We start from the raw sequence: 57,671 nt of genomic DNA, 5'->3' as shown, positions 1-57,671 counted from the left end.
CCACCACGGATAAGAACAACTGAGTGCTCTTGAAGGTTGTGACCTTCACCGCCGATGTATGAAGTAACTTCAAAGCCGTTAGTTAGACGAACACGACATACTTTACGTAAAGCTGAGTTCGGTTTTTTTGGTGTAGTAGTGTAAACACGAGTACATACACCACGTTTTTGTGGACACGCTTCTAGCGCAGGCACGTTGCTTTTAACAACTTGCTTTGCACGAGGCTTACGTACCAACTGGTTAATAGTTGCCATTAAAATAGCTCCTGATTAGAGGTTCGAAAACTTTTGAAAAATCTAGCCCTACAGAAATAGGGACGCGAAATTCTAAGGCTGAACGTGATATGTGTCAAGAAATATACAGCACTATTAATAAACAATTTAAAAATAATTTGCCTTTCTTAACCATAGATCACGCTTACCAAGTCACTATAGGAAAATGAACTTGGGTTAAAGAAACAAAAGCACTGTAATTAACTAATTGAATTTTATCATCAATAAGTTTAGTTACGCCTCTTGCTTCGATGTCTTCTTGTAAAAAATAGCAGTGTTCAAACGATAAGATCAATGAATGATCTTTATGATCCTTAATTGCTGCGTATACACAGTCTTGCGTAAAAATAATGACATCATTCTCACGATTGACAGGCAATTCTTTATTATGAAGTAATTGGAGATTATCGGTACTTGTTAGAATATGCAGCATCATTTAAAACACCATAATCTGGTTACATTGAGACAGCTTTTCATTTATGTCTTTATTTGAAATGCTATCAACGTCAATTAAAAGATACTCTTCTTTTATACCGCGATTATTCATTGCATTCTGACAAACAAATATCTCTTCAAGATCATAAAGTTCAAGCATTTTAAATCCTGAAATATAATCCCTAGATAAAATCTTTTCTGGTTCTTGATTCTTAAGTAGCTGCAACACACCATCTCCAATAAAGAAGATTTGAATATCTTCACTGTAAGCAGAAGCTGCTAATATTGCATCTAGCCCTTCTCTGCCTTTTGATGTTGAATGTGGTGCTGATTGAAATACAAATCCAAGTCGATTCATAATATTTCCGCTTTATTTAAACTGAACAACACGGTTAAAACTGAACAACACGGTCAAACTTCAATAACGCTGTAGCTAAACCACCTAATCCTGCTTGTTGGAAACCAACAGCTAAATTATGTTGCTTTAATTGATGCTGACTTGCTTCGTCCTCACCAATAACACCACGTCGTAGTGCTGCAGCAACACAAGTTTCCAATTCAATATCATGCCGTTGTGCTAGCTCTTGCCATTGCTTAGTGATATCAACTTCATCATTGGCAGGTAAAATCAGAGAAGAAGCATTTAACACTCCTTCCTGATAAAAGAATACTTTTTTAATGCTGTGCCCTTGAGCTAATACCGCTTCTGCAAATTGAAAGGCTTTTCTTGATGCCTGTGAACCATAAGCAGGTCCATTTACAACAAGCCCATACTCTAAACTCACTTTTCACCATCCTCTGTTTTTCTTTGACGAATATAAAGATAAACAGTGTGTTTAGAAATATTCAGCTGATCAGCAACACGATTAATCGCATCTTTAATATCGAAAATGCCTTTATCGTATAAGTCCATTACGATTTGTTTATTCTTAGCATTATTACCGACTTCTTTATCTGCATTAATCTCATCAATCGTGCGTTTTACTGTTTGATCAACAAGCTCATCAACATCACTTGCAAAGTTAACACTTGATGCTGCTTCATTCGCTTCTTCACTTGGCATAAACGATTGCAATACTTGTGAAAAAGGTGCATCCAAATTGATATTAATACACAGTAAACCAATGATTCTTTCATCCCCGTTACGAATTGCAACAGTGATTGACTTCATTAGTACCCCACCCTTTGCTCGAGTGAAATAAGAACGAGAAAAATTACGTTTAGAACGTTCAATATCTTTTAGCATTTGCAGCGCTAAATCGGTGATTGGAGAGCCAACTTTACGTCCTGTATTCTCGCCATTAGCAATTCGAATTGCTGATTTATTGATATCTTCTAATGAGTGTAAAACGATTTCACAATAGTTACCGATTAAACTGGCAATTCCATCCACCACAGCTTCATAAGAGCGCAAAATGTGATGGTCAAACTCTGTAAATGGCACCACTTCAGAAAAGCTTTCTTCCGCAGTATTCTCAATATTCATAATCTACCAACTTAATATTTGCTTGCTTAACACTCATGCTAAGACTTACGGCTTAAAATAATTACATCAAGTTTATCAGAATATTTGCATGAAAATAAAAAACCCCAGCAAGTGCCGGGGCTAATTCAGTGATCTAAAACAAAGTTTAGATTATTTAATCTTCAATCAGATTATTTTGCAGGTTTTGCTGCGTCTTTGATTTCTAGCAGCTCAACATCAAATACTAGAGTTGAATTTGCAGGAATCGCTTGGTTGCCTTGTGCACCGTAACCTAATTCAGCAGGGATAACGAACTTGTACTTAGAACCAACATTCATTAATTGAACACCTTCAGTCCAACCAGGAATTACAGCGTTTAGTGGGAACGTCGCTGGTTGATTACGATCGTAAGAGCTATCAAACTTAGTACCATCGATTAATGTACCAGAGTAATGAACCACTACTGTATCAGTGTCTTTTGGCTTAGGACCGTCAGCAGGTGTAATTACTTTGTATAGAAGGCCTGATTCTGTTTTCTTCACGCCATCTTCTTTTTCAAATTTAGCGCGGAAGTCAGCACCTGCTTTTGCGTTAGCTTCAGATTCTGCTGCCATTTTCTTTTGTGCAATTTCAGCAACACGTTGATCTAGGTTTTGAAGAGCAACTTGGATCTCTTCATCAGTTAGACGCTCTTTACCATTAAATACATCAGTTACACCAGCAAGTACATCCGCTTTCTTCAGGTCAAGACCAAGCTCTGTTTGCTTCTCTAGGTTTGAGTTTAAGTATTTAGCTAAAGATGCGCCGATTGCATAACCTGCTTTTTCATCTTCTGATGCAAATGTTGCAGCTGTAGCAGATTCAGTAGATGCTTCAATTTTTGCAGGTAATGTTGTTGCTTCAGTTTTTGGTGCTTCTTCTTTTTGACAACCAACAACGAATGCAACAGTTGCAGCAAGTAACGACACTTTAAAGATAGATTTCATTTCAAAACTCCAGATTATTTGAGGTCCTGCCTCAATTTTCTTATTCAATTTTTTAGATCATACCAATCTGGATAAGTAGTTGATAAGATTATTGCTAGTTATCATCGATTTTCACCAGCAATAATGATCGAATACTTATTTAGATTGGTATATAGATGCGAAATACTGTTCATCACAATATACTAGTACTTATAGACACATTACAAACGAGTAGTTCAATTTGATGCGCGCTATATCTCAATACATCGCTATTTTTGTCATTACGCTGACATTATCGGGCTGTTTTTTCCAAAATTCAGACGATCAACGCTGGGAATTAGCTCCCCAAGGTACAACAAGTTTTGCGTTAAGTCGTGACGCTCGCTTTGCTCTTTTCTTTGTTAAAAATGACTCTATTCCTGAAAAAAATGAACCACAAGTAAAATCTGGTCTTCATTTTTGGGATCTTGTAGAAAATAAAGAACTGACTTTCTTCGGTGACCAAGACCAAGATAAATCAACAGTTTCCTATATTAGGATCTCTGATAACTCGCGATTTGCAATAACCGCAACTCAAACTAACTTTGCGGTTTGGGATTTGGGAATGGGCATTTCTGAAGGATTATGGTCTATCTCTGATGGAATTATTCGAGATGTATCTATTGCAAGTAATGGGCAACAAGTGCTACTTGGACTTTCAAATGGTAAAGCCATCTATATTAATTTAGCTACCGGTCGTCGCTTAGAGTTTCTTGCTCACAGAGAAAAAGTTAATTCTGTCGCCCTTTCTGCAAATGGTAAGTTTGCCTTATCTGGAGGTAATGATTACTTTGCTTATTTATGGGATACCGAAACTGGACAAATACTTCATACCTTTGAGCATGAAAAACGAGTAAGTCGAACGGCACTTCAACGTGATGGTAAATATGCTTTCACCGCAGATGGTGGTAATGAAGGGTTTATTTGGGATTTAAAAACGGGTGAAAAAATAACGGAACTCAGTACGTTAGCTCGTCAACAAGTATATTCTACCGCTCGCTTTAGCGATGATGGCCAACTTCTCGTGACTGGTTCTCCCTCTGGAACCGTAAATGTATGGAATACCACATCAGGTAAAAAGCGCGAACAATGGCGTTCAGAACCATTAAAAGATGCACGTCCACCAACAGCAGTAGTGTATGATGTCGCCATTGATAAACAACAACGAGTGGTTTCAGCGACATCAGCAGGAATCGCCCAAGCGTGGTTAATAGAATAATGACAACAACAATTGAACAATTAGAACAAAAGATCAGTGATTTAGAGTGTCAAATGGCGTTTCAAGAGCAAACCATTGATGAACTAAACGATGCCCTATCTCAGCAACAGCTATTAATCACTAATATGCAAGTTCAGATGAAGTTTATGGTAGGTAAGATGAAGACTATGGATTCGTCTAATATGGCTGATCCAACAGAAGAAACACCACCACCGCATTACTAAATGCAGGAGCGAGAATCGAGAACGCTACGCTCTAGGAACGAGGAAGAGCAAATCGAGCACTCAGAAGCCTAAAAACAAAAAAACCGTAAATGCATCAGCACCTACGGTTTTTTAATTTCTACAGTACGAAAATCTTTCTCGCCCCTAAACTCTCGAGCGAAGCGTCCTCGTCCCTGCTCTTAAAATTACTTAGAACAGTTGCCGTTACCACAACATACGTGCTCTTCTTCGTGATCGTGAGAATGGCCTTCGCCACCACAACAACCACCTTCGTGATCATGGTCGTGGTCGTGACCGTGACCACCACAGCCACCTTCTTGGTGAATATGACCGTGAGCAGCTTCTTCTTCCGTTGCTGCACGTAGTGCTACTACTTCAACGTCAAAATCTAGAGTTTGACCAGCAAGCATGTGGTTACCATCAACAACAACTTCGTCGCCATCAACTTCAGTTACTTCTACAGGGATTGGACCTTGGTCTGTATCAGCAAGGAAACGCATACCAACTTCAATTTGGTCAACGCCTTGGAATACGTTTGCAGGAACACGTTGAACCATCTCATCCATGTGCTCGCCATACGCTTCTTCAGGAGTTACAGTGATGCTGAATTTGTCGCCTTCAACTTTACCTTCAAGTGCTTTTTCAAGACCAACGATTAGGTTGTTGTGACCGTGTAGGTAATCAAGAGGAGCGTCAACTGTTGATTGGTCTACAACTACGCCTTCTTCTGTTTTCACTTGGTAAGCTAGACTTACAACAACGTTCTTTTCAATTTTCATTTTAACTCCGGATGCACTTAGCATTAGTGGATGGTATTCAGTATGACAACATAATACTATTCAGGCTTAAAAACACCAATAACATCATCTTGCGCATGTTTGGTTTTTTCGAGTGATTTAGGCGTTCGGCGGTCTGTATGACCACAATCAACACATTCAACATACTCGATATTACTTTCTTGCCACCAGCGTAGCGTATCTTCTTTGCTACATGATGGACAAACTGCACCTGCAATAAATCGTTTTTTCACGGTTATTATCCTTGTGCTATTCACTCTTTATAACATCAGTCCCAGTGGTTCTGGCTTGAGCGTTCGTTTTCCATTTCTAAGCTAAAAATCTCTTCTAACTCGATTCGAGCAGCCTTCGCTTTTGAAGCCAGAGATTTATCATCTGAATGTAATGGTAACAATTCTTTTAGCATAGCAACATCTAACTTTTTAAAATGAGATTCTGCTCGCTTAGCTTGATAAGGATGCATACCTAAAGATGTGAGGGTTTGTCGCCCTAAATCAAGGGCACCATAGAAAGTTTCTCGTGAAAAGTTATCAACACCTTCACTCAATAACTCATAAGCCTCTACTCGACTGCGTGCACGAGCTAATATTTTTAAATGAGGAAAATGTCTTTGGCATAACGCCACGACTTCCATCACTTTTTGTGGATCTTTTTTACACACCACAATGGCTTTGGCTTTTTCAGCTCCCGCCGCTCGTAAAAGTTCAACTTGCGTTGCATCGCCGTAATACACTTTATAATCGAATTTACGTAATAGACGAATTTGACTTGGGTCTGCCTCTAAAATAGTCAGTTTTATCTTATTAGCGAAAAGTAATCGTCCAACAATCTGACCAAATCGTCCAAAGCCAGCAATAATAACTTCTGGTTGAGTTGCGTGTGTAAAGTCCGATAGAGGCATTTCTTCTTCGCTGTTTAAGGTTCTCGCAAACCATTTATCTTGAGCGATTAAAAACAGTGGTGTTGTCATCATAGAAATACTGACAACCACCAACAAAAATGCCGTTAATTCTCGGCTTAATAAACCTTCCATCTGGGCGGCGGTAAACAAAACAAAAGCAAACTCGCCACCTTGACTTAATATCATCGCCATTTGACTACGTGCTTTCGCTCGAGTACCAAAAGCTCTTGCTAACCCATAAATCAGCAACCCTTTCACCACTACAAGTGACAATACCGCAGCTAAGATCTCAAATGGATACTGTAGTAATAGCCCTAAATTAACTGACATTCCTACTGCAATAAAAAACAAACCAAGCAATAGCCCTTTAAAAGGTTCAATAGCTACTTCTAACTCATGACGAAACTCACTTTCAGCCAGCAATACCCCAGCCAAAAATGCCCCAAGAGCCATTGATAGCCCTAACTGTTTCATCGCAGCAGATACGCCAATCACCAATAATAATGCGGCAACAGTAAATAACTCTCTCGCTCCACTTTTCACTACATAACTAAAAAGTGGGCGTAATAGAAAATGGGCAAGAGTAAAAATAGAAATAACACCTGCAAGAACCCATAATCCGTCGAGCCAATTACCACTCGCACCACCAGCTAAAACAGGCAATATCGCTAACATAGGAATAACCGCAATATCCTGAAACAGCAAAACCGCAAAACCAGATTGTCCACTTTCAGAATCAGACAATTTACGTTCTTCTATCACCCTTAAGGCAATCGCGGTCGATGACAAAGCCAACCCCATGCCGATAACCAAACTGACTTGCCATACTAAACCAAAAAACATCATCGCAGCAGTAATCACCACAGATGACACCACAACTTGGCTTCCTCCCAACCCGATTATTGGCTTTCGCATTTTCCATAATTTACTGGGGTTCAACTCTAAGCCGATTAAAAAGAGCAGCAATACCACGCCAAATTCAGAGAAATGAAGAATCGCATCCACATCTGAAATTAATTTTAACCCCCATGGACCAATTGCGATTCCTGCTAATAAATAGCCTAGTACCGCACCAAGACCAAAACGCTGTGCCAAAGGGACCGTTACCACAGCAGCGGCTAAAAATATTGAACTTGTATGTAACCAATCACCAGCCATTAGATGCCTCCTTTCGGGTTTAGCAACCAAGCTTTATATTCATCAATATATTGCTGTCGTTTTTCTACCGTAATTTTACGTGCCCAGTATTGGATAGAGGGCGGTAACCATTCCATCTGACACAATGCGGCGGTAATTTTAAATGGAACCAAAATGTCATCCATTGAATGTTGGTTATATCCTTTTTTTGAAAAGGCTTCTTCAATACCACCAGCAGTGATCACGCTTCGCCACTGCTTACCTTTTAAAGCATCACCATTACCATAAGCAAACCCTTTACCTAAAACACAATCCATCCACTCTTTTAATAGTGCTGGACAAGAATAAAGATAAAGTGGATGTTGAAAAATAATAATATCGTGTTGTGCTAGCAGTTCATGCTCGAACACAACATCGATAAAGAAATCAGGATAATGAGCATAAAGATCATGCACAGTCACATGTTCTAAATGAGAATAAGCCGATAAAATGGCTTTATTGGCGATAGAGTGCTCAGGATCTGGATGAGCAAGAATAACTAATATTTTAGGCAACTGAGTCATGTCTTCCCTTTTCTGACTTTATTGTTTTATTTTTCTCTTATACCGATCACAGTAACTAAGTGCTCAGAGATAGCAAAAGAAAAAGATTACTGCGGTTGGTATTATCTATCATACAGACAATTTCAATGTCGACAATCACCCCTCTTACGCCTACTATGCTCATCGTATTCAAATAACTTCAAGATTCAGTCAGATTAAGAGAAGCAAACCACAGCATGATTACCTTTTCAGACATTCAATTACTTCGTGGCGGAAAGCCATTACTAGAGCAAGCCTCTGCCACTATTCACCCTGGTGACAAAGTCGGTTTAGTCGGAAAAAATGGCTGTGGTAAATCCACACTTTTTGCCTTAATCAAAGGTGAATTGAGTGTTGATGCAGGTTCAAACCGTGTCCCACATAACTGGGAAATGGCTTGGGTTGCTCAAGAAACACCGGCATTAGAACGTAAAGCCATTGACTATGTTATTGATGGCGACCGTGAATTTCGTGGTTTAGAAGATCAACTAGCAAAAGCAGAAGAAGCCGATAACGGAACTCTGGTTGCCGAATTACACGGTAAACTTGAAACTGTAGGTGGTTACACCATCAATTCTCGTGCTGCTGAATTACTTAATGGTTTAGGCTTTTCACAACAACAGATGGAATGGAACTTAACCCAATTCTCTGGTGGTTGGCGTATGCGTTTAAACTTAGCACAAGCATTGATTTGTCGCTCTGATTTATTACTACTTGATGAACCGACCAACCACTTAGACTTAGATGCCGTAATGTGGCTTGAGCGTTGGTTACAAAACTACCCAGGAACTCTATTACTCATTTCGCACGACCGTGATTTCTTAGATCCAGTAGTAAACCGTATTATTCACGTTGAAAACCAAAAATTGAATGAGTACACAGGTAACTACTCATCGTTTGAAGTTCAACGCTCTGAGAAACTAATCCTGCAACAAGCTCAGTTCCAGAAACAACAGAAAAACATGGCGCACATGCAGTCATACATTGACCGCTTCCGTTACAAAGCCTCAAAAGCACGCCAAGCACAAAGCCGAATTAAAGCATTAGAAAAGATGGAAAAAGTGCTACCGGCACAGTTAGATAACCCATTCAGCTTTAATTTTAGAGAACCTGATGCTCTACCAAACCCAATCTTAATGATGGATGAAGTCAGCGCAGGTTATGAAAACAATACGATTTTAGAGCAAATTCGCTTAAACCTAGTTCCGGGAAGTCGTATTGGCCTGTTAGGTCGAAACGGCGCAGGTAAATCAACGCTTATCAAATTACTTTCAGGTGAGTTAGCTCCGCAGAGTGGCGTATTTACTTACTCTCAAGGGGTTAAAATTGGTTACTTCGCACAGCACCAACTGGAAACCTTACACGTAGAAGAAACCCCTCTTCAGCACCTAATGCAAATTGCCCCTAATCATACAGAACAACAACTACGTGATTATTTAGGCAGTTTTGGTTTCCAAGGTGATAAAGCGTTAGAAAAAATTGGTCCTTTCTCTGGTGGTGAAAAAGCCCGTTTAGTACTGGCACTTGTGGTATGGCAAAAACCAAACATGCTATTGCTTGATGAACCGACCAACCACCTTGATTTAGATATGCGTCAAGCCCTAACGATGGCACTACAAACCTTTGAAGGTGCAATGGTTATTGTCAGCCACGATAGATATTTACTTCGTGCAACAACCGATGACTTGTACTTAGTTCATGACCGCCAAGTGGTTCCTTTTGATGGTGATTTAACGGATTACTACAAATGGCTAACCGAGCAAAATAAGAGCGAGCGTAAAGAACAACAGCAACAAGAAAAACAAGATAATCCAAGCACATCAACCAGTTTAAGTGCAGCAGAGAAAAAAGAACAAAAACGCAAAGAAGCCGAATTCAGAAAGCTAATTGCCCCATTACGAAAAGAAGTGACTAAACTTGAAACTCGAATGGATAAGCTTAATGAAGCATTAAGCCAAGCAGAAGAAGAGCTTGGTGACGTTTCATTATATGAAGCAGAAAACAAAAAGCGTTTAACGGAAGTTCTTGCCATTCAAGCATCAGCAAAATCTGAACTCGAAGAAGTTGAAATGGAATGGATGGATCTTCAAGAACAAATTGAAGAAAAAGAGAATGCTGCCAAGCAGTAACATTCCTTTGAATGAGCACCAATTGGCTTCTATTACCCAAGAAGCCTTTTGGTGTTTCTCATTATCCCATTATAAGAAAGGTGGGGTAAAACAAGCAGCACTGACACTACAAGACACCTACTTTGGTAATGTGAATTTAGCATTATTACTTATCTGGCTTAATAGTCTAAACCTCTCATTCTCGGTATCTGACTTACCGCTTCTTGAAGCTGCTCTACATAAAAGCGATGCTCTACTTCACTCTTATCGCAAGTTAAGAAAACAGATCAAATCGACACAAGATCAAACTCTTTATCAAGAAGCCTTACGGTTTGAGCTACAAATAGAAAAGCAGCAACAAAGCGATCTAATCACTGCTTTAATACGTATTCCTTTGGTAATAAAAACCGATAATAATCAGATAAGTTTATTAACGCATTATTGCCGTTCTTTGCAGGCAGACGCCTTACTTGCAGCTCTAGAAAGTAATCAACATAACAACACAGAGTAACTAAGATGATGGATAACTTTACACCGGCTACCGGTTTATCTAACGCTCATATTCAGACACTGCTTCCTCGCTTTCTGCGTCGTAGTCCATTGTTTAATGCATATTGGCAACGCCTTGAGTTACCAGACAGTGACTTCGTTGACCTCGCTTGGAGTGAAAACCCAAATAAAGCAGGAGAAAAACCGCTTTTTATTCTTTTTCATGGTTTAGAAGGCAGTTTCGACAGCCCTTATGCCAATGGATTATTGGCTGCTGCAAAAGAGCAAGGTTGGCTTGGTGTGATGATGCACTTTCGTGGTTGCAGTGATGTGCCTAACCGTTTAGCAAGGGCGTACCACTCAGGTGAAACCGAAGACGCACGTTTTTTTATTGAGATGTTGGATGCTCGCTTCCCTAATCAAGAAAAGGTCGCTACCGGGATCTCTCTTGGTGGTAATATGCTGGTGAACTACCTCGCCAAATATCAAAACGATACCCTACTGAACGCCGCAACGGTTATCTCCGCACCTCTGGATTTAGGCGCCTGTTCTGAACGTATTCAACAAGGTTTTTCTCGTTTGTATCAGGGTTATTTATTAGGATCATTAAAAAACAACAGCATTAAAAAACTCAACGCCTCTCGTAAAGAGATTGTTGGTTTAAATAAAGAGATGATCAAAGCTATTCCTGATTTAATCACCTTTGATAATCTCATCACAGCACCAATGCATGGTTACGCTCACGCGCAAGACTATTATCAACAATGCAGTGGTTTACAGTTTTTAGATCGTATCGACATACCAACTCGAATTATTCATTCTAAAGACGATCCGTTTATGACAAACGCGGTGATACCTACTCATCCACTGCCTAACTGTGTACACTATCAACTAACAGAACACGGTGGTCACGTAGGTTTTATTAATGGATCTATCACTAAGCCCAATTTTTGGTTAGAAAGTACCGTTAACCACTGGTTCCAAAAAATTCTCTAACTTTAGCGCCTATTGGCAATTCATTTAATGGATGAGATAAGTAGTATGATCATTCCTTGGCAAGACATCGCTCCTGACACATTAGAAAACTTAATTTCTGAATTTGTATTACGTGAAGGGACAGATTACGGTGAAGTTGAAATCAGCCATCAAGAAAAAGTAGATCAAATTAAAGTTCTATTGAAAAATGGTGAAGCAATGGTGGTCTTTTCCGAGCTTCATGAAACCGTTGATATTCAAACCAAAGCTCGCTTTAATCCTAATTTAACTAACCATAATTACGATTAATAGACCTACCAAGATACTCACAATTTTAAAACCGAACAGTATCATTTTTACCAACCCTGTTATAACATCCGACGAGAATAAGGAAATTAGACAGGGTTTGTCATGTCAGCAAAACATCCAATTATTGCCGTAACGGGGTCATCCGGAGCAGGCACTACCACCACATCTGAAGCATTTCGTAAAATGTTCAATATGATGGACATAAAAGCATCTTGGCTTGAAGGGGACAGTTTCCATCGTTTCACTCGTCCTGAAATGGATGTGGAGATCCGTAAAGCAAAAGAACAAGGTAAGCACATCAGTTACTTTGGTCCTCAAGCAAATGACTTCCCGGCACTAGAGCAGTTTTTCCGTCAATACGGAGAGGACGGAACGGGTCAATATCGTCGCTATTTACATACTTTCGATGAAGCGGTTCCTTTCAATCAAATGCCTGGCACATTCACTCCATGGCAAGACCTACCAGATGATACCGATGTTCTTTTTTATGAAGGTTTACACGGTGGCGTTGTTGATGGTGATATTAACGTATCTCAACATGTGGATTTACTTATCGGCATGGTGCCAATTGTAAACTTAGAATGGATACAGAAATTTGTTCGCGATACTCGTGATCGTGGGCATTCTCGTGAAGCCGTAATGGACTCAATCGTTCGTTCAATGGATGATTATTTAAATTACATTACTCCACAATTTTCTCGAACTCATATTAACTTCCAACGAGTACCAACCGTAGATACCTCTAATCCACTCAACGCAAAAGGCATTCCGAGTTTAGATGAAAGCTTTGTTGTCATCCGTTTTAGAGGGTTAAGTAAAGTCGACTTTCCTTACTTATTAGCAATGATTGATGGTTCATTTATGTCTCGTCATAACACGCTAGTTGTTCCCGGAGGCAAAATGAGCTTTGCTATGGAGTTAATTATTAGACCACTACTTCAACAGTTAATTGATACTGGGAAAATAAATTAATTTCGCTATCTTCTGCGCCAAATTTGGGGTTCTTCCAAAAATAGTGAATAATAGAGACTCTATTCACTATTTTTGCGATGCTATGAAAACTTCTCCTTTTTCCATTTGGCTCAGCGCCGCTCGTCCAAAAACACTCCCTCTTGCCTTAGCCTCAATCATGACAGGCTCTGTGTTGGCATATTGGAATAACCATGCCTCTTTTACTATCACGTTAATGGCATTTATCACCGCAACGTTATTGCAAATATTGTCGAATCTGGCAAATGACTACGGCGATGCAGTGAAAGGTACAGATAACGAAGATCGCCTTGGTCCACAACGAGCAATGCAAACCGGCCTTGTAACGCAAGAAACGATGAAAAAAGCCATTGGCATTAATATTGTTCTGACGATCATTAGTGGCTTAATTTTAGTCTTTAGTTCATTACACCAAACCATGGATATTATTGGATTCATCGCTCTTGGGTTATTAGCTATTGGCGCTGCTATTGCTTATACCATGGGTGATAAGCCTTATGGTTACCGTGGCTTAGGGGATATCTCTGTTTTTATCTTTTTTGGTTTATTAGGGGTTGCCGGTACGTATTACCTTCATACCGGTCACTTATCATCTGCTCTATTCTTACCAGCGACTGCCTGCGGTTTATTAGCTGTCGCAGTATTAAATATTAATAACCTACGTGATATAGAGAATGACGAAGCGTGTGGAAAAATGACATTGGTCGTTCGCATGGGCGCAAACTGGGGTCGTAAATATCATGCTGTATTAATGGCCGCGAGTTTTATCTGTCTTGCTGTTTTTAGTGCGACTCAAATTCATTCACTAACTGGTTGGTTATTTTTAGCAATTGCACCTTTCGTCTTCAATCATGTTATGTCAGTGATGCGAGCACCAAATGGTGAAGCAATCAGACCTATGATGGGCACCGTTGTGCAATGCGCACTATTTACCAATGTACTATTTGCTGTTGGCTTGTACTTATCCGTTTAAAAACAAAAGCGGCTTATCCCACAGACCTAAGTAAATCAGGATAAATTTGCGGTTTGTCATAGTATTGCCTAAAAAAGCACGTATATTGAACAGTTACAAACACCAATAAAAGGTAAGTTTCACTATGGAATACAATACTTCAGCACTTTGTGACATCTATTTAGATCAAGTTGATGTTGTTGAACCGATGTTCAGCCACTTTGGCGCTAAGACATCATTTTCAGGTCAAATCACAACAATTAAATGTTTTGAAGATAATGGTCTGATTCATCAACTATTAGAAGAGAAAGGCGAAGGTCGTGTTTTATTAGTTGATGGCGGCGGTTCTTTACGTCGTGCTTTAGTGGATGCAGACCTAGCAGCAAAAGCTGCCCACAATGGTTGGGAAGGCTTAGTTATCTATGGTTGCGTCCGTGAAGTGGATTACCTAGAAGAGATTGAGATTGGCATTCAAGCTCTCGCTTCTATTCCTGTTGGTGCAGCAAGACAAAACATTGGTGAAGTGGATGTTGCAGTTAACTTTGGTAGTGTGACTTTCTTGCCTGAAGATCATCTTTACGCGGATTCGACTGGAGTGATTATCTCTCAAGAGCCGCTAGAAGAGATGGGTGAAGAAGAGTAAAAGGGTTAAGGGACGAGAAAGCGAGGTTTCAGGTTTCAGGAAAATCAAAAGCGAGAGCCCCTGAAACCTGCAAGCGCAGCGTCCTGAAACCTAGTTATCACTACAGCTGAGATACCCTCTCTTAGTAATCACTAGTAAAAAAAAACCGTAGATGCTTCCACATCTACGGTTTCAAAATGATTCACAGAACTTAGCTCTTCCTCGCTCTTAAAGCGAAGCGTCCTCGCCTCTCGTTCCTGCTCTATTACTCTACTTCGTCCATTTTACCAAGTAGACCACGGATGCGAGCTTCAAATTGAGCTTGCTCATCACGTGCACGTTGAGCTTCTTGTTCTACTTCTGAACGACCGTTGTTTGCTTGCTCAAGATCTTGAGTTAGCGCTGCGTTCGTTTCTTTTAATTCTTCAACTTCCATTTGTAGCAGTGCGATTGTATCTACTGCCATCTGAACTTTAGCTTCTAGTTGTTCTAATATTTCTAAAGACATTCCTGCCACCTTAACTATATTCTTCATTGAATATGTAGCGAATTTATTACTCACTACAAACTTGTTTTCTATTCTACTCAGCAATTGTAATTCTGCCATAGTGTTATTCATTAAATTGCATCATATGAACAAAAAAACAGCACTTTTTACCAACATCTGACGTACTTTCTTAAGATTAAAACGAACTACATACCAAAACTAGGTATTTGCCTTCGTTATTTGAATTAAACCACACCTTTAGCTCCTTGATATTTTTATTCTTCGCTGAAAAAATTTCATTCTCGCGGGAAAAAGCAAACGTTTCCCTTTTTGTTATGCTAAAATCCCCTCGATTTTTACTTATTCATCGATTTATTCGGAGCAATTATGAAACGCGATTTAGCAATGGCTTTTTCTCGAGTTACTGAAGGTGCCGCACTGGCTGGTTACAAATGGCTTGGCCGTGGTGATAAAAACGCCGCTGACGGTGCTGCTGTTGAAGTAATGCGTACTCTTCTGAACAAAACTGATATCAGTGGTGAGATTGTTATTGGTGAAGGTGAGATCGATGATGCACCTATGCTATACATCGGTGAAAACGTAGGTACAGGTGGCGATGCTGTTGATATCGCGGTTGATCCAATCGAAGGTACTCGCATGACAGCGATGGGTCAATCAAACGCACTTGCAGTATTAGCTGCTGGTGAAAAAGGTAGCTTCTTAAAAGCACCAGATATGTACATGGAAAAATTGGTTGTTGGTCCTGGAGCAAAAGGCGCAATTGATTTAAGTCTTTCTCTAGAAGAAAACCTAGTAAATATTGCAAAAGCATTAGGTAAACCATTAGAAACGCTTGTTGTGACAACACTGGCTAAACCTCGTCATGATGAAGTAATTGCAAACATGCAGAAAATGGGTGTTCGTGTATTTGCAGTGCCAGATGGTGATGTTGCGGCTTCTATTCTAACCTGTATGCCTGATAGCGAAGTGGACGTTATGTACTGTATCGGTGGAGCACCTGAAGGTGTGGTTTCTGCTGCAGTTATTCGTGCATTAGATGGCGATATGCAAGCACGTCTTCTTCCTCGTCATGAAGTGAAAGGCGATACAGAAGAAAACCGTATCCACGGTGAAGCCGAGCTTAAACGTTGTGAAGAAATGGGCGTAAAAGCGAACGTTATCTTAAAAATGACAGACATGGCACGCAGTGATGATGTTGTTTTTGCAGCTACTGGTATCACAAAAGGTGATCTACTAGAAGGCATTACTCGCCAAGGTAATATTGCGACAACTGAAACTCTACTTATCCGTGGTCGTTGTCGTACGATTCGTCGTATTAAGTCGATTCACTACTTAGAGCGTAAAGACACTGAGATTAGAGATATTATTCTTTAAGAGCAGGGACTAGAGGCGAGGACGCTTCGCTTAAGGAGCGAAGAAGAGCCGAGGTCTGTGATAAATTTGAAACCGTAGGTGTGAAAGCATCTGCGGTTTTTTTGTTTTAAGAGAGTTCAGGGTTCAGATCGGTCGCAAGCTCCCTTGCAGGGTTCAGGGGTGATCGCTGTAGCTACAGCGACAAATATATAGTTCCAGCTAAAAGTCAAAAGCAGTCGCCTCTGAAGCCTGCAAGCGCAGCGTCCTGAAACCTTGCTCTTGCTTTCACTCGCTTCTCGCAGGACGAAGTCCGTTCTCGCCCCTCGTCCCTACCCCCTCATCTCAAAAGCGAGACTCCCATTCAATCCCCCCAACCCTACTTTCTCAAAACCTGAAAACTTCAACTAAGCTGAATCTATAAAAGCAAAAACAAGGAATCAGTTTATGCCGCAATCACATCGCAACCTATCCATTCCCTCATTTGATGAGCTAAAAGCATTAGCAGAAAAAGATCCAGAACAACTGGAGGCATTACGTCACCAACTAAGTATGGAGTTTATTGAAAGTGTTCCGGAAGAACATCAAGGGCCACTGCTTGCACAGCAAAGTCATATTGAACGCATTATTGAGCGAGGCAATAACCCAAATCATGTAAATATTCTTCTAGGGCGAGAGCTTGGAAAGCAATTCGTTCGCTTTGCTGATTCACTCAACAAGCCCATTGATGAGCATCAAGCTGCAGATATTATTCAATTTCCTAATGCCACTTCTCGCCCCTCAAATAATACGAAGCATTAGGTAAGACGAAAGCTCTAACCTATTTTTTGAAAGCTCTCATTTTCCATGTCACGCACGTTGATAGTTAAGCTATCAATGTGACTGGCTTGTTCAACAAGCACATCCATTAATGCACGACTTAACTCTCTCTTCTGCTCAGAGCTTCTTCCTTCTAATAGCTCTAACGTAATATGAATAAAGTCGACACTATTTCCCTGCTCTCCAACAAGCCAAGAATGCACTCTTACCGCTCTTGATTTCACATCTTTTGCTGAAAACAATCCTGAGGCAATAGTCACTTGATGCAGGTCTTCTAATAAACCCTGCATATTAAGCCTATCTTCTGCTGAATTTGAATATTCCATAACTAAGTGCGGCATAACAACGTCCTTTTAATGTACCCAAAATGATTACTTTTCCATCATTCAGTGAAAGTGAATTAGTTACAATCTCCTCAATAGAAAAGTGCCTAAGTAATCACACTTAAAATCTGCCATTTATTTCTACATTACAGCTCATAATTTTTCGCATTCCGAAATAAAAGCACTAAAATGAGGTATAAAAATGATTTTAGACACTAAATCTGTCGCAAAATCTGTTATATTTTTACGCAAGTTTTTTACATTAATTTGAATTGGAGAGAATCCTATGCGTCATCCTGTAGTTATGGGTAACTGGAAACTAAACGGCAGCAAAGAAATGGTTGTTGAACTACTAAACGGTCTTAACGCTGAACTTGAAGGCGTTACAGGCGTAGACGTAGCAGTTGCTCCACCTGCACTATTTGTAGACCTTGCTGAGCGTACGCTTACTGAAGCTGGTAGCGCAATCATCCTAGGTGCTCAAAACACTGATCTAAACAACAGCGGTGCATTCACTGGCGACATGTCTCCAGCTATGCTTAAAGAGTTCGGTGCAACTCACATCATCATCGGTCACTCTGAGCGTCGTGAATACCACAACGAATCAGACGAGTTCGTTGCTAAGAAATTCGCTTTCCTAAAAGAAAACGGTCTTACTCCTGTTCTTTGTATCGGTGAATCTGAAGCTCAAAACGAAGCTGGTGAAACTGTTGCAGTATGTGCACGTCAAATCGACGCAGTTATCAACACTCAAGGCGTTGACGCTCTAAACGGCGCAATCATCGCTTACGAACCAATCTGGGCTATCGGTACTGGTAAAGCAGCTACAGCTGAAGATGCACAACGCATCCACGCTCAAATCCGTGCTCACATTGCTGAGAAATCTGAAGAAGTTGCTAAGAACGTTGTTATCCAATACGGCGGTTCTGTTAAGCCTGAAAACGCAGCAGCTTACTTCGCACAACCAGACATCGATGGTGCTCTAGTTGGCGGTGCAGCTCTTGACGCGAAAAGCTTTGCAGCTATCGCTAAAGCAGCAGCTGAAGCAAAAGCTTAATTATAAATTCTAGGAACGAGGACACTTCGCTCTAGGGACGAGGAAAACTTGGTTCTGTGGATAATTTGAAACCGTGGATGTGAAAGCATCTGCGGTTTTTTTGTTTTAAGAGCAGGTTTCAGGTTTCAGATCGGTCGCAAGCTCCCTTGCAGGGTTTAGAGGTGGTCGCTGAAATCACAGCTATCACGATACTGTTCCTCCCCTTGGGTAATAATGTATTGTGATTGACTATGTTGATATAAGGGGAGGTTAGGAGGGGTTGTTAATAAGTAACTTTGAATATGATCGCAATTACTCTGGTTTTTTCATCCTATCGATGTCTTATCCCCTACTGTTTATTGATACTAATTTTTTTATAAAGAATCAATATGCCGAATATTTTTAATCAGAAGAAACACTGCACACTAAGACAAAACTTACGAAATAATATGCCAAGTGCAGAGAAAAAATTATGGTTCTATTTAAGAAAGAAGCAATTAGGCGTTAAATTTAGAAGACAACATGGAATTGGAAAGTATGTTGTTGACTTCTTTTGTAGTGAAAGAAAGTTAGTCATTGAACTTGATGGTGATAGTCATTTTTCTATTGAAGCTCAGAAGTATGATGAAATTAGAAACTTATTTATGAAAAACTTAGGAATAAGAGTTGTTAGATTTACTAATCAAGATGTTTTAGATAACTGTGAAAATGTGCTTCTTTGTATAAAAAAGTATATTTAGTTACAACCCCCTCTAACTCCCCCTTCTATTGACTATATCGATCTCATAACTAAAACGACCAAGGGGGAGAACCATTCTTTGTCGTTGTAATATCAACGACCGCCTCTGAAATCTGCAAGCGAAGCGCCCTGCTCTTTCCCACGCATAAAAAAACCGAGACATCTCTGCCTCGGCTCTTCAAACACATGACGCTATCAAGCGAATTGGTTTATGGGGATGATTACATCATGCCGCCCATACCACCCATTCCGCCCATGCCACCCATGTCTGGCATTGCAGAACCTGAGTCTTGTGGCTTATCAGTTACCATAGCTTCAGTTGTGATCATAAGACCCGCAACTGATGCAGCAAACTGAAGTGCAGAACGAGTTACTTTAGTTGGGTCAAGAATACCCATCTCGATCATGTCGCCGTATTCGCCAGTTGCAGCGTTGTAACCGTAGCTACCTTCACCCGCTTTAACGTTATTAGCAACAACTGAATCTTCTTCACCGGCATTCTTAGTGATTTGACGAATAGGTGCTTCCATTGCACGAAGTGCTACACGGATACCTACGTTTTGTTCTTCGTTATCACCAACAAGACCAGCTACTTTAGAAGCAACACGGATAAGTGCAACACCACCACCAGCTACAACGCCTTCTTCAACCGCTGCGCGAGTTGCGTGAAGTGCATCTTCAACACGGTCTTTCTTCTCTTTCATCTCAACTTCAGTAGCAGCACCTACTTTGATTACTGCAACACCGCCAGCTAACTTAGCTACACGCTCTTGAAGTTTTTCTTTATCGTAATCAGATGTTGCGTCTTCGATTTGTTGACGAATTTGAGAAACACGGCCTTGGATGATTGTCTCTTCACCAGAACCATCGATGATAGTTGTTGTTTCTTTTGTGATAGTTACACGCTTAGCTTGACCAAGATCTTCAAGAACGACTTTTTCAAGCTCTAGACCAATCTCTTCAGAAATTACAGAACCTGCAGTCAGAACAGCGATATCTTGTAGCATTGCTTTACGACGGTCACCAAAACCAGGCGCCTTAACAGCAGCAACTTTAACGATACCACGCATGTTGTTCACAACTAAAGTTGCAAGTGCTTCACCTTCTACATCTTCAGCGATGATAAGAAGAGGACGTGATGCTTTTGCTACTGCTTCTAGTGTTGGAAGTAGTTCACGGATGTTTGATACTTTCTTATCAACAAGCAAAATGAATGGGCTTTCTAAATCTACAGAACCCGCTTCTTGGTTGTTTACGAAATATGGAGATAGGTAACCGCGGTCAAACTGCATACCTTCAACAACTTCTAGCTCGTCTTGCAGCGCTTGGCCTTCTTCAACTGTGATAACACCATCACGGCCTACTTTATCCATCGCTTCTGCAATTAGGTTACCCACTGTTGAGTCAGAGTTTGCAGAGATAGTACCTACTTGTGCAATCGCTTTAGTATCAGCACAAGGAACAGAAAGTGCTTTTAACTCTTCAACAGCAGCTACAACCGCTTTGTCGATACCACGTTTAAGATCCATTGGGTTCATACCAGCAGCAACCGCTTTTAAGCCTTCAGTAATGATAGCTTGAGCAAGAACTGTTGCTGTTGTTGTACCGTCACCAGCCGCATCGTTTGCTTGAGATGCCACTTCTTTAACCATTTGTGCACCCATGTTTTGGAACTTGTCTTCAAGTTCGATTTCACGAGCAACAGAAACACCATCTTTAGTAATAGTTGGTGCGCCAAATGATTTATCTAAAACAACGTTACGACCTTTAGGGCCTAATGTTACTTTTACTGCATCAGCCAGAACGTTTACACCTTCTAGCATTTTGATTCGTGCGTCGTTACCAAATTTAACGTCTTTAGCAGCCATCTTTATTTTCCTTTTAAAAATCTTTTAATTTATTTAGTTAATAAAATTCGAAAAACGAATTACTCAACGAGTGCTTATTATTCAACAATAGCCATGATGTCATTTTCAGACATGATCAGAACTTCTTTACCATCAATCTTTTCAGATTTAGTACCGTAACCTTCAGCAAAAATAACTGAATCACCAACTTTTACGTCTAAAGGCTGAACCGTACCGTTTTCTAAAATACGACCTTTGCCAACAGCTAAAACCGTACCGCGAGTTGATTTTTCAGCAGCAGAACCAGTTAGTACAATGCCACCTGCAGATTTTGATTCAACTTCTTGGCGTTCAACGATTACACGGTCATGTAAAGGACGGATATTCATGGGACGTCTCTCCTGATAATTTTCCATTTAAGAATAAGGTGCCATAATTTGGCTTTGATTTATTAATGGGGATGTGGGGGATTGATTGCAAGGGTTTATGGCTAAATATTTAAAGGAAAGAGCAGAGTTCAGATCGGTCGCAGGCTCCCTTGCAGAATTCAGAGGTGATCGCTGAAGGCTATACGCTTCGCTAACTAGAAACTAGACCGCTTCGCTTCTATAAGAGCAAGAGCAAGAGCAGCACCATACTCGCTTTTGATCTTATAGTATCTAGTTAGCGCAGCGTATAGTTTCTAGTTCTATACTTAGCGAACGCTGTAGCCACCACTATCACCTCTGAAATCTGCAAGCGTAGCGATCTGAACTCTGCTCTATGCTCTCCTATGGGACGAAGTCCTCCTTAAGCGAAGCGTGCTGAACTCTGCTCTGCTTTTCCTGAAACCTAAAACCTGAATCCTGCTCTTCCTAGTCCCTAATCCCTCGAATCTCGCCCCTATTTCCTATACACTAGCCATCCCACCACCACACGAGAAAACCATGCTAGATAAACACGGGTTACTCACTCAACCTATCAGCGACGTGCTTCGTAAACTCACGACGCCTATGGTTTTTGGTATGGTCGCCATTCTGCTATTCAACTTGGTGGATACCTTTTTTATCTCCTTACTCGGCACCGATGCTTTAGCTGCAGTGAGTTTTACTTTCCCCGTCACCTTTGCAGTAAACTGCATCACCATGGGAATAGGTGTTGGCTTGTCAGCATCCATAGGTCACTTACTTGGTGAAGGCCATAGCAAACATGCTGCAGAATTAACGACTCATGGCTTAATCTTAGCCATCAGTTTAATTCTGATTGCTTGTGTTCTCGGGTTCTTCACCATCGACCCACTCTTTACCCTTCTCGGTGCTGAAGACAAATTACTTCCTCTTATTGATGAATACATGTCTATTTGGTACTTAACCATACCTTTACTCGTTATTCCGATGTCGAGTAATAGCGCAATTAGAGCCACAGGTGACACCAAAACCCCAGCCAAAATTATGATGTTAGCTGGGCTAATTAACGGCATTCTCGATCCACTGCTTATTTTTGGTTATGGCCCCTTCCCTGAGCTTGGAATTCAAGGTGCTGCTATTGCAAGTGCGATCAGTTGGTTTGGTGCTCTTATCGCTTCATTCTATGTACTCACTCATAAAGTAAAACTGCTTGCTCTACCAAATAAAAATACACTTATTTCTGATTGGAAACAGATCTTAACTATCGGTTCCCCTGCCGCATTATCTAACGCTCTAAACCCAATATCGGGGGCTATTTTAATGATGATGCTTGCGAGTCAAGGGACTGTTGCTGTCGCCTCTTATGGTGCGGCACAACGAGTCGAATCATTAATGCTGCTGGTTATCATGGCATTAACGTCATCACTTAGCCCATTAGTGGCTCAGAACTTAGGTGCAAAACAGCCTGAACGTGTCAAAGAAGCCATATTTCTAGCCATTAAGTTCTCTGTCGCCTTTCAGCTCTTTCTTTATATTCTGATTGTTCCACTTAGCATTCCGATCTCTCACTTATTTAGTCAAGACGATGCAGTTCAACACGGTTTGTGGATGTACCTTATTTGCGTTCCATTTAGCTACGGCTTTCAAGGCATCGTTATGGTGCTAGTAAGTAGCTTAAATGCAATGAAAAAACCGTTATATTCTTTCAGTTGGAGTTTTATGAGGTTGTTTGTTTTTACATTACCAACCGCATGGATTGGCAGCCAAATTTATGGAATGGAGGGATTATTTATCGGGATTGCAATGGGAAATGTGATGGGTGGTATTAGTGCGTTTTGGTATGCGAGAACAGGAATCAGGTTCGAGGACGCTGCGCTCGAGGAGCGAGGAAAAGCTAAGAGTTAGGAAGAGCAGAGTTCAGGTTTCAGATCGGTCGCAAGCTCCCTTGCAAGGTTCAGAGGTGATCGCTGAAGGCTATACGCTTCGCTTCTATAAAAGCAAGAGCTGCACCATACTCGCTTTTGATCTTATAGTCTCTAGTTAGCGCAGCGTATAGTTTCGAGCTCTGTATTGCGATCGCTGTAACCACCACTATCACCTCTAAATTCTGCAAACGAAGCGATCTGGACTCTGATCTACTTTTCCTGAAACTTCTATTTTTGCTCTTACTCGCCCCTTGAGGACGAAGTCCGTCCTCGCCACTCGAAGCGAAGCGTCCTGCTCTTCCCCTAGCCCATTTTCAAACTTTGTAGTAAAATTACACAAAGTTATTTATTCGAATTTATTAAGTTATTGACGAGGAACACCTTTATGTCAGCTAAGAAGCCTATGGCTCTAGTTATTCTTGATGGTTACGGTCACCGTGAAACTCAAGCAGATAACGCAATTACAAACGCAAACACTCCAGTTCTTGATGGCCTAATGGCTAATCAACCAAACACGCTAATTTCTGCATCAGGTATGGACGTTGGTCTACCTGATGGTCAAATGGGTAACTCTGAAGTAGGTCACACAAACATCGGTGCTGGCCGTGTTGTATATCAAGATCTTACTCGTATCACTAAAGCAATTTCTGATGGTGAGTTCCAACAAAACGAAACACTTGTAAACGCTATCGACAAAGCAGTTAAAGCAGACAAAGCTGTTCACATCATGGGTCTTATGTCTCCAGGTGGCGTTCACTCTCATGAAGATCACATCTACGCTGCAGTTGAAATGGCAGCAGAGCGTGGCGCAGAGAAAATCTACCTACACTGCTTCCTAGATGGTCGTGATACACCACCACGTTCAGCTGAAAACTCTCTGAAAAACTTCCAAGAGCTATTCGCTAAACTAGGTAAAGGCCGTGTTGCTTCTCTAATTGGTCGTTACTACGCAATGGACCGCGACAACAACTGGGATCGCGTACAAAAGTCTTACGAACTAATGACTGAAGCAAAAGCAGAATTCACTTTTGCAACAGCAGTTGAAGGTCTTGAAGCAGCTTACGCTCGTGAAGAGAACGATGAATTTGTTCAAGCAACTGAAATTAAAGCAGAAGGCGAAGAATCAGCAGCTATCGTTGATGGTGATGCAGTTATCTTCATGAACTACCGTGCTGACCGTGCTCGTGAAATTACACGTGCATTCGTTCCTGATTTCGATGGTTTTGCTCGTAACGTATTCCCAGCAATCGATTTTGTTATGCTGACTCAATACGCAGCAAATATCCCTCTTCTTTGTGCATTCGCTCCTGCGTCTCTAGAAAACACATACGGTGAGTGGTTATCTAAAGAAGGTAAAACTCAACTGCGTATTTCTGAAACTGAAAAATACGCACACGTTACTTTCTTCTTCAATGGCGGCATTGAAGACGAGTTTGAAGGTGAAGAACGTCAACTAGTTGCTTCTCCAAAAGTAGCGACTTACGATCTACAACCTGAAATGAGCGCTCCTGAACTAACTGAAAAATTAGTTGCTGCTATCAAGTCTGGTAAATATGACGCTATCGTTTGTAACTACCCTAACTGTGACATGGTTGGCCACACTGGCGTATACGATGCAGCAGTTAAAGCAGTTGAATCTCTAGATGAGTGTATCGGTAAAGTGGTTGACGCAATCAAAGAAGTTGATGGCCAACTACTTATCACTGCTGACCACGGTAATGCTGAAATGATGATCGACCCTGAAACAGGCGGCGTTCACACAGCTCACACTAATCTTCCAGTACCTCTAATCTACGTTGGTAGCAAAGCGGTTGAGTTTAAAGAAGGCGGTAAACTGTCTGACCTAGCCCCAACTATGCTAGCACTAACAGATACAGCGATTCCTGCTGAAATGTCTGGTGAAGTTCTTTTTAAATAAGAAAAGAGCAGAGGCGAGAGGCGAGGACGCTTCGCTCGAGGAGCGAGGAAAAGCTTTAAATCGTCGATGAAATAAAATGCCCACAGGTTTGTAGCCTGTGGGCATTTTTATTTTAGAGGTAATAGAGTTCAGATCGCTTCGCTAGCAGAATTCAGAGGTGTGCGCTGAACTAACAACACCCAAAAAAGTTCTCTCCCTTAGACGCTATAGCTATGAGATCGATACCGTCAATACAAGGGGAGTTAGAGGGGGTTGGTTACACCATATTTAATGATAAAGACAAACTAAACTCCATCACTAACAACCCCTCCTAGCCTCCCCTTATATCAACATCTCTAATCTCAACAGTACATCTATCAAGGGGAGGAACAGTACCGTGCTCACTGCAACCACCACGATCCCCCCTGAACCCTGAAAGGGAGCCTGCGACCGATCTGAATCCTGAAATCTTGCTCTTACTCGTCCCTCGAGGACGAAGTCCGTCCTCGCCTCTCGAAGCAAAGCGTCCTACTCCTAATACCCTTCAGGGTTATTCGACTGCCAGCGCCACGTATCCGCAGTCATATCATCAAGAGACAACTTCGCTTCCCACTTCAGTTCTTCACGAGCTTTTGCTGGATCAGCCCAACATTCTGCAATATCACCAGGACGACGATCGACAATCTTATATGGAACTTTCGCACCAGAAGCTTTCTCAAAAGCTGTTACCATCTGAAGAACACTATTGCCATTACCCGTACCTAGGTTATAGATATGTAAGCCCGCTTCTTGGCCTTTGTATTTTAGTGCTGCTAAGTGACCATCAGCCAAATCAACCACATGGATATAGTCACGAACGCCAGTACCATCAACCGTTGGGTAATCATTACCAAATACAGATAAGAATTCACGACGACCAACAGCCACTTGAGAAATAAATGGCATCAAGTTATTTGGAATACCTTGAGGGTCTTCACCCATAGTGCCTGATTTATGAGAACCAACAGGGTTAAAGTAGCGTAATAGCGTTACACTCATTTCAGGATGTGCTTTTTGGATATCCGTTAAACACTCTTCTACCATCAGCTTACTGCGACCATAAGGGTTCGTTGCTGATGTTGGGAAATCTTCACGGATCGGTGTTGATGCAGGATCACCATAAACCGTTGCAGAGGAACTAAATACAATACTGTTCACGCCCGCTTTACGCATCGCCTCAACTAGAACCAAAGTACCCGATACATTGTTATCGTAATACATAATTGGTTTTTCAACAGACTCACCAACAGCTTTCAAACCAGCAAAGTGAATCACGCTATCAATTTGATTTTCAGCAAAGATGGTTTCTAAAATTTTTGGATCGCGAATATCACCTTGATAAAATTTAGGTTTTACACCAACCAAAGCTTCAATACGATCAAGTACGACTTCTTTACTGTTGTATAAATTGTCCAAGATGATCGGCGTTAAACCCGCTTCAATCATTTGTACACATGTATGGCTACCGATGTAACCCATTCCGCCAGTGACTAAAATATTCATTATGTATCCTAATTATTATGTTCAAAAACCAATAACATCGACTTCTAAATTCAAGATATTGTAAATCAGTTAAATAGAATTCAGAGGTAATAGCTGTACTAACAGCATCAAAGAAGGTTCTCCCCCTTAATCGCTGTAGCCATGAGATCGACATAGTTAATACAAGGGGGAGTTAGAGGGGGTTGATTACACCATATTTAATGATACAGATAGACTAAACTTCATCACTAACAACCCCTCCTAGCCTCCCCTTATATCTACATTACTAACCTCAATAATACATCTATCAAGGGGAGGAACAGTATTGTGAACGTTGCAACAACAACGATCACCCCTGAACCCTGCAAGGGAGCCTGCGACCGATCTGAATCTTGCTCTTTCGCGCCCAGCTCTAATACTTCTCTTCAACAACTTGAATAAACTCAGCGATTTTCTCTTTTGGCAATGCATTAATTCCAGCAGCAGCCTCTCGACCACCACCTGTTGCAAACGAGCTACAGATCTCTCCTGCACCTTGCTTATTATTTAACGGTGCTCGTAAAGAGACAGTATAAGTATCATCATCGTTCAACGTTATCACCGCATGCGATGAATTTGGTGTTCTATTAGCCAAAAGATTACCATAAACACCACTAATTCGACGAGCCCATGCAGTATTTGGTAACTCAAACAAAGCCAGTTTCTCACTTTTGTGCAGAGCCTCTATAGATAATGCATGATTCATATCTGATTGATAAGCACTTTGCAATTGATAGAAAGGCGATGCTTTATCTTCAATAACATCAAATGGTGACAAATATTGTCTTAATGCTTGATATAACTCAGCAGGGTCAAAGTGCAAATCATCGATTTTTGCCCCATACCCATTATAGTTTATTAATGTCCCAAGCTCTTTTAATTGAGATTTTTGCTTAGAAGATAAACCAGCGGTATCAGCTAACTCGTTAGCTTTAGCAATTAAATTATCGCCATACGCCGCCGTAATTGCCCATTCATGAAACTGACCATTCAATAATTTATCAATGATTAATGCTGTACACGTATTTGCATCTAAATCGATATGAGCAGATAAATTTTCATTCTCAGGAATATCACCACATCTATGATGATCCGCATAAAACACTTCCGCGCCAGACGCCAAAACAAGCTCTAGAGCTGCCATGTTCTTTTCCATAGAGATATCTAAAATAGTTAAACTATCTTCTGGCTTTACATCGATTTTCTTTACTAAATTAATGTCACGTTTAACACCTGTAACCAATACAGATTCTTGAGGGTAAGCTAATCGAAGTTGAAGAAGTGCAATAATGCCATCGGCATCACCATTGAAGATGTCGTAGTTCATATATCAATCCTTTTGAAGAACAAGAAGTGCTGTCTTATGGTCCTACGGTCCTGATTGGGAGTCAAGGTTAGCTTTAAGGCACTACGCGCAAAGGTTTCAGGTTTCAGGTTTCAGGTTTCAGGAAAATCAAAAGCGAGTCCCCTGAAACCTCACTTTACTTTTCAAAACAAAAAAGCGGACACAACCAATTAGTCATGTCCGCTCTTGCTTTTAAGTCTTTACTCGCCCCTATAGGACGAAGTCCGTCCTCGCCTCTCGCAGCGAAGCACCTTGATTTTAATCACTACCAAACAAATCGCGAGTGTAAACCTTATTCTCAACGTCTGATAACTCTTCCATCATACGGTTTGAAACAATCACGTCAGACACTTGCTTAAACTCAGCCAAATCTTCAATCACACGAGAATTAAAGAAATCCGCTTCTTTTAATACTGGCTCATAAACCACAACTTCAATGCCTTTGGCTTTCAAGCGCTTCATAATGCCTTGAATTGAAGACGCTCGGAAATTATCAGAGCCCGCCTTCATGATTAAGCGATAAATACCCACAACTTTAGGGCTGCGCTTCATAATGGATTCAGCAACAAAATCCTTACGAGTACGGTTAGCATCCACAATCGCACCAATAATATTATTCGGCACTTCTTGGTAATTCGCTAATAGCTGCTTAGTGTCCTTTGGTAGACAGTAACCACCGTAACCAAATGATGGATTATTGTAGTGATTACCAATACGAGGATCTAAACCAACGCCTTCAATAATCTGACGAGCATCTAAACCATGCGCCTCAGCATAAGAATCCAACTCATTAAAGTAAGCAACACGCATCGCAAGGTAAGTATTCGAGAACAACTTAACAGCCTCAGCTTCAGTTGAGTTCGTCAGTAATACTTCAATATTCTCTTTTATCGCCCCTTCAACCAATAAATCAGCAAACACCTGAGCTCGCTCAGATTGCTCACCCACAATAATACGAGATGGATGTAAGTTATCAAAAAGAGCACGACCTTCACGTAAAAACTCAGGAGAGAAAATAATATTCTCACAGTTTAGTTCTTGTTTAATACGCTCAGTATAACCAACAGGAACCGTCGATTTGATAACCATTACCGCTTTTGGGTTGATAACCATAACTTCTTTAATTACAGCTTCAACAGAGCCCGTATTAAAATAGTTTGTCACAGGATCATAATCAGTTGGCGTTGCAATCACTACATATTCAGCCTCTTTATAGGCGAATTCTTTATCTAGTGTTGCTGTAAGATTCAGTTTCTTGTTAACTAGAAAATCTTCAATCTCTACATCTGAAATAGGCGATTTTTTATTATTAATCAACTCAACCTTTTCAGCCATAATATCAACTGCAATCACTTCATTATGTTGTGCTAACAGCACTGCATTTGATAGACCAACATAGCCTGTACCAGCAATGGCTATTTTCATTCTTATGATCCTTGTAGGGAATTTTAACTAATTTGATTATAAGGGAGAAAGAAACGAGATGCGAGAATCAAGGGTACTAGAGACTATACACTTCACTAACTAGAAACCAGACCACTTCGCTCCTATAAAATCAAAAGCAAGCACAGAACTCGCTTTTGATCTTATAGTCTCTAGTCTCTAGTCTTTAAACGTATAGCTTCGGCTTTCCAAACTAAATCACCAATACCATCAACAGGGGCAAACCCTGTAGGAGCATCAATTAATAGTTGTCGAATAGTGGTATGATCAAAATTATGACAAGCAGTATCTAAATCATCTAACAATTGGTTATATTCGTTTAAAGGTAAAAACTCTTCATTAGCAGTCATAATACGCTCATGAGCGGTTTTACCCACATTATCTCCAATCAACAGCTCTTCATATAACTTTTCACCGGGACGAAGACCAGTACATCGAATCTCTATATCGCCATCAGGATTTTCATCACTACGCACTTCTAAGCCAGATAAATGAATCAGATTACGAGCAAGATCAGAGATCTTCACTGACTCTCCCATATCCAAAACAAAAACATCTCCGCCTTTACCCATCGCTCCAGCTTGGATCACTAATTGAGCCGCTTCAGGGATCGTCATAAAATAACGAGTAATATCTTTATGAGTTAATGTTATTGGACCACCTTGTGCTATTTGCTTTTTAAACAATGGAATCACAGAACCAGATGAACCAAGCACATTACCAAAACGAACCATACAAAAACGAGTACCGTTAGGCTTTACATTTTCAACTTGTGCTAAAGCCTGTAAACCAAGTTCAGCCATCCTCTTAGTTGTACCCATTACATTGGTAGGTCGAACCGCTTTATCTGTTGAAATTAAGACAAAAGACTCAACCTTTGCTTCAATGGCAGCTTGCGCAGTGTAGTTTGTTCCAAAAATATTATTACGAACCCCTTCAACAACATTATATTCAACCAGAGGTACATGTTTATACGCCGCTGCATGATAAACCGTTTGCACTTTAAATGCTTTCATCGTTGCAGCTAATCTATTTAATCGCTGAACAGAACCAAGTAAAGGCACTATATTTATCGATAACTGTTCATTTGCAATTATTTGCGATAACTCATGTTCAATCTGATACAAGCTAAACTCAGAAAGCTCAAATAAAACTAAAGTACTTGGTTTATTAAGAATAATTTGTCGGCAAAGCTCAGAGCCAATAGAACCACCAGCACCGGTAACCATCACCACTTTATCTTTAATGTTCGCTTCCATTAATTCAGATTGAGGAGTCACAGCGACACGCCCTAATAAATCATCAATAGACACTTCTTTAAGCTGCCCGATAGATAACTTACCATTAACTAAATCATCTAAGTTAGGTATAGTCAAAACCTCAACATGCAACTTCGCTAAAGACTCAATAACTATTTTTTTCTGAACTTGAGAAGCAGAAGGAACCGCCAATAGCACTGTTGATATACAATATTTTTTTATTAATCTTTCAAGGTATTTAGGTCGATAAATAGTAATACCTTGCATTGTTGTTTTATGTTTTTTTCTATCATCATCAATGAATGCAACAGGATGGAACTCCTTTCCCTGACGTAACATATTCGCTAATTGTAATCCTGCAGAACCAGCTCCATAAATCAATACTTTCTTCTTCTGTTTTCCTAATAGATCCGAAACTAAAACTCGAACGATTAATCTTGAACCACCACATAACATAACCAAATAAGTTGCATATATTACGGGTATAGAACGAGGCATGTACAAATAGTTAAAGTACGAAATAAAAACAATGAAAGCAGAAGATATAATCGCAGAAATACAGATACTTAGAACTGCATGTAAACTTAAATAACGAAGAATCGCACGATATAAACCACTTTTAGTGAAAACTAGCAATGTGCAAGGGATCAATATAGCAAGCAGCTTCCAATAAGAAACTTGCTGCATATACACTTCAATACCATCTAAACGTGTAGCAAAAGCAGCCCAAAAAGCAAAAATAATAAATAAAATATCAACAACGATACTCACAAGACGCTTCAATGGTCTTGGCATACTCCAAATCGGTTGTAAGAACTGCATGACTATTCTCTTTATTATTTAACTGCATCACCAGAACCACTACCTGTAGCGGTCATCAGAATATATTTAAAATAACTCTTTACTGTTAACGTATCGATCATTTTTCTATCAGTTTTCGCTAGTAGTGCTGGTGTAGACATATCGATATTTTGAACTTGTGCCAAACCAGTGACACCTGGCAGCACATCATACACCCTAAGAGCATCACGCTCTTTAATTAACTCTTCTTGATTAAATAAATTTGGGCGAGGTCCTACTAAACTCATTTCCCCTTTTAAGACATTGATCAATTGTGGCAACTCATCTATCTTTGTTTTTCGTAAAAATGAACCTAATTTAGTAATAGAAGCGTTGTTAGCTAAATGACTTGCAACCGATTTGGTTTCCACAGACATAGTTCGAAATTTGATTAAATTAAACGATTTTTTATTACGCCCTACTCGCTCTTGAATAAAAACAGGCGAGCCTGTATCAAACAGGCCAATAATCGTAACAATTAATAGCACTGGCCATAAAAATAACAAACCAAAGAAAGCGGCTAGAAAATCTAAAATACGTATCATTGATTATTCTCTAAAAGTGAATGCATTGATTCTTGCATAGTGTAAGGAGGGAGCCATCCTAACACTTCTTGAGCATTTGATGAATCAACTTCAAGATCTCCAACAAGTTGTTCCACCATAATAGATTTACCAAGTAGCTTGCCAGCTAACCTCATACACCATACAGGAACAGGCAGTTGAATCAGTTGTTTATTCAAACCTTTTGCAATTGCATTAGAAAAGTCTTTAATTGATACAGCTTTCCCATCAGAAGCTAAAAAAGTATGACCAGCGGCATTTGGATGATTAACACAAGTGACCAATAAATCAGCTAGATTTTGAACCGAAATAAAATCACGCTTATTACTTACTAACCCAAACGGTAATACTGGTACTTTATTTACTAAACGTGTTAAAGCTCCAAAATTACCTGGCGCAGCAGGGCCGTATACTAACGTAGGCCTAACAATAACAACTTCTAACCCCGTTTCGTCGGCAATCTTTTTGAGGCCGATTTCAGCATCGTATTTTGATTGAGCATAAGCATTATGCGGTTTCGGTTCTGAGTCCACAGAAAACGGAACTTGCTGAGTCGCTGTACCGTTAACACCAATAGAACTAACAAAAACAAAACGCTTGACTCCTGCGATTGCCGCTTCTCTAGCTAAATGAAGAGTTCCATCAACATTAACGGATTGATAATCATCATTAGTGAAAGAGTGAGAATGAGCAAGGCCAGCAAGATGAATGATTGAATCAATTTGATTAAATGCACCTTGCCAATTAGTTTTTGAATCTAGAGCTTTAATTACAAAAGAATTTGTTAGAGAAGTATCATTATCACGAACAGCATATTTTATTTGGAGTTTTTTTTGAGATACATAGTGCCCAATAAAACCTGTAGCCCCAGTCAATAAAATCATTTTATTTTTCTATATAAAGTTGTACTAATTTCTGATACATCTTTTCAAAACTATAATTTTCATCAAAATGTTTCTTTGAGTTCATACCATATTCCTGAAAAAGTATTGGTGAATCAATTAGTTTAGTTAAACATGATGATAGATATTCACTATCTCCTGACGGTATTAAAAAACCATTCCAATCAGGAATAATTAAATCAGAAATCCCACCGACATCAGATGCGATTAATAATTTAGAGCAAGACATTGCTTCAAGCAAAGACATCGGCAAGCCTTCTGATTTTGAGATCAAAAGAACAGCATCCGCTTCCTGATAGTAATCATCTACATTTCTTTTAAAACCTAAGATATTAATTTTTTCAATTAATCCCAACTCATGAATGCGCTGCTTTACAATATTCATATCAGGTCCATCGCCCAAAATATTCAATAGCCATGGCTCATTTTTTATTGTTACTAATCCAAGTAACAAGGTTTCAAAATCTTTTGGTGCTTGAAACCGAACTATAGACAATAAGCTTATTAAATCTTTTGAATGATGTTGGAACTGAGTATTAGAAGATATAGAGTGAACGCCATTTTCAATCAAACAAAGACGATTTTTAGCTATACCAATAACTTCATGAGCAAAATTTAAATCCGCTTGAGATACACAAATGACCTTCGAACATAATAGACTCAAATATTTTTCAAGTTTAATGTAAAACTTTTGCTTCGAGCCACTTGAATCTCGAATGTGAGACCATCCATGAGCAGTAAAATAAATCGTGGACGTGCTAAAAAAACCAGCTATACGACCTAATAATCCAGCTTTAATGGAATGAAGAGCTATGATGTCTGGACGGTTTATAAAAAATAACTTAAATAAATAAAAAATCGTTTTCAAATCATAAAAAAAAGAAAACTCTCTTTTCAAACAGTCAATTCCAATATAATCAATACACTCTTGTTGAACAATCGTTTTAAATACACAAGAAGAACCAGAAATTACCGTTACTTGATGTCCATCCTTTTTTAGTTCTTTGGATATATCAAGCACATGTTTTTGAGCTCCACCAACCGTATCTGCTCGTGTGATTATTTGAAAAATTTTCACTATAATCCCTTAAATATACCTTTGTTAAACTAATTATTTTTAGCTATTAAAAGTATAATTATTGACTTAAAGACTGATAAATTGAAATCCATTTATCGGCTACTACATTTAAAGAATAATTATCAACTACATATTTACGTGCATTCATTCCAATCTCAATTCTCTCATCATCAGAAAGCTGAATATACTTTTCAAGTGCTAAAGCAAGTTTATTACTATTCTTAATTGGAACAACGATTCCATTATTTTTAACTGCACTTTTTATACCACCGCAATCTGTTGCAACAACTGCTCGCTCACAAGCCATTGCCTCTAAAAGCACTAAAGGTAACCCTTCCCAGGCAGAAGACATAACGAAAACATCTGCAGCAGACATTAATAATTCAACATCAGAACGGAGCCCTAAAAACAATATATTATCGCACTCCGCCTTAAAGCTAACTTTTTCTTTTAATTGAACCTCTAACTCCCCAGCACCAACAATAACAAGCTTCGTTTTTCTTTTTTTATTTTTAGGCAAAGCGAAAAATGCATCAAGTAAATTAGGATAATCTTTAGGTTCTGAAAGCCTCCCAACAGCAATAATAACAATTTCGTTATCCTTAATGCCTAATTCTTTTCGCTTTTCCTCACGAGCTTTTGAATCAAAATAGTATTTATCAACATCGATTCCATTAGCCATCGAAATGATTTTTTTAGGTGGACAAGTTCTTTTTTCAAGATAAACATTTACAGCTTCCTTGCTAACATTTGTATTTAAATCACACAAATAATCTGTATATCGATATGCTAGCATCCGTAACTTCCCACCTTCATTAGTACTATGGGCCGTGCATACGAGAGGCTTTGACAACATAAACAACTTAATAAATCTAGAAAAAATATTTGCATGAACCATATGACTATGTAATACATCTGGTCCAAACGTTTTTATTGATCTCTTTGCTATAAAAAGGGCTTTTAATAAACTTAATGGTGTTTTTTTTGCCTTTAATTCAACTAACTCAATATTAGTATTTTTTGGTCGAAGGATAGTTTCTCCAGTCAATGAAATTAATTGAACAAAATGTCCTTTCAATGCAAATTGATCTGCTAGATCACAAACTTGTTTTTCACCACCACCAACCTCAAGGCTTGTTGATATTAACGTGATTTTCATAAAAGCGAGCCATAAAAATTAAATGTACCAAAATAAAGTACGTTAATATTAAATTTAGATAATGATTGAAAATAGTTAATCATCATACTAATTTTCTACATACAAGTAACACCTGTTTAGTGAATTTTTTTCCTAAAAAAGAAAATAAATATACGCCTAGCATTTTATTACTTTTAAAAATAAATGGTCTCAATAAACTTCTATCAATAGAATTTTCAGATATAAGAGAGTTTACAAATCGCAAATAAGCTAAACGTTGCTTAAGAGATAAAAGTACATCTAAATCAGGCTCATCTAAATAATGGTCACTTAGCTTACTTATTAGCAACTCAAATTCTTCAGCCCACTGATCTCCTTTCTTAAAACTTAAGCTTTCAGGGTATTTTCGCCAAAAAGACAAAACATCAGAAGAATAATTAACATTATAAGTCGAAGAAATTCTTAATAAGAAATCAAACTCTTCAACCATACTAAATCTATTATCAAACCATTCATTTAAACAATTCAAGCAAGATGTTCTAACTATAACTGAAGGAAGTAACACATTATATTCATTTATCCATGAATGAAATATAAACCCAGATGGTCTGATGTACTTATCGTTAATTTTATACACATTTTTTTCTTGATAGAATATATGAGCGTTGGAATATACAATCCCAATATTATCATTATCGAACAAAGGAATTAATTTAGATAAATGATCTGGATATATAATATCATCAGCATCTAAAAACTTAAAAAAATCCCCTTTTATCATCTTTAATGCTAAATTTCTACCTTCACCTAAAGTTGTATGTTTAGAAGAATAGAAATATTTAATTCTATTATCGGAGTAACTTTTAACTATTTCAGCACTAGAATCTGTAGATTGATTATCCCAAAAAATTATTTCCCAGTTTTCATATGTCTGAGAAATAACACTATCAATAGTTTCTTTTAAATATAAATCGGAATTATAACAATTAATAATAATTGAAACTAATGGCTTATTACTCATAAAAATCTCTTATACTTTCAATAATATAATCTTGCTCTTCATCTGTTAAATCATAATGACAAGGTAATGTTAATATTTGTTCATATATAGAATCAGTAACTGGCAATTCTATATTATCCTGATATTTAGTTAGCTTATGATTAGGCTTATAATGAATCCCAACTTCAATATTTTTCTCTAATAAATATTCTCGTAATTCATTCCGGTGCAAAGACTTAACAACAAATATATGTGGCATTATCTCACTAAAAGAGAAATCCAATACATCAATGCCTTCCAAAGAAGAAAATTTAGTCACATACTTTTTAGCTATTTGTTGGCGTTTTGATCTAAATTCATTAATACGGCTCAATTGAACCTTGCCAATTGCAGCATTAATATTACTTAAATGATAACGAAAGCCTTGCTCTTCAACATCAAAATCCCAACTTCTTTGACCTAAATAGCGTTTTTCAGTATCTTTTATTACACCTAATAAGCGGGCATCTTTAATTTTCTCAATAACCGATAAATCTGAAGAAATAACCGCCCCTCCTTCACCGCAAGTAATATTTTTTATTCCATCAAAACTAAAACAGATAATATCACCAAAAGAGCCAATCTTCTTTCCTTCATGTATAGATCCAAATGCCTGCGCTGCATCTTCAATAACCCTTAGGTTAAACTCTGTGGCTATTGTATATATATCCTCAATTCCCTTACAAGAACTAGCATAGTGAACAGGCATGATCGCCTTTGATTTAGAGGTAATTTTACTTCGAACATCAATAGAGTCTAAAAATAAAGTATTTGGTAATATTTCACAAGCAATAGGAATAGCACCTAATGCTGATATAGCTTGAAATGAAGCGACATAGGTTAATGATGGAACTAAAACTTCATCCCCAGGCTGAATACCTATAGCAGATAAAGCAATATGTAGTGCAGAAGTGCCTGTATTTACAGTTGCAACTTGATTGTCATTTATCTCTAGATAATTAGCAATCGCGATTTCAAATTCATGAGTAACTTCCCCCATACCTAAGTATTCTTTAGCAAGGACCTCAGATACTGCGAACTGTTCTTTTTTTGAAATTGATGATTTTGATAAGCGGATTTTATTCATATGTTGCTCCAATCGTATGAAATATCAGCTAACTCTTTAACTTGAGATTCTGAAGGGTCATGCAATATATCTGCAAAATTCATAAGTAAATTTGTATCTTTCCCGGTCCCTTGAAAAGCAAGCCAAAGCCCTGCGGGAATCGTTAAACGACAATAATTCTTATCTGATAATTCAATCTCAAAATAAAGGCCATTGGTAGGGCTAAATTCCCTATCATCAAAAATAACAAATTTAATTGCACCAATAGGTACAACTAAATTCATATTCATTTTAGTATGCTTCTTCCAACCTTTAATCGATAAATAATTAGCTTGTGAAAAATAAGCTTCACCGAAGCCATAAAATGTATCGTCTGTTGATTTTATTCCATGAAACACAGAGCCTTTGTCTAAAAAAATCTGTTTTAAGGGAGTAACTACAACACCATTAATCATAACCAGCGAATTCCTTTACTCTCTGCTATCTTTTGATATTCATTAATTTGTTGGTTAGTAAAAGCTAAATAGTCAGTTGCATCACCCTGATAAAAATTAACATACCAGTCACTTACCAGCTTAACACACTCTTTGTAAGAAAGAGTCGCTTCCCATTTTAAGTGAAACAATGCCTTATCACAGTTAAGCTTTAACAGACCAGCCTCATGGAATGGTAAATTATCTGTCACATTGAAAGCTTGTTTACTATCATCAAACCCCCAGTGAACACTTAATTCTTTTAATAAATCTTTTACTGTGTGATTTTGTTCTGCTCTAGGACCAAAGTTAAACTGCTCTCCATGCAAAGATGCATCAACCGCCAATTTTTCACCTAACATCAAATAACCACTAAGAGGTTCGAGAACATGCTGCCAAGGTCTTGTCGCTTCTGGACAACGAATTTCTACTTGCTCATTTCTGCTCCATGCTTTAACACAATCAGCAACAATTCGATCTGCAGCCCAATCACCACCACCAATTACATTACCAGCACGGCCAGTAGCTAATCGTACATTATGCCCTTTTGGAAAAAATGACTGATGGTAAGCGTGAAAAATAACTTCTGCTGCACCTTTAGAGCCACTATAAATATCACGACCACCGACAGGATCTGTTTCCTTATATCCCCATACCCATTCAACATTTTCATAGCATTTATCACTAGTAATAATAATTGCCGTACATTGAAATGAAACACCTCGTAATATTTCTAGAATATTAGCGGTCCCCATAACATTCGTAGAAATTGTGTCTAGTGGTTCAGAATAAGATAAAGAAACGATTGGTTGAGCTGCTAAATGAAATAAAAAATCTGGCTTAAATTGATTAATAATTTCACTTGTTTTATCAAGGTCTCTAATATCACAAATGTGATGTTCAATTTTATCACTAAGCTTCAACGCTTCAAACATAGATGGAATCGTTGGAATGTCTTTCGAAATGCCACAAACTTCGGCACCCAATTGAAGAAGCCAAGTCGTTAACCAAGTTCCTTTAAAACCAGTATGACCTGTTACTAAAACACGTTTACCACTGTAGATATTATTAAACATTACCAACTCTTCCATTTTGCTTTGTTATTTTTTAACATTTCATCAAGATCTGTTTTGTCTTTTAATGTATCCATACACTTCCAAAAACCATGATGCTTATATGAATACAACTCACCACTTTCAGCTAGTTTTTGCAACGGAGCTTGCTCAAACACAGTACTGTCACCTTCAGTGATATAATCAAAGACTTCCGGTTGGCAAACAAAAAAACCACCATTAATCCAAGAGCCATCTCCTTTTGGTTTTTCTAAAAATTGAGTTATTTTGTCGCCCTCAATTTCTATCGCACCAAAGCGACCATCCGGTTGAACAGAGGTCATCGTGATTGCTTTACCATGACTTTTATGGAATTCGACTAATTCAGTGATATTGACATCAGAAACACCATCACCATAAGTCAACATAAATGGTTCATCACCAATCACCTCTTGAGCTCTCTTCACTCGCCCACCAGTCATACTATGCAGGCCTGTATCTAACAAAGTAACAGTCCAAGGTTCAGATGTATTCTTATGGATTTTCATCTCATTATTTTTTAAATCAATTGTCACATCACTTTGGTGTAAAAAATAATTCGCAAAATACTCTTTTATAAAATAGCTTTTATAACCAAGTAAAATAACAAAGTCATTATAACCGTGTTGGGAATACATTTTCATTATATGCCAAAGAATCGGTTTACCACCGATCTCTACCATTGGTTTAGGGCGAAGGTCTGTCTCTTCACTTAATCGCGTGCCAAAACCACCAGCTAATAGCAATACTTTCATAAATTAATTTCCTTAATAAATCTAATAACTATTCTTTAAAATCCAAATTCGATTTTTATGCAACATCGATTCTATATCACGAATAGCGATTCTTTGATGCGTAGGTAAGTTCACTATATGTTTAGCTGCAAATTCAGCATTAGGGCAAGACCCTTTGATATAACCGACTTCGTACCAATTATCCATTTTACCATGCACAACACTTGTAAACCAAATACCTAAATCCCAACGATACAACATCTGTGATTCGAAAAAGGCTCTATCTTTAACATAAAAAGAATAACGTAAACATGCCGATTCTTTATAATCCAAAGAACTTTGATTCAAGCTCTTATCAATCAACTCATATACTTTTTGTCTATGTGTGATATTATCATCCAAACTTTGTAGTTGTGACAGACCAAGTAAAGCCTGCTCCGTCGAAAGCTTTGCTGGATAAGGGTAGTCTTGTGGTTTTTTCAAACAAAGTTCATCTCTCCAAAAAAATATAAACCCTAACTTATTTAATGCAGTCATTACAAATTTACCAAACCAGTAAATATTTGCAGAATAAAGCGGAAACTCCATAATAAAACCGAATAACAACTTTCGATGTAAATTTGAAGGAAGTTTTTTGGCGTTTAATTGTATCTTTTTTAGTGAATTAGCAATATTAATATTATTTGTTGTAGCCATTCCCCCTAAAAAAGTGCTTGTTACTTTAGAGTGATCTGTAGAAAAAAAGGCTACATCGCCAAAACTTCCCACAGACTGACCTTGAAATTTAGCACCTAATGCATGTGCGCAATCTTCAACAACAAAAATATTATGTAACTTTGCAATACCATTTATAGCAGCAATGTCACATGGAAACCCAAATGTATGTTGAGCAAAAATAGCTTTAGTTTTAGGTGTTATAAGCTCTTCAATTTTACTAACATCAATATTGAACGTTTTTTTATCAATATCAGCATAAACTGGCGTCGCACCACGATAAAGGATAGCATTTGGCACAACAACACATGTATAAGCAGGAAGTATAACCTCATCGCCTTTCTTAATATCAAGAGCTTCTAGAATAGAATGCAACGCCATTCGACCTGCACCAAAAGAAAAAGCAAATTTAGTATTCGTTTTTTCTGCAAATTCCTTTTCATAATTCTCAATAACTGCCTCATCAGCATTCAAATTATTAGAGAAAAATAGTTTAGTTATCATCCTCCATTCAGACCAAGAATTAGAACCAGAAAATATATGATTGCGTTTCCGTGGAATTAAAGGATAAAGATCAATTAACTTTTTAATAATGAAGCCCATTTTTTTAAACTCAAATCTAAACACATATAATCACTTGGAATTTGAGGTATATTTAAATCATTTAGTGCCATAGTAAAATCCTTTACTGTGGCAACAAAACTAACACCTTCAACCCCCCTAAGAGGTGACATATTAAAGAAACCACCATCAAGGTGGACTAACGTAGGTAAATCCATATAAGCTGCTTCTAATGCTGCACCAGTAACATTGCTAGCATAAACAACATCAGCATTTACCCAAAGACTTTCAAGTGGCTGAAATTCTATTGTGATTAAGTTTTTTCTAACTAACTCATATTTCTGCAATATTTTATCAACAGGACAATTAGGGTGCGGCTTAATTAACACTTTAGAAAATAGCTTTTCAACAATGGACCATGATTCAGCTAATAATTTAATTTGTTCATCACTAACTGATTCTAAATAGTCAGTAACCACAAGCAATGTTTTTATTTCTGTTTTTATCTGCGCTTTTTTATTAAGACTTGCGAGATACAAATTTCTAAGTGATTCTGCAATAACTACTCGCTCTTCTGGATACTGAAATGACACCATATCATTTACAGCAGCCTGCCCTATCACAACAACTTTATCTGGTAGAGGTGCATTATTATAAGTCAGTTGCCTATTGCTTCCATATCCATCAAAAGGCCTCAGATCATAAAACTTACCTGATACATGCTGAAATCCAAATAGCTCTTGCTTTGATGCTTGCTTCCACAGATAAACTAACGCACGCTCCCAAGCTTGATTTTCATATAAATAAATACCTTTTCCAACATTATCTATTATTGGTAATGAGCCAACCGCCGCTTCAAATAATGAATATTTAATGCAAGCATCCATAGCTGCTATACCTCTAACTGAACTATCCCAGTCCTTTGAAAGAAAAAATAACACGCTAGATTTATCATCTATTAAAGAAGGGTATACAGATGCACTTTTCCTTAACTTAAGGTATCGTCTAAATATTTTTATAATAACTCTAAAAGAAAGAAACTCTTCAACAAATAAAACTGATTGTTCACTATCATTAAAACCATCATCCCTAGCTTTTATAATAGACTTAAAAGTCGGGAAATCTTTTGTGGGAGCATATAGCATTAACCACTGTACTAATGAACCTTGAGATATGATTTCTTCATCAAGTTTACCCCAATATCCTGATACAACCTTACCTTTTTGAAATTCAATAGCATTCAAATTGTCAGAGTAACTAATAATAGTATTAATTGATTTTTTCAAATCAGTTTGAATCAATTTTTCTTTAAAGTTGAATAACTGACCTTTACAAGTAAAAATAGTTCTAAATAAATAGACTAATGCCAGCATTGACTGCGGTAATTGTTTTTTCCAATCGAAAGAAAACCGTTGAGGAAAGCTAACAAGTTCTACAACTATTTCTTTCTTTTCTGTAAAAGCTGTGATCCATTCAATCAATTTTTTATTATTTGATTGAACAACAATCTTATCACCAGCAAAGTTCTCGATTAACCTTTTTAATATTAGAGCTCTAAATACAGCATATATATCATCACTTTTCCAAGGACTTTTTTCTGATAGTAGTGTCATCCACCAAAAAGAAAAACCCTCCTTTTGTTTAAGAGCATCTTTTAATGAAATTCCATTTATTTCCGAATAACCCAAATAATCAATTAATTCAATATACTCTGCTTTAAGTTCATCACTGTATTGTTCAACTAATAAAGGGATGTAAAAGCAACCTTTCTCAGCACCAATATCAGCCCAATAGACTATATTAGCACTTTGTTCATTCCACTTTTCTTCCTTATCTAAAATGACTAAAGGTAGTTTAGAGTTCAACCGACACTTAATCACTCGCTATTCCTTTTATTATAATTATAAAAACCGATGCTTTACTTTCTATACTTATGATGCTCCGAGTTCAAAACTACTTTAGTTCCAGACCCTAAACAAAGCTCAGCTAAACGGACGTCATCTACAAATTTTTTAAAATTTCCAGTTAACATATCTATCGCAACATTATCAAAATGGGCCCATGGCGTATTTCCATATTTAACGTGTTTTTCAACCATCAAAGCTCCAGCTGCGACAGACAATTGGCAGCACAATGAACCAACGTCATGACTAGAATACCCAGGTTTAATATTTGGAAATTTTTTGCTCAAATCATGATAATGCCGAACTACCGCAACATTAGCATCTTCATTCATCGTAGGATAAGTCGACACACATTGTAATAAGTATAAATAACGACAATTATGAAACTCTGAAAGTACGAATTCTTCATATTTAGAATCTGTCATTCCTGTAGATAGAACAATATCACCTTTAAAATCCTCTGCTACGGCTTTTAAAAAATCAATATGCTCAGAAATTGTTGATGGTAATTTAATAAGTTCAGGTTCAAACTGCAGCATAAAATCATAAGATTTTTTATCTAACACAGATGCAAACCATTTTATTCCATATTTATTACACCATTCTTCAACTTTTTGAAAACCAGCTTCATCTAATTCGAGCCCATGTCTATAATCTCTAAATGTATTACCAAACGGAGAGTGATAAGGCTTATTTAGCTCTTCTTGTGTATAAAATGTCTCAACATCTCTCTTTTGAAGTTTAATATAATCAGCACCAGCTTCAGCGGCAGCCTTAATCATTTTATGTAACAGGTCTAAATTACCAAAGTGGTTAGTGGTAATTTCTGCTACAACAATCACCGAATTATTACCTTTATAGTGATTAAAATCGCTCTTTACATCATTAACCTGTTCAGCATCTGAATACCCACCAGTAAGTAAATTAAATTTCTCACAATTCATAGAACTAAAGCTTCGATCACCAATATGATTTACATTAATAGATAAATCAGCCTCATGAGATAAGATAAGTTCAAGATAGGCACTTTGATTGTTAAGTAAACTTTCTACATACTCATATTCACCAAAACTAACATGCCCACCTGATTTTTTTGAATAACCAGTAGATATTGAAAAATCAAAGCCTAGCAAATAAACATCTAATTTATTTCGTACGTAATCAGCACATAAATTAGAAAGCTTGAGAGCCGAAATAACAGTCGCATCCTCGATATAAAATTTTGAATCAAAAAAGCGTTCTTGAAGTGGTTGAACATTTTCAGGGCCTTCATATATATGCTCAACAGATACATGTTCAATACCATCAATAGCTTCACAAGAGCTAATGTAATATTGACATTTTCCACCTTCATTAATAAGGAATTCTGAGACCCAAGAAAGATGATAAATACAAACGTCACCACTGAGTGCTTTTTCTGAATCATTAATATTAATAATAAAGAAATCATTAAGCTTAGATAAATCAATTAAATCTAATGAAGCTCCTTTGCCAATAATTGCTATTTTATTTTTTCCTGACAAAGAAAAATAATGAAGTATGTCTTTAATATTTGACATATTAAGCCTCTAATAATATTTTATATTTTCTTGTTGGGAATAGCATTTCCCCTTTATATGGCTTTCCATCAACATAAGCATTTACATTATGCTCTAATGCTAAATTCAAACCAGGTAATACATCCCAACAATGAACCCCTCGAACATTTTCGAAACGAGCATAGCTACCCTTAACTGCATTTAACATATTATACATTGAACAACCAATAATTCGGTATTCAAAGCCTTCTGGTAACTTTTCTAAATCGCTTTTAGTTAATGATGATGATAAACCGTGAATCCTAGACTCAAATCTTTCTAAAGAATGACCACTAATAGCGACTTCATTCAATTCTGGTAAAAATATACAAGACTCTTGGTGTACTCCGTGTGTATAAATAGATATACCGACACCCCATTCACGTAAACCACTTACAAAATTTTCAGTTCCATCAATAGGATCTAGAACAATATAAGAACCTTTTTCGTTCCATTCTATATCATCAAACGGTGCAAATTCCTCAGAGATCAAAATGTGTTCTGGTAAATTATCTTTACAAAAATCAAAAACTAAAGATTGAACCAATAAGTCACCTTTAGATACATAACTATCATCTAATTTCTTAATCTTAGTATTCTTAAGAGATGTAATCTCAGTAAGATTGTCTTTTATTATCTCAACTATTTTTCGGCAAAAAGTCACAAACTAACTCCTTTGAATTTTCTACAAGTGATTTAACAATATGAAAATCAATAATGTCATCAATATCTAAACCACAAATTTTATGTGATTCAATAGCATGAATATTACTTCCTAAAAATGCCTCTCCAAAATCATTCCCTTTAAATCTAAAAATATCTGTGCTAAATACCTTATACCCCTTATTCATATCTTGTCGTCGAATCATTGATTTACCACCATCGTTAAATGCTGCAACCAATTTTTCATTTTCAATTTCATAAAGGCGATTTTCAGATTCAACAATAGTTCTCACAGACGATAGTTCTGAATTGTTAACAAGCTTATCTATTGCCTTCTCTATATCATCTTTTGCACGAAAAACAAAAGTTGGTCGAAGCCATACGATAATATCGGGTTCAGGAATATCGTGTTTTATAAATGATGCTCGTAAGTCTTTTAATATGTGCTGCTCCATCGCCGTATCAGCGGCAGCATTCTCACTTCGAAGGAATGGGACTTCAGCAGAGTATTTTTTAGCAATATCAGCATAAAGCTCTGAATCTGTACTGCAAAACACTCTGTCAACACTTTGTATTGTTTTCGCAAATTCTATTGAATAAGAAATTAAAGGTTTGCCATCTATTTCTTTAATATTTTTATCTGGTAATCCTTTTGAACCAGATCTTGCAGGAATCACAGCATAAATTAACATATAAACTCCATAATTATTTTCTTAACAAAAATTTTCTTATAAAACCTTGAAGCTCTAATCTACTTATAGAAAATAAGCTAGGATATATAAACAGTATTGTAACAACAAATAAAGAATAAATTAGACCAGAAACTAGAAAATCGAAAATAGGAGAAGAAATATCAATAAATCTAGCTGAACCATATGCAGAAAATCCAAACAATACTACAACAAATAATTGATGTTTTAGAAAGTACTTAATATTAATATTTAAAAATCTCACATTAAAAAATAATTGTACATTAACAGCAATAAACTGAGTTAATACCATTTTCAACCCTAGACCAAGCGCACCTAACTCCAAAAAATGAACAAATAGTATTGTCAATAAAACACCAATCCCCATACTAAAAAAACCTATATTTCTATACGCTTTTGTATGTCCAGTAGCATAAAATATAGATCCACTAAGCTGTCCATAAGTTTGATGAATGGGATAAAAAGCCATTACCATCAAAACCCAATAAGCATCTGAAAATTGCTTATCAGTAAATATAGCTAGAACATTTTCACTTTCAAATGCAATAAAAATAGAAAAATAAGCTGCAATTGAATATAACATTGGTATATAACGTTTAAAAAGTGCCGCCATTGTTACCATATCTTTATTTTCAAACGATTTACTAAACTCTCGAGTAATTATAGGAGTCATTGCACCAGTGAAAATAAAGCACATTGCCGCTAAAGAATAAGATAATCCATAAAATCCAGTTTCTATTGAGCCACTTGTATTCTGAAGTAACCAAATATCAAACAGACCTACAACTAAGGAAACAGTGCTATATGCGAACAACGGAATGCAATACGATATAAATTCTAAAGCGACTTTCTTAAACTCAATAATATCGAATAACAGCATACTCCAAGAAAATACTTGTTTTTTTATAAAAAAAATCGACATCAATAAAATAAAAGCAGAAAGGATAAAAATATGGTAGTAAAAATAAATAGTTAAATTTAGAGATAAATATGATATTAAACAAATAAGAAAAACTAATGAAAGCACTTTATGTGTCAGCTTTATAAGTTCAACAGAAACTGTCATGGCATATGCATCAGATATTTTTATAAAAATCTGAGTAAGCCATGTTAAGAAACCAAACAATAACCCCAAAGAAATAAAATAACTATTTACTCCAGGCAATATATATTGATTAATCCCAAGTAAGTTAAATATAAAAAAGAATACAACTAAAACAAAAAAAACAAAAAGCACATATTTACTATAAAAAGTAATAAGTTCTTTTCGTTTTAAATTAGCTGATAACTTTGTAAAGAATGCAATTGAACTACTGGCATCTAAAAAATTGATGACTTTAGTAAAGAACTGCTGTAGATAAACAAACTGACCATAAGCAACAGGACCAATTGCTTTTGGAACAATAGCAACCATAATCATACCGACAATTCCAGTTACTATGCTAGAGAATAATTTAATGGCGTACCGTTTTTTTAAACTAGTCTCTTTCATTTAATTGCTCTATCTTTTTAGATAAAATAGAAAAAGAATCAACTTCATCTCTTGTATATCTCTTAATCATACCTACGTCTTTCTTTTTATTTATATTTCCTTCGCAATGAACAATCCAATTTTTTAATTCATTCATATCCTGTAAAAGAAATAAAAACTCAGAAAGTTCATCTTTTACTATACCTTTCATCGCAATGATATCTGTAAAAATAGAAATATTTTTTTCTAAAATCAAATTATAATTTAAAAACTCTGTCGAATAATAATCAGAGATTACATTATCGGAAACAGAAAATAAAAAATCTAATTTATCTCCTGATTCAATTGTTACATTATCATATTTCTTCGCCAACTCAACAAGAGGAATATAATTCATACTTCCTAAATGAATACCTGGTTGAATTTTAATACATATCTTTTTATTAACAAAAACCTCGCCGAACAGTTTTATAACTTCACTATGCCTTTTAAATATATTATTAGCATCTGCAGAGATTATTGAATCTTCACTAGAAACATACATTCCAGACATAGAATATTGTGTGCAATAAGAAATATAAAGAAAGTCATATTTTTTCTTTATTTTCTTTATTTTCTTTATTTTCTTTATTTTCTTTATTTTCTTATTAAACAGTAGAGGTTTTATTTTAACAACATCCTTAGCATTGCATTTATAGAATAATTCTTTTGTATATTCATTAAAAACAATATTTAAATCTGAAGATGTTATCTCATTATATTTTAAAAAATAATTTTCATGTACATAAGAACCATGTTGAAAAATAATTATAGGAAGACCTAATTTCTGATATAACTGAAATCGAAAATAATTTTCACGCCCATTGAGAAATGTAAACGGAATATAAAATGGAGAAGTGCTATATGGTTGAGTAGAAGCAAACTCTTTCATTGCAACTGTTCTCACTTTATTATTCGTTATAAATTTCTTTATAAGACCCTCATAAAGACTCGTATCTAATGCAAATTCACAATGATTAGAGACAGGTATCGATGAAAATAATGAATAATAACTTTTGCTTTCATAAGAAAACTTAGATAACTTTCTTGAAAACCTTGACTTTAGTTTTTTAACTAGCCCAGAACGAATGCTACCTAAAAATACTCCTATTTTCTTTTCCAAGTAGAAACTTTTATCTATATTATCTACAACTGTTACATTATTAAATTGAATATATTGTTCCAAATTAGAAATGCTAGATTTAGAGCACCGAATATAATCACAATCTTTATTCTTTAGCCATCCTTCAATATAAGATATATAACTATTTAAAGTTATATACTTAGCTACATCCCTAAGATAATACTTACACTGACTATTAACAAAAATCTCATCATTCTCAATTTCATTATATATATTTAATATTGACTGACAATAATCTTTCTCACTCAAAATATCATGATAAGTCATAAATTTTATATTCTGAGATTCTAAAAGATAGCTAGAATAAGAGTTAAGTGATATATAACTATCATTTTTATTAAAATCAGGTATTTTATTTTTCTTTATTTTTCTTTTTATATCAACAACGATAGTTTTCATAAATTAAAACCAATAAATTAAATATATAAACAGGTAAGAAAACAGTATCTCGAACTAATAAATTTAATTAAACACTTGTTTTCATATAGCTCCACAGTCAACAACAACTCCATAACACCATATTACTTACAAAGCTGCTTTTATATTGAAGTTAATTTAACCAACAGATGAGGCTCGAACGAAAAATAACTTTCCCATTTCAAGCCATCATGTCATATTTAAATTAATAGTAATCAAACATCATCGGCATTCCATATTTCAAATCCTGTTTAGCAGTTTTACCTAAAACTTTATCTAAATATTTTGGTGGAATACCATTGCCAGGACGAATTGAACGAACGTGTTCCTCAGTAAACACTTCCCCTTTCTTAATGTCTTTAACAATATATAACGAACGACGATGACATTTTGTTTGTAACTCAGCCTCTGTACTAATAAAATTTGGCTTCCCTATCGCTTCAAAAGCCATATTACAATTTACAACCAAGGACTTTAATTCTTCTTTCTCTAAAGAAAATGCAGAATCAGGACCGCCATCAGCTCGTGCTAATGTGAAATGCTTTTCAATAACACATGCACCCAATGCTACTGCTGCAACTGATACACCAATATCCATTGTATGGTCTGAAAGGCCAACTTCAACATTAAAAGCATCACGCATTACTGACATTGTTGATATATTTGCTTGTGAGGCTGGTGTTGGATAACCACTAGTACAATGAAGAAGGATTAGATCATTCGCTCCTGCCGCTTTTGCCGCTAAAACAGCTTCTTCTATTTCAGCTAAATTCGCATTACCCGTCGACATAATCATCGGCTTGCCAGTAGATGCAACTTTACGAATCAATGGTAAATCAATTAATTCAAAAGAGGCTATTTTATAAGCTGGTGCATTTAAACTTTCTAAAAAATCGACTGCAGTATGATCAAACGGAGAACTAAAAATAGTGATACCAAGCTTTTCTGCTTCATCAAATAGAATCTTATGCCAATCCCAAGGTGTATGAGCTTGTTCATATAAGTCATATAATTTAGAACCATCCCATAGACCACCACGAATCATAAACTCCTCACTATCGTGATTAATTGTGATGGTATCGGCCGTGTAAGTCTGTAATTTAACAGCATCTGCACCCGCATCTTTCGCGGCCTTAATCAATTCAATTGCACGAGTGATATCACCATTATGGTTACCTGACATCTCTGCGATGATATAAGGTTTATGACCCTTACCTATTTTTCTATTTGCTATCTTCATTATTTCCTACTTATTTGCCAGGTAACTTTCTATCTTTTTCAACGAATCCAACGTCGACATATCAGACGCTGGTATCGATATTTCGAATTGCTTTTCGATTTCCATTATTAACATCAAGTGTTTAAAAGAGTCCCATTCAGGACAGCTTGCCATATCCGTTCCATCGTAATTAACACGACCACTATCAATAACCGAACGATAGATTTCCATGAGTTTCTCTTTTTTCGAATCGACAACCTCAAGTTTAATAGATTGAGAAAATACTGGTATTGAGTCTACAGGATAAGCTTCAAGCAACTCAAACAAACCATGATTTGGATGGACAAGAAAAGCGACTCTACGACCATCAAATGCTCCATCTGCACGAGGAGCAACCACAAGTTTTGCACCAAAATCCTGCTCTGCAACTTTGATCGCTTTATCAATATCTTGCACGGCATAACAAAGATGGTAAGCCCCACCACCAGAGCCTATATGCCCAAGAATCGGAGAGTGGTCATCTAGTGGTGCCAGTATCTCCACAACCCCCATACCATTGAGCTCCACAAATGCATAGTACACTTGTTGTGCAGGGTTTTCTCCGGGTCCTCGAAGCAACTTGGCTCCGGGAACAGATAAAAAGTCTTTCAATGTAGCTATCAAGTCTTTCGTCGTCACAGCATAGTGATCAACATGAAGTACACCTAAAGCCGAAAACATTGCATTCATATAAATTTCTCCTATGCCTTCCAATTTAGAGTCATTAGGTTGGATTCCAATGGCAACGACTGCTGAGCAAACTCGAATACCCATTGCTCGCAATCATCTGAAACAAAATGATTGTTCTTATAAAGGTCTCGAACTGGCATATTTTTAGAGCTCGCAATAAAGCGACCAATCACAGAGTCCTGAGAAGACTCACTCGCTAAAAGAATCAGCTTGCTCAATATGGCATGCTCAATATCTCTCCCCATCACACGGCATGACATCACGAAGTTATCAACCAACCAGCAATCATCCTGTTTCACGATAACCAATGCCGCAACGCCTTCATACTCTTTGGAGTATTTATCTTTAGAGCGAATATGGAGTACTTGATAATCAGAGGCCGTCATCCATTCGCTCAATTGTTCTTTACTATAGCGTGTTGTCGTTGTGTTGAATTGATTTGTTTTATTAAAGAGTTGATGTGTTCGCTCGAAATTATCTGAATTCAATGCTTCTACACATATTTCCATCCCCAAACTTTTAATAAATGACGCTCGATCAACAAATTCGGTTTGCGCATTCTGAATGTCCGCCCTCTGTTTGTAGAGATCCGAACGACGCTTATCAGATTCACTTACTTGCGCGACACAAAGTTCAGGAAGATTACAAAGGTACTGATACCATTCAGCCGGATCATCTGGTAATTCAGGTACAAAAACATCTGGTGCATTTCGACGCACTTCGGCACGCTCTACAGGATTATCATCGATGAAACAAAAAGATGATAAGCCAAGGTTTAACTCTTTACTTAGTGCATGAATATTCTGTGATTTTGGTTCCCAATTAATTCGATGGCTAACAAAATCTTTCGCTCTAAGACGCATCTCCGGATGGGTTTCAATTGCATCTAGTGCCACTTCCTCAGTATTCTTACTGCATATAGTCAGCAATATACCCCTGGATTTTAGTGTGAGAAAAAGCGACTGAAGGTCTTTGTAAATATTGCCTGGGTAGTCTCCCCCTAAGCTAATACCGTCTTTTCCATCGTCACCAATGATCCCTTTCCACAAAGTATTATCAAGATCAAGCACTAAGACTCGAGCAGAAAGTGCACTTGCCGCAAAAATAGTACCAATTACAGCTTGGCTGTACGCTTCCAGAAATTGAATGGAGAACGGTGCTCTTGCCATGTACCAATATTTATTGGAGAAACTTTGGCCAGCACGCTTGATGATTTGAGAGTAAGGAATAACTTCAACCAAATTCTCGGTTTTCATCGTATAAAGCGTGTTATTCCATTCCTGAATTAGCCTATGAATGCTTGAGTCTGATAACTGTTCAGAAATAGAAAAAGGAAAGCCCTTCTGAATAGCAAAATCAGCAACAAATACCCGATTTCCTCGCTGAGCAATATTCTTGATAAATGCAAGGTATTGCAACACGCGTTGCTCTGTTTGTAACAAGGCTTCTTCTGTTGGCAAGGTATAGATATCAGAAAAGAAGTCTTCAATTCGCTCGATAAAAGCGTAGCAAGAAGACGCATCATTAATATCAGTATTCCCAGAGTCCAGAAGATCCAACTGATACCGGCCGAATTCTGCTGTCGCAATCTTATAAGGAAACTGCGTATATGTCTTAATACACTTCGTTAAGATATCTGACAAAAAATCGGTATTATGAGATGCGAATAGATACAACCGCTGACGTTTATCTAGCTTGTTTTCTGGGTACACATATTTCATGTAAACGACATTTTTTTCAGTGTCAGTAGCATCTACAGGAACCTCGCATTCTACAAAACCACTTTTTTGATGTAATTTCCATGCGAGCTGATTTTGTCTTAGTGATTCACAATACAACTCATGAACCTTTAATGTTTTACTCGCATACTGAATAACGGCTTGTTCAAGCTCAAGCCAAATGGCTGTTTTCTCAGCTTGTTTAAGCGCACTGTTGTTAAGGTAAAAACCCCACCATGCTGTCGCGTTATCTTGCTCCCATGAATAAATGGTTACTACGCCTACAGGTTTCTCATCGCGACAGAATATTAAAATCTGTCTTTGGTCCATTAGCATGGTTTTATCCCACCATGCAGAGTGTTCAGTTTTAGAGATGATATGGTCAGTTAACATCACAGCACGCACATCAGCGTGATTGCGCCACTCTAACACTGCCCACTTATCGCCTTCTTGTGCAGGGCGGAGACTAAATGTTGTCATTTTTTGAAATCTCTTCTAGGTGTTCAACGACTCTTTCACACCCTTTACCATCAACGAGGTCACCGCAAATGGAAGATTGATTCAAGAGAAGCTCTTTTTGAGAAATAAAACGCTGATATGCAAGCGCATAATCTTGTGATGATAGCTCAGAGTTCAAGCCCAAATAGCAATGGCCGTTTATATCATGCAAATCTTTAGCAAGCTGAGTTTGATTGTCTGCGACCGAGCATACGATACCAGGAAGGGCAAGCACGCACCTTTCCCACGTTGTAGCACCTACAGCTCCAACATATAGGTAGGCATCTGAAAAGTAATCCATCATGTTTTTCACTTGGACATGAAGGGTCACCCTAGTCTTATGTTCAGCACACAACGCTTCCAACTGTTGCTTGTGAGGGTTATTCATCCCAATAATCACATCGAAATGATCGCCGCTTTCGACACTCAACAATCCAAGTAACGCTTTTGAGGTTTCATTAGCCCAATCAATGCCCCCAAAGAAGAGCACCACTTTTCTCTTAGATAAACGCTGTGTATAGTTTGGAAGGTGCTTTCTACTTTCACGAAATTCATCTCTCAGCAACGCATATTTAGGACCACAAAAGCGCTTGGTAAAGCTGGGAAGGAAAGCATCATAACGACTGTTACCTAAAGAGTAATAATTCTGATCCAGTAACATGTCCACATTATGAACTCTATCAGCCAAGTCGTCGATTTGAAGAATACTGCAAGAAAGTGGCCTCAACGCCACCTGAAAGCGTTCATCTAACGCATAGTGATCGATTACCAACCAGTCCAACTTTGTTCGAGTTAAACCAGATAGATAATGAGATACGACATCTTGAACTTGTGCAATTTCAGTTTCATAAGGAACCTCTAACCAATTACCATGAGCACAATGAGTGTTGAAGTTTTCTTCCTCTTCCGGCTCAGGTAAGCTAATGACATTGAAACTCTCTTCAATGAAATTAATTAAGTTTCCTCCCAATTTTCGACATATGAAAACGACTTGATGTCCATTGCTCTCTAACTTACGTGCAAGTGTGAGCATTCTGAATGCATGCCCCGTCCCCATCTTGAACGACGCGTCAACGCGAATACCAATCAGCACCTATCTAACCTTTTAATACTTTAGAGAGTAAGAGAGCAAAATCCCAATCTTCAGGAGTATCAAGATCTACAACTCGCTTCCTAGATATAGGGTATGCAATCGCCTTATCTGAAAACATAGGGATTTTTTGATGGTAGGCACTTGGTTTGCCCCAGTAAAATTGCCCTATATCATGGTACCCAACCTCAAGATCTTGAGAACGCGTATTAAAATGCTCCGGCTGGAACATCTCAACACGTTGATCTTGATTAAGTTTAATTCCTCTTTGTATTGGGAATGGGAATTCACATACAGGAAAACAATAATCCGCAGAAGGTGATTCTAATAACAATTTGTAGGTATTTCGTATGTCATTAACATCAATAAATGGTGCTGTTGCATATATACAACACAGATATTCAATTGACAGTGATTGACTTTCATACCAATTAATAGCATGTAACAGAACATCTGCTGTTGTAGCATAATCATCTGATACATTATCTGGTCGTATGAAAGGAACCTCAGCTCCAAATTGTTTTGCTACATCAGCAATTTCCTGATCATCAGTAGATACGATTACCTTATCAAAACATCCTGAACTTAAAGCAGCCTCTATCGAATATGCGATAATCGGCTTCCCATTAAAGTCTTTAATATTTTTTCTTGGAATACGCTTACTTCCACCTCGAGCAGGAATGATTGCTATTTTCATAATCAACTCTCTAAAACATTGGATAGAACTCGAATAACCGTATCTTGTTGTTCTTCAGTCATTACATGGAACATCGGTAACGAAATAGCTTCTTGGTAATAACGCTCAGACTCAGGGAAATCACCGACTTTAAATCCCATACTCTGATAATAAGGTTGTGTATGTACCGGAATATAATGAAGATTAACGCCAATACCTAATTCTCGAAGGGCATCAAACACTTCTTTATGAGTTTTGGTAATTTTATCCAACTGCAAGCGAATCACATACAGGTGCAAACCTGAGTATGTTCCTTCAAGTTGATAAGGTAAAATAACAGGAAGAGTAGAAAGCAATTGATTATAACGAGTAGCAAGTTTATGACGGGCCGAAACAAAATCGTTCAAACGAGTCATTTGAGCTACACCAAGAGCTGCTTGTAACTCAGTCATTCGATAATTGTATCCCAAATCAATCTGTTCGTAATACCAGCCACCATGAGATTCATTTTGCATTTGAGCTTGGTCACGAGTAATACCATGACTACGATAGAGAGCCATCTTATCCGCTAGATCTTGGCTATTCGTCATCACAGCACCACCTTCAGCGGTAGTGACAATTTTTACTGGATGAAAACTAAATACAGTGATATCAGAATATTCACAATTACCAATTGGCTTATCAAGATAACGTCCACCAATCGCATGCGAAGCGTCTTCAATAATTTTAAAGCCATACTCTTTAGAAAGAGCATAAATTGCTTTCATATCACAAGCTTGTCCACATAAATGAACAGGAACAACCACCTTAGGTAAGGCATTGATTGATTTAGCATGAATTAGCTTTTCTTCTAATGCATCAATACTCATATTGTACGTTTGAGGATCGATGTCCACAAAATCAACATCAGCACCACAATATAGGCCACAGTTTGCAGAAGCAACAAATGTCACGGGTGTTGTCCACAACTTATCACCTTTACCTAAACCAAGCGCTAAACAAGCAATATGTAATGCCGATGTTGCACTATTTACTGCTAATGAATAAGTTGCGCCAGTATGAGCTCTAAGTGCTTCTTCAAATGCAGGTACTTGAGGTCCTTGCGTTAAGAAATCAGATTTTAAAACATCAACAACAGCATCAATATCTTGCTGAGTAATTTCTTGCTTACCATAAGGGATCATATATTTTGTCTCAGATTAAACCGTAAAGTTAGGGTCTACATGTTCAACAATCAGTTCACGTAAACCTTCAATTGTTTCCCATTCAGTGTTCGTTCCTGAATTATATTTGAAACCAAACGGTACCTTTTCTGCTTTATGATGAACCATGTATTCTTCTTCTGTATAAGTAAATGATACTGAAGGAAGAATTGCATAATAGCGGCCTAAATCAATAGTATTTAACGAATCGGTATCCGTGATCATTTCTTCATGCAGTTTTTCGCCAGGGCGAATACCAACCACTTTAGTTTTACATTCAGGAGCAATTGCTTCAGCTATGTCTAAAATTTTATATGATGGAATTTTAGGGACAAATATTTCACCGCCCAAATGATTTTCTAGTGCATACATCACCATATTCACACCATCTTGAAGAGAAATATTAAAACGCGTCATCTCTTCATGAGTAATTGGTAATACTCCTTCTTCTTTCTTCTTCATAAAGAAAGGGATTACAGAGCCTCGAGAGCCCATCACATTACCATAGCGAACAACACTAAAACGAATATCCTTAGAGCCTTTAATGTTATTTGCTGCAGCAAATAATTTATCTGAAGCTAATTTTGTAGCTCCGTATAAGTTAATTGGAGCGCATGCTTTATCTGTTGAAAGAGCAACAACATCTTTAACACCGCATTGAAGTGCTGCTTGAATTACATTTTCAGCACCATCAATATTGGTTCGGATACATTCTGTTGGGTTATATTCCGCAGTATCAACTTGTTTAATTGCTGCAGCATGAATGATTACATCAACACCTTCACACGCTTGAATCATACGATTACGATCACGAACATCACCAATAAAGAATCGTAATTGTGGAAAGTCTTTCTGTGGATAATTTTGTTTAATCTCGAACTGTTTCAATTCATCACGAGAATAGATAATAATTTTCTTAACATCTTGATATTGTTTAAGAATTGTTTTGATAAATTGCTTACCGAATGAACCTGTACCGCCAGTAATAAGAACTGTTTTATTATTCAACATTGTTTTACCTTAAATTCATTTACTATCAATTTTATTCATTCAGCTTAATCAATAGTATTAATTGCAGAATATGGTGTTTTAGACACGCTACCGCCCATAGGTTATAACGCATACCCAAGGCGTTTGATGATTTAAACTGTTTATATATGCTTATATTTTATCATAAGCCCAATAAGTTAGCATCTTTGCGACGTACTCAAAGGCAAGACCAATAAACGATTGGCTACATAGTAAGCCCATATATCGGCAAACACACTAAAGACTGAAATTTATAAGTGGAATATGAGAGGTTGAAGGAGGGACTAGTAAGTGCAGGGGCGAGAGTTTAGGGACGAGTAAGAGCAGAGGTAAGGGGCTAGTAAAAGCAGGGGCGAGAGCTAAGGGACTAGGGAAAAGTAAGAGCAGAACTTAGTACCTAGCACCTAGCACCTAGCACCTAGCACCTAGTACCTAGTACCTAGTACCTAGTACCTAGTACCTAGTACTT

The 57,671-nt window shown here is 37.6% G+C and carries 56 protein-coding genes (1 of these 56 running past the window's edge); 15 read left to right on the top strand and 41 right to left on the bottom strand.

From position 1 onward, the window contains the following. From rpsL to fkpA, 6 genes are all read right to left on the bottom strand, one after another. Nucleotides 1-254: the 5' portion of a 30S ribosomal protein S12 gene (gene rpsL / locus GNP81_RS10655; protein WP_005417208.1), read on the bottom strand. It extends 121 nt beyond the left edge of the window; only the first 254 of its 375 coding nucleotides appear in the window; it begins with the start codon at nt 252-254; the stop codon falls past the left edge of the window. Between the two features lie 163 nt (nt 255-417). Beyond that, a complete protein-coding gene (gene tusB, locus GNP81_RS10650) occupies nt 418-708 on the bottom strand; it encodes a sulfurtransferase complex subunit TusB (protein ID WP_155673666.1) in 291 nt (96 codons plus the stop codon). Further along, a complete protein-coding gene (gene tusC, locus GNP81_RS10645; protein WP_155656849.1) occupies nt 709-1,065 on the bottom strand; it encodes a sulfurtransferase complex subunit TusC in 357 nt (118 codons plus the stop codon). A 34-nt stretch (nt 1,066-1,099) separates the two neighbouring features. Then, complete coding sequence (gene tusD / locus GNP81_RS10640) at nt 1,100-1,492, bottom strand: sulfurtransferase complex subunit TusD (protein ID WP_336495321.1); 393 nt, start codon at nt 1,490-1,492, stop codon at nt 1,100-1,102. Next, on the bottom strand, nt 1,489-2,193 hold the full coding sequence (locus tag GNP81_RS10635; protein ID WP_005417199.1) for a helix-turn-helix transcriptional regulator: 705 nt from the start codon (nt 2,191-2,193) through the stop codon (nt 1,489-1,491). The genes tusD and GNP81_RS10635 overlap by 4 nt, the downstream gene beginning before the upstream one ends. Before the next feature lie 170 nt (nt 2,194-2,363). After that, nucleotides 2,364-3,158, bottom strand: coding sequence for an FKBP-type peptidyl-prolyl cis-trans isomerase (gene fkpA / locus GNP81_RS10630; RefSeq protein ID WP_005417197.1), 795 nt, complete (start codon nt 3,156-3,158; stop codon nt 2,364-2,366). Nucleotides 3,159-3,381: 223 nt separating this feature from the next. Between fkpA and GNP81_RS10625 the strand changes: the two genes are divergently transcribed. Together GNP81_RS10625 and GNP81_RS10620 are read left to right on the top strand one after the other, a co-directional pair. Continuing rightward, nucleotides 3,382-4,395, top strand: a complete 1,014-nt coding sequence (locus tag GNP81_RS10625; RefSeq protein WP_155671693.1) for a WD40 repeat domain-containing protein — start codon at nt 3,382-3,384, stop codon at nt 4,393-4,395. Continuing rightward, a complete protein-coding gene (locus GNP81_RS10620) occupies nt 4,395-4,619 on the top strand; it encodes a SlyX family protein (RefSeq protein ID WP_005417195.1) in 225 nt (74 codons plus the stop codon). The genes GNP81_RS10625 and GNP81_RS10620 overlap by 1 nt, the downstream gene beginning before the upstream one ends. Nucleotides 4,620-4,804: 185 nt before the next feature. On the opposite strand, the gene slyD is transcribed toward GNP81_RS10620, so the two are convergent. Genes slyD through kefG form a run of 4 tightly spaced genes read right to left on the bottom strand, consistent with a single transcriptional unit; the run spans nt 4,805 to nt 8,017 of the window. After that, the gene (slyD, locus tag GNP81_RS10615) at nt 4,805-5,398 is read right to left on the bottom strand and encodes a peptidylprolyl isomerase (protein ID WP_155673667.1); all 594 of its coding nucleotides are present in this window, start codon (nt 5,396-5,398) and stop codon (nt 4,805-4,807) included. A 56-nt stretch (nt 5,399-5,454) separates the two neighbouring features. Further along, nucleotides 5,455-5,655 carry a YheV family putative zinc ribbon protein gene (locus GNP81_RS10610; RefSeq protein WP_170618929.1) on the bottom strand — a complete coding sequence of 67 codons (201 nt, stop codon included), beginning with the start codon at nt 5,653-5,655 and terminating at the stop codon, nt 5,455-5,457. Nucleotides 5,656-5,684: 29 nt separating this feature from the next. Then, a complete protein-coding gene (gene kefB, locus GNP81_RS10605) occupies nt 5,685-7,475 on the bottom strand; it encodes a glutathione-regulated potassium-efflux system protein KefB (RefSeq protein WP_155656850.1) in 1,791 nt (596 codons plus the stop codon). Then, nucleotides 7,475-8,017: a glutathione-regulated potassium-efflux system ancillary protein KefG gene (gene kefG / locus GNP81_RS10600; protein WP_155673668.1), complete on the bottom strand. Its 543-nt coding sequence runs from the start codon at nt 8,015-8,017 to the stop codon at nt 7,475-7,477. The genes kefB and kefG overlap by 1 nt, the downstream gene beginning before the upstream one ends. A 215-nt stretch (nt 8,018-8,232) precedes the next feature. Here kefG and GNP81_RS10595 point away from each other — a divergent pair, with 215 nt between their 5' ends. From GNP81_RS10595 to rraA, 7 genes are all read left to right on the top strand, one after another. Then, entirely contained in the window at nt 8,233-10,164 is a 1,932-nt protein-coding gene (locus GNP81_RS10595; RefSeq protein WP_155673669.1) for an ABC transporter ATP-binding protein, read from the top strand. Further along, on the top strand, nt 10,148-10,654 hold the full coding sequence (locus GNP81_RS10590; RefSeq protein WP_155673670.1) for a TIGR02444 family protein: 507 nt from the start codon (nt 10,148-10,150) through the stop codon (nt 10,652-10,654). The genes GNP81_RS10595 and GNP81_RS10590 overlap by 17 nt, the downstream gene beginning before the upstream one ends. Nucleotides 10,655-10,659: 5 nt before the next feature. Further along, nucleotides 10,660-11,628, top strand: coding sequence for a hydrolase (locus GNP81_RS10585; RefSeq protein WP_065621704.1), 969 nt, complete (start codon nt 10,660-10,662; stop codon nt 11,626-11,628). A gap of 45 nt (nt 11,629-11,673) precedes the next feature. After that, nucleotides 11,674-11,916, top strand: coding sequence for a YheU family protein (locus GNP81_RS10580; protein WP_012532745.1), 243 nt, complete (start codon nt 11,674-11,676; stop codon nt 11,914-11,916). A gap of 102 nt (nt 11,917-12,018) precedes the next feature. After that, complete coding sequence (locus GNP81_RS10575) at nt 12,019-12,888, top strand: phosphoribulokinase (RefSeq protein ID WP_011261063.1); 870 nt, start codon at nt 12,019-12,021, stop codon at nt 12,886-12,888. 82 nt (nt 12,889-12,970) lie between these two features. After that, nucleotides 12,971-13,879: a 1,4-dihydroxy-2-naphthoate polyprenyltransferase gene (locus tag GNP81_RS10570; protein ID WP_005417183.1), complete on the top strand. Its 909-nt coding sequence runs from the start codon at nt 12,971-12,973 to the stop codon at nt 13,877-13,879. Nucleotides 13,880-14,003: 124 nt separating this feature from the next. Next, the gene (rraA, locus tag GNP81_RS10565) at nt 14,004-14,501 is read left to right on the top strand and encodes a ribonuclease E activity regulator RraA (RefSeq protein WP_005417181.1); all 498 of its coding nucleotides are present in this window, start codon (nt 14,004-14,006) and stop codon (nt 14,499-14,501) included. Nucleotides 14,502-14,745: 244 nt separating this feature from the next. Here the strand turns inward: rraA and zapB are convergent, their stop codons facing one another. Next, nucleotides 14,746-14,988 (bottom strand): cell division protein ZapB, encoded by a 243-nt coding sequence (zapB, locus tag GNP81_RS10560; RefSeq protein WP_005417172.1) that lies wholly within the window; start codon nt 14,986-14,988, stop codon nt 14,746-14,748. Between the two features lie 366 nt (nt 14,989-15,354). Between zapB and glpX the strand changes: the two genes are divergently transcribed. Then, nucleotides 15,355-16,362, top strand: coding sequence for a class II fructose-bisphosphatase (gene glpX / locus GNP81_RS10555; RefSeq protein ID WP_155673671.1), 1,008 nt, complete (start codon nt 15,355-15,357; stop codon nt 16,360-16,362). A gap of 423 nt (nt 16,363-16,785) precedes the next feature. Beyond that, nucleotides 16,786-17,139 (top strand): DUF3135 domain-containing protein, encoded by a 354-nt coding sequence (locus GNP81_RS10550; RefSeq protein WP_012532863.1) that lies wholly within the window; start codon nt 16,786-16,788, stop codon nt 17,137-17,139. Between the two features lie 14 nt (nt 17,140-17,153). Here GNP81_RS10550 and GNP81_RS10545 read toward each other — a convergent pair whose 3' ends face one another. Next, nucleotides 17,154-17,498, bottom strand: a complete 345-nt coding sequence (locus GNP81_RS10545) for a 5-carboxymethyl-2-hydroxymuconate Delta-isomerase (protein WP_155673672.1) — start codon at nt 17,496-17,498, stop codon at nt 17,154-17,156. 268 nt (nt 17,499-17,766) lie between these two features. Between GNP81_RS10545 and tpiA the strand changes: the two genes are divergently transcribed. Both tpiA and GNP81_RS10535 read left to right on the top strand, forming a co-directional pair. Beyond that, nucleotides 17,767-18,537 carry a triose-phosphate isomerase gene (gene tpiA, locus GNP81_RS10540; protein ID WP_011261058.1) on the top strand — a complete coding sequence of 257 codons (771 nt, stop codon included), beginning with the start codon at nt 17,767-17,769 and terminating at the stop codon, nt 18,535-18,537. Between the two features lie 368 nt (nt 18,538-18,905). Continuing rightward, nucleotides 18,906-19,256 carry an endonuclease domain-containing protein gene (locus tag GNP81_RS10535; RefSeq protein WP_065621706.1) on the top strand — a complete coding sequence of 117 codons (351 nt, stop codon included), beginning with the start codon at nt 18,906-18,908 and terminating at the stop codon, nt 19,254-19,256. 220 nt (nt 19,257-19,476) lie between these two features. Here GNP81_RS10535 and groL read toward each other — a convergent pair whose 3' ends face one another. Both groL and GNP81_RS10525 read right to left on the bottom strand, forming a co-directional pair. Next, nucleotides 19,477-21,123 (bottom strand): chaperonin GroEL, encoded by a 1,647-nt coding sequence (groL, locus tag GNP81_RS10530; protein WP_155673673.1) that lies wholly within the window; start codon nt 21,121-21,123, stop codon nt 19,477-19,479. A 77-nt stretch (nt 21,124-21,200) separates the two neighbouring features. Then, nucleotides 21,201-21,491: a co-chaperone GroES gene (locus tag GNP81_RS10525; RefSeq protein ID WP_005417156.1), complete on the bottom strand. Its 291-nt coding sequence runs from the start codon at nt 21,489-21,491 to the stop codon at nt 21,201-21,203. 537 nt (nt 21,492-22,028) lie between these two features. On the opposite strand from GNP81_RS10525, the gene GNP81_RS10520 reads away from it, so the two are divergent. Both GNP81_RS10520 and gpmM read left to right on the top strand, forming a co-directional pair. Further along, complete coding sequence (locus GNP81_RS10520; RefSeq protein WP_072055613.1) at nt 22,029-23,393, top strand: MATE family efflux transporter; 1,365 nt, start codon at nt 22,029-22,031, stop codon at nt 23,391-23,393. A 405-nt stretch (nt 23,394-23,798) separates the two neighbouring features. Then, nucleotides 23,799-25,331, top strand: coding sequence for a 2,3-bisphosphoglycerate-independent phosphoglycerate mutase (gpmM, locus tag GNP81_RS10515; protein WP_017018388.1), 1,533 nt, complete (start codon nt 23,799-23,801; stop codon nt 25,329-25,331). Between the two features lie 513 nt (nt 25,332-25,844). Here the strand turns inward: gpmM and galE are convergent. From galE to pseB, 27 genes are all read right to left on the bottom strand, one after another. Then, on the bottom strand, nt 25,845-26,852 hold the full coding sequence (gene galE / locus GNP81_RS10510) for a UDP-glucose 4-epimerase GalE (protein ID WP_012532835.1): 1,008 nt from the start codon (nt 26,850-26,852) through the stop codon (nt 25,845-25,847). A 391-nt stretch (nt 26,853-27,243) separates the two neighbouring features. Next, on the bottom strand, nt 27,244-28,197 hold the full coding sequence (locus GNP81_RS10505; RefSeq protein ID WP_072055615.1) for a DHH family phosphoesterase: 954 nt from the start codon (nt 28,195-28,197) through the stop codon (nt 27,244-27,246). 276 nt (nt 28,198-28,473) lie between these two features. Continuing rightward, on the bottom strand, nt 28,474-29,640 hold the full coding sequence (locus GNP81_RS10500; protein ID WP_072055616.1) for a nucleotide sugar dehydrogenase: 1,167 nt from the start codon (nt 29,638-29,640) through the stop codon (nt 28,474-28,476). A gap of 170 nt (nt 29,641-29,810) precedes the next feature. Next, complete coding sequence (locus GNP81_RS10495) at nt 29,811-31,739, bottom strand: nucleoside-diphosphate sugar epimerase/dehydratase (protein WP_072055617.1); 1,929 nt, start codon at nt 31,737-31,739, stop codon at nt 29,811-29,813. Between the two features lie 14 nt (nt 31,740-31,753). Continuing rightward, nucleotides 31,754-32,302 (bottom strand): sugar transferase, encoded by a 549-nt coding sequence (locus tag GNP81_RS10490; protein WP_072055618.1) that lies wholly within the window; start codon nt 32,300-32,302, stop codon nt 31,754-31,756. Continuing rightward, the gene (locus GNP81_RS10485; RefSeq protein ID WP_072055619.1) at nt 32,299-33,204 is read right to left on the bottom strand and encodes an NAD-dependent epimerase/dehydratase family protein; all 906 of its coding nucleotides are present in this window, start codon (nt 33,202-33,204) and stop codon (nt 32,299-32,301) included. The genes GNP81_RS10490 and GNP81_RS10485 overlap by 4 nt, the downstream gene beginning before the upstream one ends. A gap of 1 nt (nt 33,205) precedes the next feature. Then, nucleotides 33,206-34,300: a glycosyltransferase family 4 protein gene (locus GNP81_RS19510; protein WP_072055620.1), complete on the bottom strand. Its 1,095-nt coding sequence runs from the start codon at nt 34,298-34,300 to the stop codon at nt 33,206-33,208. Nucleotides 34,301-34,358: 58 nt separating this feature from the next. After that, nucleotides 34,359-35,459 (bottom strand): glycosyltransferase, encoded by a 1,101-nt coding sequence (locus GNP81_RS10475; protein ID WP_072055621.1) that lies wholly within the window; start codon nt 35,457-35,459, stop codon nt 34,359-34,361. 82 nt (nt 35,460-35,541) lie between these two features. Then, the gene (locus tag GNP81_RS10470; RefSeq protein ID WP_072055622.1) at nt 35,542-36,459 is read right to left on the bottom strand and encodes a glycosyltransferase family 2 protein; all 918 of its coding nucleotides are present in this window, start codon (nt 36,457-36,459) and stop codon (nt 35,542-35,544) included. Further along, the gene (locus GNP81_RS10465) at nt 36,452-37,564 is read right to left on the bottom strand and encodes a DegT/DnrJ/EryC1/StrS family aminotransferase (RefSeq protein ID WP_072055623.1); all 1,113 of its coding nucleotides are present in this window, start codon (nt 37,562-37,564) and stop codon (nt 36,452-36,454) included. Before GNP81_RS10465 ends, GNP81_RS10470 begins: the two co-directional genes overlap by 8 nt. Next, nucleotides 37,561-37,998 carry a dTDP-4-dehydrorhamnose 3,5-epimerase family protein gene (locus GNP81_RS10460; RefSeq protein WP_155673674.1) on the bottom strand — a complete coding sequence of 146 codons (438 nt, stop codon included), beginning with the start codon at nt 37,996-37,998 and terminating at the stop codon, nt 37,561-37,563. Before GNP81_RS10460 ends, GNP81_RS10465 begins: the two co-directional genes overlap by 4 nt. Then, nucleotides 37,995-39,092, bottom strand: coding sequence for a CDP-glucose 4,6-dehydratase (rfbG, locus tag GNP81_RS10455; RefSeq protein WP_072055625.1), 1,098 nt, complete (start codon nt 39,090-39,092; stop codon nt 37,995-37,997). Before rfbG ends, GNP81_RS10460 begins: the two co-directional genes overlap by 4 nt. Next, nucleotides 39,092-39,862 carry a glucose-1-phosphate cytidylyltransferase gene (gene rfbF, locus GNP81_RS10450; RefSeq protein WP_072055626.1) on the bottom strand — a complete coding sequence of 257 codons (771 nt, stop codon included), beginning with the start codon at nt 39,860-39,862 and terminating at the stop codon, nt 39,092-39,094. The genes rfbG and rfbF overlap by 1 nt, the downstream gene beginning before the upstream one ends. Nucleotides 39,863-39,883: 21 nt before the next feature. Then, nucleotides 39,884-41,182, bottom strand: coding sequence for a DegT/DnrJ/EryC1/StrS family aminotransferase (locus tag GNP81_RS10445; RefSeq protein WP_141650386.1), 1,299 nt, complete (start codon nt 41,180-41,182; stop codon nt 39,884-39,886). Beyond that, nucleotides 41,134-42,981, bottom strand: coding sequence for a TIGR04326 family surface carbohydrate biosynthesis protein (locus tag GNP81_RS10440; RefSeq protein WP_155673675.1), 1,848 nt, complete (start codon nt 42,979-42,981; stop codon nt 41,134-41,136). The genes GNP81_RS10445 and GNP81_RS10440 overlap by 49 nt, the downstream gene beginning before the upstream one ends. Before the next feature lie 53 nt (nt 42,982-43,034). Further along, nucleotides 43,035-44,579 carry an N-acetylneuraminate synthase family protein gene (locus GNP81_RS10435; protein ID WP_072055629.1) on the bottom strand — a complete coding sequence of 515 codons (1,545 nt, stop codon included), beginning with the start codon at nt 44,577-44,579 and terminating at the stop codon, nt 43,035-43,037. A gap of 1 nt (nt 44,580) precedes the next feature. Further along, nucleotides 44,581-45,261 carry an inositol monophosphatase family protein gene (locus tag GNP81_RS10430; RefSeq protein ID WP_336495383.1) on the bottom strand — a complete coding sequence of 227 codons (681 nt, stop codon included), beginning with the start codon at nt 45,259-45,261 and terminating at the stop codon, nt 44,581-44,583. Continuing rightward, on the bottom strand, nt 45,236-45,952 hold the full coding sequence (locus GNP81_RS10425; protein ID WP_072055631.1) for an acylneuraminate cytidylyltransferase family protein: 717 nt from the start codon (nt 45,950-45,952) through the stop codon (nt 45,236-45,238). Before GNP81_RS10425 ends, GNP81_RS10430 begins: the two co-directional genes overlap by 26 nt. Nucleotides 45,953-45,965: 13 nt before the next feature. Next, nucleotides 45,966-47,462, bottom strand: a complete 1,497-nt coding sequence (locus tag GNP81_RS10420; RefSeq protein ID WP_072055632.1) for a lipopolysaccharide biosynthesis protein — start codon at nt 47,460-47,462, stop codon at nt 45,966-45,968. Continuing rightward, nucleotides 47,449-49,023 carry a hypothetical protein gene (locus GNP81_RS10415; RefSeq protein ID WP_155673676.1) on the bottom strand — a complete coding sequence of 525 codons (1,575 nt, stop codon included), beginning with the start codon at nt 49,021-49,023 and terminating at the stop codon, nt 47,449-47,451. The genes GNP81_RS10420 and GNP81_RS10415 overlap by 14 nt, the downstream gene beginning before the upstream one ends. 223 nt (nt 49,024-49,246) lie before the next feature. Next, nucleotides 49,247-50,281, bottom strand: coding sequence for a pseudaminic acid synthase (pseI, locus tag GNP81_RS10410; RefSeq protein WP_072054764.1), 1,035 nt, complete (start codon nt 50,279-50,281; stop codon nt 49,247-49,249). A 6-nt stretch (nt 50,282-50,287) separates the two neighbouring features. Next, on the bottom strand, nt 50,288-50,989 hold the full coding sequence (locus GNP81_RS10405) for a VOC family protein (RefSeq protein WP_236798237.1): 702 nt from the start codon (nt 50,987-50,989) through the stop codon (nt 50,288-50,290). A gap of 11 nt (nt 50,990-51,000) precedes the next feature. Continuing rightward, nucleotides 51,001-53,187, bottom strand: coding sequence for a UDP-4-amino-4,6-dideoxy-N-acetyl-beta-L-altrosamine N-acetyltransferase (pseH, locus tag GNP81_RS10400; protein WP_072054763.1), 2,187 nt, complete (start codon nt 53,185-53,187; stop codon nt 51,001-51,003). After that, complete coding sequence (gene pseG, locus GNP81_RS10395) at nt 53,174-54,298, bottom strand: UDP-2,4-diacetamido-2,4,6-trideoxy-beta-L-altropyranose hydrolase (RefSeq protein ID WP_336495382.1); 1,125 nt, start codon at nt 54,296-54,298, stop codon at nt 53,174-53,176. The genes pseH and pseG overlap by 14 nt, the downstream gene beginning before the upstream one ends. Before the next feature lie 4 nt (nt 54,299-54,302). Continuing rightward, nucleotides 54,303-54,992 (bottom strand): pseudaminic acid cytidylyltransferase, encoded by a 690-nt coding sequence (gene pseF, locus GNP81_RS10390; protein WP_072054761.1) that lies wholly within the window; start codon nt 54,990-54,992, stop codon nt 54,303-54,305. A 2-nt stretch (nt 54,993-54,994) separates the two neighbouring features. After that, on the bottom strand, nt 54,995-56,155 hold the full coding sequence (pseC, locus tag GNP81_RS10385) for a UDP-4-amino-4,6-dideoxy-N-acetyl-beta-L-altrosamine transaminase (protein WP_155673678.1): 1,161 nt from the start codon (nt 56,153-56,155) through the stop codon (nt 54,995-54,997). Between the two features lie 15 nt (nt 56,156-56,170). Next, nucleotides 56,171-57,184 carry a UDP-N-acetylglucosamine 4,6-dehydratase (inverting) gene (gene pseB / locus GNP81_RS10380; protein ID WP_155662585.1) on the bottom strand — a complete coding sequence of 338 codons (1,014 nt, stop codon included), beginning with the start codon at nt 57,182-57,184 and terminating at the stop codon, nt 56,171-56,173. Between the last annotated feature and the right edge of the window lie 487 nt (nt 57,185-57,671).

The organism is Aliivibrio fischeri (assembly GCF_009727955.1).
GTDB classification, from domain to species: domain Bacteria; phylum Pseudomonadota; class Gammaproteobacteria; order Enterobacterales; family Vibrionaceae; genus Aliivibrio; species Aliivibrio fischeri_A.
The sequence above is the reverse complement of the archived record's forward strand: the minus strand, read 5'-3'. Positions and strand labels throughout refer to the sequence as shown.

Excerpts from the sequence above, each read along its gene's own strand:
- GNP81_RS10625 (WP_155671693.1), top strand. The coding sequence starts at position 3,382 with ATGCGCGCTATATCTCAATACATCGCTATTTTTGTCATTACGCTGACA.
- tusC (WP_155656849.1), bottom strand. The coding sequence starts at position 1,065 with ATGAATCGACTTGGATTTGTATTTCAATCAGCACCACATTCAACATCA.
- slyD (WP_155673667.1), bottom strand. The coding sequence starts at position 5,398 with ATGAAAATTGAAAAGAACGTTGTTGTAAGTCTAGCTTACCAAGTGAAA.
- rfbG (WP_072055625.1), bottom strand. The coding sequence starts at position 39,092 with ATGTTTAATAATATCTACAGTGGTAAACGTGTTTTAGTAACAGGTCAT.
- GNP81_RS10490 (WP_072055618.1), bottom strand. The coding sequence starts at position 32,302 with ATGATACGTATTTTAGATTTTCTAGCCGCTTTCTTTGGTTTGTTATTT.
- GNP81_RS10500 (WP_072055616.1), bottom strand. The coding sequence starts at position 29,640 with ATGAAAATAGCCATTGCTGGTACAGGCTATGTTGGTCTATCAAATGCA.
- zapB (WP_005417172.1), bottom strand. The coding sequence starts at position 14,988 with ATGTCTTTAGAAATATTAGAACAACTAGAAGCTAAAGTTCAGATGGCA.
- GNP81_RS10420 (WP_072055632.1), bottom strand. The coding sequence starts at position 47,462 with ATGAAAGAGACTAGTTTAAAAAAACGGTACGCCATTAAATTATTCTCT.
- pseI (WP_072054764.1), bottom strand. The coding sequence starts at position 50,281 with ATGAAGATAGCAAATAGAAAAATAGGTAAGGGTCATAAACCTTATATC.
- GNP81_RS10545 (WP_155673672.1), bottom strand. The coding sequence starts at position 17,498 with ATGCCGCACTTAGTTATGGAATATTCAAATTCAGCAGAAGATAGGCTT.
- pseH (WP_072054763.1), bottom strand. The coding sequence starts at position 53,187 with ATGACAACATTTAGTCTCCGCCCTGCACAAGAAGGCGATAAGTGGGCA.
- GNP81_RS10520 (WP_072055613.1), top strand. The coding sequence starts at position 22,029 with ATGCTAGATAAACACGGGTTACTCACTCAACCTATCAGCGACGTGCTT.
- groL (WP_155673673.1), bottom strand. The coding sequence starts at position 21,123 with ATGGCTGCTAAAGACGTTAAATTTGGTAACGACGCACGAATCAAAATG.
- rraA (WP_005417181.1), top strand. The coding sequence starts at position 14,004 with ATGGAATACAATACTTCAGCACTTTGTGACATCTATTTAGATCAAGTT.
- GNP81_RS10435 (WP_072055629.1), bottom strand. The coding sequence starts at position 44,579 with ATGTCAAATATTAAAGACATACTTCATTATTTTTCTTTGTCAGGAAAA.
- GNP81_RS10580 (WP_012532745.1), top strand. The coding sequence starts at position 11,674 with ATGATCATTCCTTGGCAAGACATCGCTCCTGACACATTAGAAAACTTA.
- GNP81_RS10570 (WP_005417183.1), top strand. The coding sequence starts at position 12,971 with ATGAAAACTTCTCCTTTTTCCATTTGGCTCAGCGCCGCTCGTCCAAAA.
- pseB (WP_155662585.1), bottom strand. The coding sequence starts at position 57,184 with ATGTTGAATAATAAAACAGTTCTTATTACTGGCGGTACAGGTTCATTC.
- pseC (WP_155673678.1), bottom strand. The coding sequence starts at position 56,155 with ATGATCCCTTATGGTAAGCAAGAAATTACTCAGCAAGATATTGATGCT.
- GNP81_RS10460 (WP_155673674.1), bottom strand. The coding sequence starts at position 37,998 with ATGATTAATGGTGTTGTAGTTACTCCCTTAAAACAGATTTTTTTAGAC.
- GNP81_RS10495 (WP_072055617.1), bottom strand. The coding sequence starts at position 31,739 with ATGCAGTTCTTACAACCGATTTGGAGTATGCCAAGACCATTGAAGCGT.
- GNP81_RS10590 (WP_155673670.1), top strand. The coding sequence starts at position 10,148 with ATGCTGCCAAGCAGTAACATTCCTTTGAATGAGCACCAATTGGCTTCT.
- GNP81_RS10575 (WP_011261063.1), top strand. The coding sequence starts at position 12,019 with ATGTCAGCAAAACATCCAATTATTGCCGTAACGGGGTCATCCGGAGCA.
- GNP81_RS10425 (WP_072055631.1), bottom strand. The coding sequence starts at position 45,952 with ATGTTAATTTATGCTGTGATTCCTGCAAGATCTGGTTCAAAAGGATTA.
- GNP81_RS10620 (WP_005417195.1), top strand. The coding sequence starts at position 4,395 with ATGACAACAACAATTGAACAATTAGAACAAAAGATCAGTGATTTAGAG.
- GNP81_RS10485 (WP_072055619.1), bottom strand. The coding sequence starts at position 33,204 with ATGATTTTATTGACTGGGGCTACAGGTTTTATTGGGCACTATGTATCT.
- GNP81_RS10635 (WP_005417199.1), bottom strand. The coding sequence starts at position 2,193 with ATGAATATTGAGAATACTGCGGAAGAAAGCTTTTCTGAAGTGGTGCCA.
- GNP81_RS10470 (WP_072055622.1), bottom strand. The coding sequence starts at position 36,459 with ATGAGTAATAAGCCATTAGTTTCAATTATTATTAATTGTTATAATTCC.
- glpX (WP_155673671.1), top strand. The coding sequence starts at position 15,355 with ATGAAACGCGATTTAGCAATGGCTTTTTCTCGAGTTACTGAAGGTGCC.
- GNP81_RS10415 (WP_155673676.1), bottom strand. The coding sequence starts at position 49,023 with ATGAAAACTATCGTTGTTGATATAAAAAGAAAAATAAAGAAAAATAAA.
- GNP81_RS10525 (WP_005417156.1), bottom strand. The coding sequence starts at position 21,491 with ATGAATATCCGTCCTTTACATGACCGTGTAATCGTTGAACGCCAAGAA.
- GNP81_RS10535 (WP_065621706.1), top strand. The coding sequence starts at position 18,906 with ATGCCGAATATTTTTAATCAGAAGAAACACTGCACACTAAGACAAAAC.
- kefB (WP_155656850.1), bottom strand. The coding sequence starts at position 7,475 with ATGGCTGGTGATTGGTTACATACAAGTTCAATATTTTTAGCCGCTGCT.
- GNP81_RS10595 (WP_155673669.1), top strand. The coding sequence starts at position 8,233 with ATGATTACCTTTTCAGACATTCAATTACTTCGTGGCGGAAAGCCATTA.
- GNP81_RS10585 (WP_065621704.1), top strand. The coding sequence starts at position 10,660 with ATGATGGATAACTTTACACCGGCTACCGGTTTATCTAACGCTCATATT.
- GNP81_RS10405 (WP_236798237.1), bottom strand. The coding sequence starts at position 50,989 with ATGAATGCAATGTTTTCGGCTTTAGGTGTACTTCATGTTGATCACTAT.
- rfbF (WP_072055626.1), bottom strand. The coding sequence starts at position 39,862 with ATGAAAGTATTGCTATTAGCTGGTGGTTTTGGCACGCGATTAAGTGAA.
- pseF (WP_072054761.1), bottom strand. The coding sequence starts at position 54,992 with ATGAAAATAGCAATCATTCCTGCTCGAGGTGGAAGTAAGCGTATTCCA.
- tpiA (WP_011261058.1), top strand. The coding sequence starts at position 17,767 with ATGCGTCATCCTGTAGTTATGGGTAACTGGAAACTAAACGGCAGCAAA.
- galE (WP_012532835.1), bottom strand. The coding sequence starts at position 26,852 with ATGAATATTTTAGTCACTGGCGGAATGGGTTACATCGGTAGCCATACA.
- GNP81_RS10550 (WP_012532863.1), top strand. The coding sequence starts at position 16,786 with ATGCCGCAATCACATCGCAACCTATCCATTCCCTCATTTGATGAGCTA.
- fkpA (WP_005417197.1), bottom strand. The coding sequence starts at position 3,158 with ATGAAATCTATCTTTAAAGTGTCGTTACTTGCTGCAACTGTTGCATTC.
- tusB (WP_155673666.1), bottom strand. The coding sequence starts at position 708 with ATGATGCTGCATATTCTAACAAGTACCGATAATCTCCAATTACTTCAT.
- gpmM (WP_017018388.1), top strand. The coding sequence starts at position 23,799 with ATGTCAGCTAAGAAGCCTATGGCTCTAGTTATTCTTGATGGTTACGGT.
- GNP81_RS10475 (WP_072055621.1), bottom strand. The coding sequence starts at position 35,459 with ATGAAAATCACGTTAATATCAACAAGCCTTGAGGTTGGTGGTGGTGAA.
- GNP81_RS10505 (WP_072055615.1), bottom strand. The coding sequence starts at position 28,197 with ATGAACTACGACATCTTCAATGGTGATGCCGATGGCATTATTGCACTT.
- GNP81_RS10465 (WP_072055623.1), bottom strand. The coding sequence starts at position 37,564 with ATGAATAAAATCCGCTTATCAAAATCATCAATTTCAAAAAAAGAACAG.
- kefG (WP_155673668.1), bottom strand. The coding sequence starts at position 8,017 with ATGACTCAGTTGCCTAAAATATTAGTTATTCTTGCTCATCCAGATCCT.